General features: G+C 41.5%; 46 protein-coding genes, 1 other RNA gene and 1 riboswitch. Of the genes, 1 reads left to right on the plus strand and 46 read right to left on the minus strand.

Annotated features, from left to right (window positions below; all coding sequences use genetic code 11):
• Nucleotides 1-39 precede the first annotated feature (39 nt).
• The 9 genes from deoC to hflX all read right to left on the minus strand — a co-directional run bounded on the left by deoC (nucleotide 40) and on the right by hflX (nucleotide 7,001).
• On the minus strand, nucleotides 40-687 hold the full coding sequence (gene deoC, locus ACKVDP_RS09315) for a deoxyribose-phosphate aldolase (RefSeq protein ID WP_409228559.1): 648 nt from the start codon (nucleotides 685-687) through the stop codon (nucleotides 40-42).
• 29 nt (nucleotides 688-716) lie between these two features.
• Nucleotides 717-1,289, minus strand: coding sequence for a phosphate propanoyltransferase (gene pduL, locus ACKVDP_RS09320; RefSeq protein WP_409228560.1), 573 nt, complete (start codon nucleotides 1,287-1,289; stop codon nucleotides 717-719).
• 128 nt (nucleotides 1,290-1,417) lie between these two features.
• The gene (locus tag ACKVDP_RS09325; protein WP_409228561.1) at nucleotides 1,418-1,963 is read right to left on the minus strand and encodes a folate family ECF transporter S component; all 546 of its coding nucleotides are present in this window, start codon (nucleotides 1,961-1,963) and stop codon (nucleotides 1,418-1,420) included.
• Nucleotides 1,964-2,020: 57 nt separating this feature from the next.
• Nucleotides 2,021-2,113: riboswitch (THF riboswitch) on the minus strand.
• A gap of 81 nt (nucleotides 2,114-2,194) precedes the next feature.
• Nucleotides 2,195-2,875 (minus strand): TIGR01906 family membrane protein, encoded by a 681-nt coding sequence (locus tag ACKVDP_RS09330; RefSeq protein ID WP_409228562.1) that lies wholly within the window; start codon nucleotides 2,873-2,875, stop codon nucleotides 2,195-2,197.
• 92 nt (nucleotides 2,876-2,967) lie between these two features.
• The gene (locus ACKVDP_RS09335; protein ID WP_409228563.1) at nucleotides 2,968-3,705 is read right to left on the minus strand and encodes a YebC/PmpR family DNA-binding transcriptional regulator; all 738 of its coding nucleotides are present in this window, start codon (nucleotides 3,703-3,705) and stop codon (nucleotides 2,968-2,970) included.
• Nucleotides 3,706-3,852: 147 nt separating this feature from the next.
• The gene (gene nadE, locus ACKVDP_RS09340; RefSeq protein ID WP_409228603.1) at nucleotides 3,853-4,569 is read right to left on the minus strand and encodes an NAD(+) synthase; all 717 of its coding nucleotides are present in this window, start codon (nucleotides 4,567-4,569) and stop codon (nucleotides 3,853-3,855) included.
• Nucleotides 4,570-4,623: 54 nt separating this feature from the next.
• A complete protein-coding gene (locus ACKVDP_RS09345; RefSeq protein WP_409228564.1) occupies nucleotides 4,624-5,028 on the minus strand; it encodes a CoA-binding protein in 405 nt (134 codons plus the stop codon).
• A 27-nt stretch (nucleotides 5,029-5,055) separates the two neighbouring features.
• A complete protein-coding gene (locus ACKVDP_RS09350) occupies nucleotides 5,056-5,706 on the minus strand; it encodes a YigZ family protein (protein WP_409228565.1) in 651 nt (216 codons plus the stop codon).
• Nucleotides 5,707-5,726: 20 nt separating this feature from the next.
• Nucleotides 5,727-7,001: a GTPase HflX gene (hflX, locus tag ACKVDP_RS09355; RefSeq protein ID WP_409228566.1), complete on the minus strand. Its 1,275-nt coding sequence runs from the start codon at nucleotides 6,999-7,001 to the stop codon at nucleotides 5,727-5,729.
• Between the two features lie 169 nt (nucleotides 7,002-7,170).
• Here hflX and ACKVDP_RS09360 point away from each other — a divergent pair, with 169 nt between their 5' ends.
• A complete protein-coding gene (locus tag ACKVDP_RS09360; protein WP_409228567.1) occupies nucleotides 7,171-10,116 on the plus strand; it encodes a penicillin-binding protein 1A in 2,946 nt (981 codons plus the stop codon).
• Nucleotides 10,117-10,187: 71 nt separating this feature from the next.
• On the opposite strand, the gene ACKVDP_RS09365 is transcribed toward ACKVDP_RS09360, so the two are convergent.
• The 37 genes from ACKVDP_RS09365 to lepB all read right to left on the minus strand — a co-directional run bounded on the left by ACKVDP_RS09365 (nucleotide 10,188) and on the right by lepB (nucleotide 47,290).
• Nucleotides 10,188-11,030, minus strand: a complete 843-nt coding sequence (locus ACKVDP_RS09365; protein WP_409228568.1) for a bifunctional 5,10-methylenetetrahydrofolate dehydrogenase/5,10-methenyltetrahydrofolate cyclohydrolase — start codon at nucleotides 11,028-11,030, stop codon at nucleotides 10,188-10,190.
• A gap of 84 nt (nucleotides 11,031-11,114) precedes the next feature.
• On the minus strand, nucleotides 11,115-12,155 hold the full coding sequence (locus tag ACKVDP_RS09370; RefSeq protein WP_409228569.1) for a C40 family peptidase: 1,041 nt from the start codon (nucleotides 12,153-12,155) through the stop codon (nucleotides 11,115-11,117).
• A 197-nt stretch (nucleotides 12,156-12,352) separates the two neighbouring features.
• Nucleotides 12,353-12,687, minus strand: an RNA gene (gene rnpB / locus ACKVDP_RS09375) — RNase P RNA component class A.
• A gap of 36 nt (nucleotides 12,688-12,723) precedes the next feature.
• A complete protein-coding gene (locus ACKVDP_RS09380) occupies nucleotides 12,724-13,449 on the minus strand; it encodes a zinc ribbon domain-containing protein (RefSeq protein ID WP_409228570.1) in 726 nt (241 codons plus the stop codon).
• Nucleotides 13,450-13,464: 15 nt separating this feature from the next.
• Nucleotides 13,465-14,565, minus strand: a complete 1,101-nt coding sequence (locus tag ACKVDP_RS09385) for a Nif3-like dinuclear metal center hexameric protein (protein WP_409228571.1) — start codon at nucleotides 14,563-14,565, stop codon at nucleotides 13,465-13,467.
• Between the two features lie 2 nt (nucleotides 14,566-14,567).
• Nucleotides 14,568-15,248 carry a tRNA (adenine(22)-N(1))-methyltransferase gene (locus tag ACKVDP_RS09390; protein WP_409228572.1) on the minus strand — a complete coding sequence of 227 codons (681 nt, stop codon included), beginning with the start codon at nucleotides 15,246-15,248 and terminating at the stop codon, nucleotides 14,568-14,570.
• A 41-nt stretch (nucleotides 15,249-15,289) separates the two neighbouring features.
• Nucleotides 15,290-16,459 (minus strand): RNA polymerase sigma factor RpoD, encoded by a 1,170-nt coding sequence (gene rpoD, locus ACKVDP_RS09395; protein WP_409228573.1) that lies wholly within the window; start codon nucleotides 16,457-16,459, stop codon nucleotides 15,290-15,292.
• The gene (dnaG, locus tag ACKVDP_RS09400; RefSeq protein ID WP_409228574.1) at nucleotides 16,456-18,249 is read right to left on the minus strand and encodes a DNA primase; all 1,794 of its coding nucleotides are present in this window, start codon (nucleotides 18,247-18,249) and stop codon (nucleotides 16,456-16,458) included. Before dnaG ends, rpoD begins: the two co-directional genes overlap by 4 nt.
• A gap of 44 nt (nucleotides 18,250-18,293) precedes the next feature.
• Nucleotides 18,294-19,310: a deoxyguanosinetriphosphate triphosphohydrolase gene (locus ACKVDP_RS09405; RefSeq protein WP_409228575.1), complete on the minus strand. Its 1,017-nt coding sequence runs from the start codon at nucleotides 19,308-19,310 to the stop codon at nucleotides 18,294-18,296.
• A 148-nt stretch (nucleotides 19,311-19,458) separates the two neighbouring features.
• Nucleotides 19,459-20,283: a pyruvate, water dikinase regulatory protein gene (locus ACKVDP_RS09410; protein ID WP_409228576.1), complete on the minus strand. Its 825-nt coding sequence runs from the start codon at nucleotides 20,281-20,283 to the stop codon at nucleotides 19,459-19,461.
• Between the two features lie 12 nt (nucleotides 20,284-20,295).
• Nucleotides 20,296-20,940 carry a helix-turn-helix transcriptional regulator gene (locus tag ACKVDP_RS09415; protein ID WP_409228604.1) on the minus strand — a complete coding sequence of 215 codons (645 nt, stop codon included), beginning with the start codon at nucleotides 20,938-20,940 and terminating at the stop codon, nucleotides 20,296-20,298.
• Entirely contained in the window at nucleotides 20,937-23,015 is a 2,079-nt protein-coding gene (gene glyS / locus ACKVDP_RS09420; RefSeq protein ID WP_409228577.1) for a glycine--tRNA ligase subunit beta, read from the minus strand. Before glyS ends, ACKVDP_RS09415 begins: the two co-directional genes overlap by 4 nt.
• On the minus strand, nucleotides 23,008-23,895 hold the full coding sequence (gene glyQ / locus ACKVDP_RS09425) for a glycine--tRNA ligase subunit alpha (RefSeq protein ID WP_409228578.1): 888 nt from the start codon (nucleotides 23,893-23,895) through the stop codon (nucleotides 23,008-23,010). Before glyQ ends, glyS begins: the two co-directional genes overlap by 8 nt.
• Before the next feature lie 282 nt (nucleotides 23,896-24,177).
• On the minus strand, nucleotides 24,178-24,912 hold the full coding sequence (gene recO / locus ACKVDP_RS09430; RefSeq protein ID WP_409228579.1) for a DNA repair protein RecO: 735 nt from the start codon (nucleotides 24,910-24,912) through the stop codon (nucleotides 24,178-24,180).
• Between the two features lie 11 nt (nucleotides 24,913-24,923).
• A complete protein-coding gene (gene era / locus ACKVDP_RS09435) occupies nucleotides 24,924-25,808 on the minus strand; it encodes a GTPase Era (protein WP_409228580.1) in 885 nt (294 codons plus the stop codon).
• Nucleotides 25,801-26,217, minus strand: coding sequence for a cytidine deaminase (locus ACKVDP_RS09440; protein ID WP_409228581.1), 417 nt, complete (start codon nucleotides 26,215-26,217; stop codon nucleotides 25,801-25,803). The genes era and ACKVDP_RS09440 overlap by 8 nt, the downstream gene beginning before the upstream one ends.
• Before the next feature lie 13 nt (nucleotides 26,218-26,230).
• A complete protein-coding gene (locus ACKVDP_RS09445; RefSeq protein WP_409228582.1) occupies nucleotides 26,231-27,286 on the minus strand; it encodes a DUF3048 domain-containing protein in 1,056 nt (351 codons plus the stop codon).
• Nucleotides 27,287-27,296: 10 nt separating this feature from the next.
• On the minus strand, nucleotides 27,297-28,001 hold the full coding sequence (locus ACKVDP_RS09450) for a diacylglycerol kinase (protein ID WP_409228583.1): 705 nt from the start codon (nucleotides 27,999-28,001) through the stop codon (nucleotides 27,297-27,299).
• Nucleotides 28,002-28,017: 16 nt separating this feature from the next.
• Nucleotides 28,018-28,464 (minus strand): rRNA maturation RNase YbeY, encoded by a 447-nt coding sequence (gene ybeY / locus ACKVDP_RS09455; protein ID WP_409228584.1) that lies wholly within the window; start codon nucleotides 28,462-28,464, stop codon nucleotides 28,018-28,020.
• Between the two features lie 15 nt (nucleotides 28,465-28,479).
• Entirely contained in the window at nucleotides 28,480-30,519 is a 2,040-nt protein-coding gene (locus ACKVDP_RS09460) for an HD family phosphohydrolase (protein ID WP_409228585.1), read from the minus strand.
• 31 nt (nucleotides 30,520-30,550) lie between these two features.
• Nucleotides 30,551-31,519 (minus strand): PhoH family protein, encoded by a 969-nt coding sequence (locus tag ACKVDP_RS09465; RefSeq protein ID WP_409228586.1) that lies wholly within the window; start codon nucleotides 31,517-31,519, stop codon nucleotides 30,551-30,553.
• A 244-nt stretch (nucleotides 31,520-31,763) separates the two neighbouring features.
• Nucleotides 31,764-32,309, minus strand: a complete 546-nt coding sequence (locus ACKVDP_RS09470) for a hypothetical protein (protein WP_409228587.1) — start codon at nucleotides 32,307-32,309, stop codon at nucleotides 31,764-31,766.
• A gap of 11 nt (nucleotides 32,310-32,320) precedes the next feature.
• Entirely contained in the window at nucleotides 32,321-33,301 is a 981-nt protein-coding gene (gene floA / locus ACKVDP_RS09475) for a flotillin-like protein FloA (RefSeq protein WP_409228588.1), read from the minus strand.
• Between the two features lies 1 nt (nucleotide 33,302).
• Entirely contained in the window at nucleotides 33,303-34,595 is a 1,293-nt protein-coding gene (locus ACKVDP_RS09480; RefSeq protein ID WP_409228589.1) for an NfeD family protein, read from the minus strand.
• A gap of 83 nt (nucleotides 34,596-34,678) precedes the next feature.
• Nucleotides 34,679-35,122, minus strand: a complete 444-nt coding sequence (locus tag ACKVDP_RS09485) for a GatB/YqeY domain-containing protein (RefSeq protein ID WP_409228590.1) — start codon at nucleotides 35,120-35,122, stop codon at nucleotides 34,679-34,681.
• Nucleotides 35,123-35,137: 15 nt separating this feature from the next.
• Nucleotides 35,138-35,320, minus strand: coding sequence for a 30S ribosomal protein S21 (rpsU, locus tag ACKVDP_RS09490; protein WP_409228591.1), 183 nt, complete (start codon nucleotides 35,318-35,320; stop codon nucleotides 35,138-35,140).
• Between the two features lie 106 nt (nucleotides 35,321-35,426).
• Nucleotides 35,427-35,765: a histidine triad nucleotide-binding protein gene (locus tag ACKVDP_RS09495; RefSeq protein ID WP_409228592.1), complete on the minus strand. Its 339-nt coding sequence runs from the start codon at nucleotides 35,763-35,765 to the stop codon at nucleotides 35,427-35,429.
• A 33-nt stretch (nucleotides 35,766-35,798) separates the two neighbouring features.
• A complete protein-coding gene (mtaB, locus tag ACKVDP_RS09500; RefSeq protein WP_409228593.1) occupies nucleotides 35,799-37,100 on the minus strand; it encodes a tRNA (N(6)-L-threonylcarbamoyladenosine(37)-C(2))-methylthiotransferase MtaB in 1,302 nt (433 codons plus the stop codon).
• A complete protein-coding gene (locus tag ACKVDP_RS09505) occupies nucleotides 37,100-37,843 on the minus strand; it encodes an RsmE family RNA methyltransferase (RefSeq protein WP_409228594.1) in 744 nt (247 codons plus the stop codon). Before ACKVDP_RS09505 ends, mtaB begins: the two co-directional genes overlap by 1 nt.
• Nucleotides 37,843-38,763 (minus strand): 50S ribosomal protein L11 methyltransferase, encoded by a 921-nt coding sequence (gene prmA / locus ACKVDP_RS09510; RefSeq protein WP_409228595.1) that lies wholly within the window; start codon nucleotides 38,761-38,763, stop codon nucleotides 37,843-37,845. Before prmA ends, ACKVDP_RS09505 begins: the two co-directional genes overlap by 1 nt.
• Nucleotides 38,764-38,889: 126 nt before the next feature.
• A complete protein-coding gene (gene dnaJ, locus ACKVDP_RS09515; protein WP_409228596.1) occupies nucleotides 38,890-40,017 on the minus strand; it encodes a molecular chaperone DnaJ in 1,128 nt (375 codons plus the stop codon).
• Between the two features lie 104 nt (nucleotides 40,018-40,121).
• A complete protein-coding gene (gene dnaK, locus ACKVDP_RS09520; protein ID WP_409228597.1) occupies nucleotides 40,122-41,939 on the minus strand; it encodes a molecular chaperone DnaK in 1,818 nt (605 codons plus the stop codon).
• 18 nt (nucleotides 41,940-41,957) lie between these two features.
• Nucleotides 41,958-42,512 carry a nucleotide exchange factor GrpE gene (gene grpE / locus ACKVDP_RS09525; RefSeq protein WP_409228598.1) on the minus strand — a complete coding sequence of 185 codons (555 nt, stop codon included), beginning with the start codon at nucleotides 42,510-42,512 and terminating at the stop codon, nucleotides 41,958-41,960.
• A gap of 6 nt (nucleotides 42,513-42,518) precedes the next feature.
• Nucleotides 42,519-43,550, minus strand: coding sequence for a heat-inducible transcriptional repressor HrcA (gene hrcA, locus ACKVDP_RS09530; RefSeq protein ID WP_409228599.1), 1,032 nt, complete (start codon nucleotides 43,548-43,550; stop codon nucleotides 42,519-42,521).
• A 128-nt stretch (nucleotides 43,551-43,678) separates the two neighbouring features.
• On the minus strand, nucleotides 43,679-44,815 hold the full coding sequence (hemW, locus tag ACKVDP_RS09535) for a radical SAM family heme chaperone HemW (RefSeq protein ID WP_409228600.1): 1,137 nt from the start codon (nucleotides 44,813-44,815) through the stop codon (nucleotides 43,679-43,681).
• Between the two features lie 65 nt (nucleotides 44,816-44,880).
• Nucleotides 44,881-46,689 (minus strand): translation elongation factor 4, encoded by a 1,809-nt coding sequence (gene lepA / locus ACKVDP_RS09540; RefSeq protein ID WP_409228601.1) that lies wholly within the window; start codon nucleotides 46,687-46,689, stop codon nucleotides 44,881-44,883.
• A gap of 49 nt (nucleotides 46,690-46,738) precedes the next feature.
• Nucleotides 46,739-47,290, minus strand: coding sequence for a signal peptidase I (lepB, locus tag ACKVDP_RS09545; protein ID WP_409228602.1), 552 nt, complete (start codon nucleotides 47,288-47,290; stop codon nucleotides 46,739-46,741).
• Nucleotides 47,291-47,470: the final 180 nt, after the last annotated feature.

A 47,470-nucleotide genomic window follows, 5' to 3' on the forward strand; every position in this document is an offset into this window, starting at 1 on the left:
ATTATTTATCAAAAAAATAAAGGGCTTAACCCTTTATTTTTATCCCTTAACTATTTCAACTCCTGAGCTGGTTCCTATCCTTGTAGCTCCTGCCTCCATCATTGCAACAGCCGTCTTGTAGTCTTTCACTCCACCAGATGCCTTGACTCCAAGCTTATCACCTACAACAGACCTCATGAGTCTTACATCCTCAAGAGTTGCTCCACCCGTGCTAAAGCCTGTGGATGTCTTAACATAGTCCGCTCCAGCTTCCATTGCAATCTGGCATGCCATTTTTTTCTCATCATCTGTCAGTAGCGCCGTCTCTATTATGACCTTTACCAATGCCTTTTTGTCAGCTGCTACCACTACAGCTTCAATATCCGCCCTTACAAGGTCCAGGTTTCCATCCTTAAGAGCCCCAATATTTATTACCATATCAACCTCGTGAGCCCCCATGGCTATTGCATCCTTTGTTTCAAAAGCTTTTGTCTGAGGTGTGTTTGCTCCCAGCGGAAAGCCAATTACAGTCGCTACCTTGACCTCCGTATCCTTTAAAAGCTCACTGCAATACCTTACATATGTTGGATTAACACATACAGCTTTAAACTTGTTTGCCTTGGCTTCTTCACACAAAAGTCTTATTGAGTCCTTTGATGTGTCGGCCTTTAAGGCTGTGTGATCGATTATGCCTGCAACATCTATCATTATCTCACCTCTCGTCTACAATTTTGGAACTATTTTATTATTTCGACCATGTCTCCATTTCTAATTCCTGCAGCATTTCCTTCCTCTATATCCACGTGCATTTCCAAAGCGTAGCTTGGATGTACCCTGACAAGAACGTTGTCGAATACAAGACCTCTTGGTCCTGGCACCTTGATGCTGACTATTTCTCCATCCTTTACTCCAAATTCCTCTCCATCCTTTGTGTGCATATGGATGTGTCTTGCAGCTACAATGGTTCCCTTATCGATTTCCACTTCACCCTTGGGTCCAGTTATCTTAACGCCTGGTGTATCTACAACGTCTCCGGAATTTCTGATCATTGGAGCAACTCCCAGTGTAAATGCATCTGTTATTGAAACCTCAAGCTGAGTGTCTGGTCTAACAGGCCCAAGAATTCTAACGCCTTTGATGGTCTTCTTTGGTCCTACAACATCAACCTTCTCTTCGCAGGCATACTGTCCTGGCTGAGAGAGATCCTTCATTTTGGTCAGTTCATACCCCTCACCGAAAAGTGTGTCCAGATCCTTCTGGCTAATATGAATATGTCTGTTGGATAGTGCTATTGGCAATGTTTTTTTCATCATAACCCTCCTAGTTTATAGTTCATACATTAATTATACCCCTTTTAACCAGGTTTTTCAAAGAGATTGTCAAATAAATGCTAAACTTGCAAAAACTCCCGTCAAGGTGACGGGAGTATATGTTTTAGCTAAATGAATCTTCTCAAATACTTCATAAGGTATTTTAGAATTACCGTATGCAATGGAATGCTTATAAGTGCTGCCAATACTCTTGTGGGCAAAAGGACTATAAAGCCTCTTCCATACAAGGTTGACAACCAGTAGGTGTTAAGCCCCAAAGAAACCACAGCTGTAACAGTCAATACAGCAATCAGTATATTCTTGTAGGAATAAACCTTGTCCAGGTCCCTTTCTCCCTTAAATCTGTAGAACAGAAGTCCAGGGATAACTCCCCACAAAATTGAGCTCAGTGTAAAACCCGGATGATAGGGACCCTGCGGATTAATCAGAAAACCGATGATATCTGCCGAGAATCCTGTTAGTCCACCTACAAGGGGACCAAACATCATACCCGAGAGCATAAGGGGTAAATCCCCAAAACTGATCCTTAAGGCTGCTACCCCAGCAAGGGGAACCATCACGTAGGCAAATCTTGTCATTACAATTGAAATTGCAACCAGAAAACCTGCCTTAACCATTGTTCGAACATTGATTTTTGCTGCTTTCCTTTTCATTTTAATCTCCTTTCTTTAACTGACAGCTACTGCCAATTAAAGAAAGTATCTTTAATTGTCAGCGGATGCGGCAAAGAATCGCAGAAAATTTCTTTCGTCAACGGGCAACTTCCCATCCCGAGGCACTTAACGCTCTTTACCTACTCTGTCATACTGAAACAATTCAAGTCCTAATTATACACCATACAGGTATTAATGTAAACCGTCCAGTTACCACAAAACCTGCATAAGCTAGTATCTTTTATTGCTCTTAAATCTCCCTATGCCATATTTACCCTTCTTGTAGAGGATATACCCAATAAGCTGTGCCAGAGTTAGGTATTTGATGAAGCTTACCCCAATCTTGCCTGCTATGTTAACAAAAAATGGTTCAGGTAGCATTTGGATCAGTAAATCGGTTTTTGGGTTCAATATCCAAAGGTCATTGTCAAAAAATATTTCATGAAAGACAGTGAAGTATCTTGTAAAGTCTGTGACTATTAGAACTCCAAGCAGAATCAGTAAAAGATGATTTGCAAAAATGCCAAGAGTCATCCATTTTCCTATAAAACCAGCCTTTTCCTTGGAGAGAAACCAGAAGACTATCCCCAGGCCAACCAATGCCGATACAAGCTTTATTAACCTGGCAAGCTCGTAAAGATCCAGTACATCCTCCATATGATGTATTTCCCGTTCATTGAAATGCCTGTCAAGGGCATCGTCCTGATTTCCCTTCAGATAGGCTATAATATCCTTTGATACCACTTCAAGCTCCTCTTCTGTCTTGCCTGTAACCTCATATACCTTGTTTTCATCGAAGGATTCCATATAATAGTCCAAATTGTATGTATTTTCTTCTATAGCCATAACTAAAGCTATAAGTGATAAGGCTATAACCAATACTATAACCAATAGTGTCTCCGTTACTTTCAATTTCTCCACCTCTTTTTAAAAAATCTGATGGACTCTGGGGATTTTCCCCTTTCCATCAGATTCTATTTGTTGGATAATTAAGGCATGGATATCTAAATATCCGCCGGTAACTCCCAATTGTGGTATACTTCCTGAACATCATCGTTGTCTTCAAGCATATCAATCAGCTTCTCCATATTTTTGATATCCTTTTCCTCTTGAAGTGTAACCATATTCTGGGGTAGATAGGTCAATTCCGCAGCTGCAAAGCTGTATCCGGACTCCTGAAGACCATTTCTCACCACGTTGAAATCTGAGGGTTCCATAATTACTTCAAACCCATTCTCATCCGCCTCAAAATCCTCTGCTCCCAGTTCAATGGCAAGCATTGTCAGTTCATCCTCATCTATTGATTCTGACGTCTCAATTGCTATAAAACCCTTTCTGTCAAACATAAATGAAACTGAGCCGCTTTGACCTAGATTACCGCCGTATTTGTCAAAGGCGTGTCTAACATCAGATGCTGTCCTGTTTCTGTTATCAGTAAGGCAATTGACTATGATTGCGGTGCCAGATGGTCCATAGCCTTCATAGATAATCTCCTCATAGCTGTCAGATCCAGCTTCTCCAATTCCCTTCTTGATAGCCCTTTCAATATTGTCGTTGGGCATATTTTCAGCCTTTGCCTTATCAATTGCCGCCTTCAATGAAGGATTGTAGTCAGGATCTCCTCCGCCTTCCTTGGCTGCAACCATAATATATCTTGCCAGCTTGGTAAATACCTTCCCTCGCTTGGCGTCTTCCTTACCTTTTCTGTTCTTGATATTATTCCATTTGGAATGTCCTGCCATATTTCAACATCTCCTTCCCTTAACCTAAATATTTTAGCATATGATTAGGTTAATTTCACTAACTTTTTTTAATGGGAATAGAAAAGTTTGTTTTTCTCTCCATAATGTCCTTTCAGTTGACTGGCATCAAAAAAGCTACCTGTTTCACTAAAGGCTTTTCTTGTAGGAAGGTGGATAATTTCTTTTGTGTTCACTGATTCTGTTCATGTGATCTATCTTTTCCCGTATGTCCTCAGGTGCTTCCCCTGTCCTGATGTAATTGTCCAACTGTTTATATGAAAAACCCATTTCCTTCTCGTCTGTCTGATTTTCCCATAGTCCTGCACTTGGCGGTTTATCAATGATTTCCGATGGTATATCCAACAGCCTGGCCAACTCGAAAACCTCTTCCTTCACAAAGTCAGCTAGCGGCAGCAAATCAACACCACTGTCACCGTGCTTTGTGAAATAACCAACATGAAGCTCGGATTTATTACCTGTACCACAAACCAGATAGCCCATTTCCTGAGCAAAATAATACAGAGTCATCATTCTAATTCTTGGTTTCAAATTGGCTTTTGCCAAAGGGTTTTCCCCTTCAAAGGGAAGAGCTTTAAGATAGGTGTCGTAAACCTGTGAAAGATCTATGCTGGTTACATCAATGTCCAGAGACCTGGCCACAGTCAATGCATCAGCCTCATCCTTGGGATTGCTGTGAATCGGCATAATTACTCCCATTGTTTCATTTGGGAATGCCCTTTTCGCTATCCCAGCCACAACAGCTGAATCAACACCTCCACTTAAACCAAATACAACCCCTTTTGCCTTGGCCTTCCCTACACTTTCCTGAAGCCAGGATACAATGTTGTCAAGCTCCTTTTTCATGTCATTCACTCTATCAACTCCTTCATTAAATGATGAAAATAGACCATTACTGGTCTATTTTTCGGCCTTCAGTGTTGCATAAACACAATCATCCAATAGATATCTCAGATTAAGCTCTTCAGCTTTTGCCACAACCTTGTCATCATAGGTTCCTGGCTGGAAGAAAATCATTTCTATTCCGGCTTCCTTAGCCTCCTCAAGAACTCCAATACTCACCTTGGGCGGTACGACCATATCAAGGACATCAACCTTTTCCGGTAAGGAAGCTATGGAATCATATATTTTTTCACCTTCCAGCTCACTGTAGTTGGGACTTACCCCATATGTTGTGTAGCCCTTTTCCCTGAGTATCTTCCATATCTTATAGCCGTACTTTTCTTTTTTTCCGGAAACACCAACCACAACCCACTTGTTGGAATCCATCATTTCCTTTTTCAGATTCTTATCTGATGTCATCATTATCACCTCGGTTTTCTTTATACCCCACTATTCCCTCCATCTCACACCATCTTTTACTGGAAGATATTTTTCTTCAACAATGTTGTACTCAATATCTCCACTGGTCATATGGAGCATATCTTCCAAAAATCCTCCATAAAGTCCATTGTTCACATACATGTCAATGTTTATTGCCTGCAAATAATCAATCTTTTCAGGTGTATATCCGTTTTCCACGAAATAGTTTTCAATTTTCCCATAGGCTGTGTAATTGATGACCATCCTTAGAAGCTTGAACTTTTCCATCGTTACAATGACTGAGGCCTCCAAGGCAATCTTTGCACCCTTGGTATAGGCCCTAATAAGTCCTCCACCTCCCAGCTTGATCCCTCCAAAGTATCTGGTCACAACCACAGCAGTGTTCCTCAATTCCTCTTTTTTCAGGACCTCAAGGGCTGGTATTCCTGCTGTTCCAGACGGCTCACCATCGTCATTGAACCTCTGGATATTCGAATCCCTTCCAAGTACATAAGCAGATACATTGTGTGTTGCATCCCTGTGCCTTGACTTGATTTCCTGTATGAACTCCTGTGCCTCTTCCTCTGTTGTTACAGGTGCTGCATAACCTATGAAGCGAGACTTGCTTATTATAAATTCATCAACCCCTCTTTTGGCGATTGTCCTGTAGGTTTCGCTCATACCATCAACATCCTTCCACATCACTTTAGAATATATTCATTGAATTTCTCGTAATCAATATGATTTATCGTCAGGGTGAACAGAGTACCTTCTTCAGTATATTCTATGTCATCAACCTGATATTGATTCATTAGGTAGCTGGAGACTGATTGACTATCAAATGGAATAAGCATCTTGACCCTTCTATACTCAAGAGGTAGAGTATCCTGAATTAGATGTTTTAGCTCCTCAATTCCATTGCCATTTTTAGCGGAAATATAAATTGGGTTTTCAGTTTCCATTCCGGCAATATTTAAGCCACTTTCCTCCAACTTGTCCATCTTGTTGAACACGGTCACAATTGGTTTATCAACAGTGTTTAGGTCCTTGAGAAGCTCCATGGTAGTATTGATCTGAATGTCCAGATCCTCGTTTGAAGCATCAACTACATGGAGCAATAGGTCAGCGTACTCAACCTCTTCCAAGGTACCTTTGAATGCCTCGACCAACTTTGTTGGCAGCTTTGATACAAACCCTACGGTATCTGCCAGTAGGTAATCCTGCCCATTGGGCAGCTTTCCAACCCTATGGGCAGTGTCAAGACTGGCAAAGAGCATGTCCTCTACATATACCTGCTTGTTTTCATCAAATCCTTCTTTTTGAACCATCAGTCTATTCATAAGGGTTGATTTTCCAGCATTTGTATAGCCTACCAGTGCAACCATGGGCATTTGAGAAGAAAGTCTTTTCTTTCTCTTGACATCCCTTACTCCTTCAAGGTCCTTCAGCTGCTTTTCGATATTGTTTATTTCCCTGAGTATATGTCTTCTGTCTGTCTCAAGTTTTTGTTCTCCCGGGCCTCTCGTGCCAATTCCAGCGCCTTCCCTGGACAAATAATCCCTGAAGCCGACAAGTCTGGGCAACCTGTATTTCAGCTGAGCCAGTTTTACCTGAAGCTTACCTTCCCTGGATACAGCCCTAAGGGCAAAAATATCCAAGATAAGGTTAGTTCTATCAATTATTTTTCTATTAATTATCTCCTCCAGGTTTCTTAGTTGAGCTCCTGAAAGCTCATCATTGAAAACGACTGTATCAATTTCAAGATCTTCACAGTATGAATGAATTTCCTCGGCCTTTCCTGTCCCTATGAAGGTTGCTGCATTTATTCTATCCTTCCTCTGTATAACTCGGGCTTCCACCGTTCCACCAGCAGCCTCCACAAGCTCCTCCAATTCATTTAGTGAATCCTCAATATCAATTTTGTCGCTATCAAGCTCTATTCCAACGATTAGCACCTTTTCTCTATTTTCTTCCATTATCATCACTCTCCTGTCAGGATGTCTACAGTATACCATTATTAACGCTTATAGACCAGTCAAAAGCTACCTTCCGTAATCTTATTGTAACCTTGCTTTGCTTAACAAAAAAAGTGTTCTGTGGTATAATATGTTATGTTTTTGTAGTCGAAATTTTAGGAGGTCAATAATGTCTACTGAAAATAGGAAAAAAAGAAAACAAAATAGATTCACCCTAGGAAAGGCAATCAAGATACTTCTGGTAATGGTTGTAATTGCTGGTATAATGGCTGGTGGAGCTGTAGGTGCTGCAGTAGTATCCATTTTGGATGAAGCACCGGATATCGACCCAACAACCATTGTAACATCACTTGCTGAGACATCCAGCATATACGATCCCCATGGTAATCTTATTGAGAAGATTCAGGCAGAAGAGCTGAGAACCGTGGTTGGTATAAAGGAGATGCCGCAGCATCTTATTGATGCATTCATTGCCATCGAGGACCATAGGTTTGAGGAGCATCCTGGAGTTGACATCGAAGGAATCGCAGGAGCACTTATTGACAACCTGAGGTCAGGTGGACTAAGAGGTGCCAGTACAATTACACAGCAGCTTGTTAAGAATGTATACTTAAGCAATGATGTCAAACTGACCAGAAAAATAACAGAAGCATATCTGGCACTTAAGGTTGAAACCATTCTCTCAAAAGACCAGATACTGGAAGCTTATCTTAACAGAAACTACTTCGGCCAAAATGCATATGGTGTCCAGGAAGCTTCGAGAACCTACTTCTCTAAGAATGTCCAGGACCTTACCATTGCAGAGTCAGCCTTGCTGGCGGGTATTGTCAAGAGCACAACCCAGTTCCAGCCTTACTACCGTGTTAAGCCAGGTGACTTTGACCCTGAGATCCACTATGAGGTAGGCAAGCTGGATGTACTGGGTGAACCCTATATTGCAGTCTTCAATGAAGAGTCTGTTAAAAGGCAGCGTATAGTACTGGACAGAATGCTGGCACAGGGAAAAATAACTGAGAGCCAATACAATTCAGCCTTGGCCCAGGACATTAAATCAAGCTTGAATCCCGAAGAGAAAAAGCCCCAGGACATCACATCCTACTTTGCCGATCTTGTAAAAACACAGGTTGTAGAGGCTTTGGTAGATAAGCTGGGATACACCAAAGAGCAGGCTGAAAGTGAGCTTTTCACGGGGGGATTATCAATCTATGCAACCATAGACATGGAGATGCAAAAGCAGCTTGAAAATATTTACTCCAATTTTGTTGAAATTCTTGTAGGTAACACTGACGGAATACGAGGTCCTGTCCTTGTGGACTGGAGAATAAACAGTGCGGGGCATGTTCTGGATGAAAGAAATAGGATTGTATACTTCAATAAGGATTCCTTGATGACAGAGGACAACAATCTAATTCTGGAAGAAAGCGAATATCAGATTGAAGATGGTAGCCTTAAAATCAACACGAATAAGATTAATGTCTACCCCACACATTTTGATATTGTTGATTTCTATACAATTGATGATAGAAAGAATCTGGTTGCCCACACAGTTGGATCCATAGTAATACCTGATGGGCAGTTCAGTGTAGATGAAGGTGTAATTACAATAAGCAAATCATACCTAGACAATAACCCTGAGTTCTATCAGACACAGGAAGGAAGATTAATAATCAGCAACAGATACTTCTTCGTACAGGATGAAGGGATAGTACAGCCTCAATCGGCAACAGTTATTCTAGATTACCGAACTGGCCATATAAAGGCGATTATTGGAGGCAGAGATGTTGATGGCTCCAGGATTCTAAACAGGGCAACCGATTCCGCAAGACAGCCTGGATCGGCAATAAAGCCTGTTGCAGTCTATTGGCCCGCTCTGGATAATGGTATGACAGCTGCAACCGCAATAGATGATATACCATTTTACGATGGTAACGGTACCCTCTGGCCAAAGAACTGGTACAACGGTTACAGAGGTCTTCATACACTGAGAAGATCGGTTGAACAATCAGTAAATGTAAATTCAGTCAAGACCGTTCAAAATATCGGTGTAGCTACATCTGTTGCATACCTTGAAAAAATGGGCATTGTAGATAAAGAACATCCTGAAAGGGACAATTTTGTCACCAGTCTTGAAAACAGGGTTACCAATGATGAAAACCTTTCGGCATTGGGACTTGGAGGAATGACCAACGGATTGAGTCCCCTTGAATTGACTGCAGCATATGGAGCCATAGCAAACAATGGGGTGTTTGTGGAGCCAATATCCTTCTCCAGGATTATTGACAGAAATGGAAATGTTCTTCTGGATAACACACCTGAAGAAACAATTGTAACATCACCTCAGGTCGCCTACATCATGGGAGATATTATGAGGACAACCGTTTCAAGTGGAATAGCCGGCAGAGCCAGAATGTCGAACATGGTCGTAGCTGGTAAAACCGGTACCACCCAGAACCAGGCTGATATATGGTTTGTTGGATACACCCCCTACTATGTTTCAGGTACTTGGATAGGAAATGATTCCCCAAGAATCACCCTTTCAAGAAACAGTAGCACGGCTGCTCAAATGTGGCAATATATTAACAACACAATTCATGAAGGCCTTGAAAGCAAAACCAGCTTTGAAAGACCAGATGGTATAGTCTCTGCAAGCATATGTTCTCAGTCTGGATTACTGGCAACACCGCTTTGCTCAAATGATCCAAGAGGTGTTGTAAGGACTGAAATATTTGCCAATGGTACTGTTCCAAAGGCATACTGCGATATGCACGTAGAGGTGAAGGTAGATGTTACAAACGGTAAAATTGCCAATGAATACTGTCCTGATGAAGATGTTGCGACTAGAGTGTTCATAAAGAGAGAGCCTCTATATGATCCAAGTGAGCACAATGGTATAGTTCCAAGTGATTACAACTACCAGGTTCCTACAGAGGTTTGCGATGATCATGATGAGACAACAGTAATAGAAAATCCAGTTCTGGACTGGCTAAACGAGTGGTTCAACAACAATAACGGGGAAAATCCTCCTACCACGGACCCTGAAACCACTGGAAACAATGGGAACGGAAATGGAAACGGAAATACCCCTCCTCCAGAAGGTGAGGATGGCAACAACTAGGAAATCCATAAGAGAAGGGCATGAAATCAACTGATTTCATGCCCTTCTCTTGTTTCGAATTGAAAATTGCTCTATTTCTCTGCAGCCAGTACTACCTGATTCAGCAGAATTGTTGTTGTAACACTGCCAACTCCTCCAGGTACAGGAGTTATCATTGATACCTTTTCAGAAACATTTTCGTAGTCAACATCTCCGCTCAATTTTCCATCCTCTGTCATCCCAACTCCAACATCTATGACAATTGAATCAGGATTGAAGAATTCCTCACCAAAGAACTTTGGTTTTCCAAGGGCTGTAACAACTATATCTGCATCCTTTGTTATCTCTGAAAGCTCCTTGGTTCTTGAGTGACAGATTGTAACTGTTGCATTCTTTTCAAGAAGCATCATTACAAGTGGCTTTCCAACAACCATGGACCTGTTTACAACAGCAACCTTGCTTCCTTCCAGTTGAATGTCATTGTAGATCAGGATCTCCATTGCAGCTTTAGGTGTACATGGAGCAAACCCAGTCATGTTCCCCTCAAAGATCTTTTCAAGGTTAAGTGGATGCATGCAATCAACATCCTTGTCAGGACTGATCGCGCTTCTTATTACCTCTTCATCGATATGCTTGGGAAGTGGTCTGAATAGAAGAATTCCGGATATTTCTTCGTCGCTGTTAAGCTCCTCCATCAAAGCTACAAGCTCTTCTGTGGTCATTGAGGTTTCCCTCTCATATACCTTTGCCTGGATATCGATCTTTTCGCAGGCTTTGATTATACTCTTTTCATATGAAACATCCCCTGGATTGCTTCCAAGTCTTATGATCCCAAGAGTCGGAACTATACCCTTTTCCTTTAATGCTGCTATTCTTGTTGCCATATCTTCCTTAATGCTAGCTGCGACTACATTTCCCTTCAATATTTCAGTCATGCCAAACCTCCTTGTGATTTTGTTAATATAATTATAACATAGAAAAAATACAAAAGCACCCCACGGGGTGCTTTAAAGTCTTATCTAATTGATGACTCTTCTTCCTGTTACATATCTTTGGCTGTAGTAGCCTGAATTGATAGTATCTATTCTTACCTGTCTTTTCCCAGATGATGCATGAATCATATTTCCATCACCTATGTACAATCCGACATGTGAAATGCCTCTACCTGTAGTATTGAAGAATACCAGGTCTCCAGGTACCAGCTGAGATTTTTCTACCTTCACTCCAGCAGACCCCTGAGAGAATGATGTCCTAGGAAGAGTAATCCCCAGTTCACTCCTAAACAAATAATACGTGAACCCTGAGCAATCATATGCGTTGGGTCCAGCTGCTGCATATACATATGGCTTTCCAATTTCCCTGTGTGCAGCTTCCAATATTTTTGCTATCGCTGCCCCTGATCCTCTCTCGGCTGCTCTTGATGCCTCTTCTGTGGTCTTAAAAAGAGTAACTGCAGCTTCCTCCACAAAATAGCTGATCATGTTTTCGTCAACTATTTCAAACTGTCCATTTTGGAAATTCTTCACGGAAACAACTCCACCCTTTATAAGCACCAGGGTATTTTCACCGTTATTGAGAACCCTTGTTATGTTTGACATCCCGTAGGATATGTTATCCTGAATCTTCCTCTGAGTCTTATCCATTGCTACATGTCCAATGTGAAAGCTCTCTGCTGTAATGAAATACCCGAAATTCTCATCATAGCTTGCCATTACAAGCTCCTCGCCAGGCTGAATTTCCTTTACAACCTGTGAACTGCTATTTGCATCCTTGTACATTACAGTAGGTTCCTTGACAGTATATCTGTCTGAGCTTCTGGTTGTTCTTATCATTACATTCTTTGGTATGCTATAATATGTACCATCCTTCAATACTTGGTAGGAATCGCTTCCTTCCTTGGCTACTGTCACCGTCTCTTCCTTTTGGAAGGTTATCTCCGTCGCCTGTTCATTCATAAGTGCAAAGCTTTTTACAAATACACCTGTGTCTTTAAATCCAACTCCCATTAGCATGCAAAGCGCCAAAATCTTGAAAGTCAGTTTGTGTTTTCTATTGTGCAATATGAACACTCCCTTATTTTCGATTAGTCTCATAAAGGTATTATATTACAAGGGAGTCCTCATTTCAATGAAATATTTACAAAACGGTTACAAAGTTAAGTTCTTGGTGCATAAAATGTTCAATTTTAAACAATCATATGCTAAATTTTTTATTAGATCCATAGAGAAAACCTCCGGGTATCTCCCAGAGGTTTTCATGCTTGAGTAAGTCTATAAGCCGTGTTCTGTTTCTATGGTCATCTATCTAGGTCTGCTGTTACCAGCAGACTCATGCGACCTACCTTTGGAGCGGCAACGAGCAACTGCCTTTTTGTGCTCCCTTTTGGTCTTGCTCCGGATGGGGTTTACAGAGCCACCTAGTCGCCTAGATGCTGGTGAGCTCTTACCTCACCTTTCCATCCTTACCATTTCTGGCGGTCTATTTCTGTTGCACTATCCTTAGGGTTGCCCCCACTGGACGTTATCCAGCATCCTGCTCTACGGAGCACGGACTTTCCTCATGTCTTGGACATGCGACCATACAACTTACTCTATCTGTATTATATCATAAATAGGGTATATTTAAAACCTAAATGTCTTCCTGCTCCAGATCATGGTATAGAATCCTCCCGCAATTTTCACAGGTAACAACCACTTTCCCCTGCTTTGCTTTTTCAACAATCTTTTCCGGTATGTGCATATGACATCCAGTGCAAACATCTTCCTTCATTTTGGCTATTCCAGAACCCTTTCTTCTGCTTATATCATGGTATTTGGTAAGTAGCTTCTCCTCAATTGATCCTTCCAGGTTTTCAATGGTCCTTTTCTCCACTTCAATCCTCATGCTGAGCTGGGTAATTCTATCATCCACAATGCTTATCTGATGAGCCAGATTTCTTTTGGTATTGGACTTTAGCTTGCCGGTCTCATCTATCTTAATCTCATTTTCCTCGTTTATGCCCATGGTGTCAATAATTTCATCCTCAAGGGTATCAACAAGATTCTTGTGATATTCCTTCTCCTTTTCAAGGTGTTCCAGCTGCTTAATATCTTTTACTGATCCATTGTAAAGGTTTGCTTCAGCCACCCTATACTTTTCCTTGTGAATATCAGCTTCCTGCTCCAGCTTTCTTAGATGGAGTCTGAGGTCTTTCTTTTTTTTCAATAAGTTTTCGTACCTTCTCTCAAGATTCTGGTGATCCTTTTCCAACTTTTGCAATTCAGCTCTTTCTTGCAGAAGTTTCAACTCATTTTCCATGGAAAACAAACTCTTACGGTGTATCTCAATTTCCCATAAACTGGATAGATCCAACATTGGAAGTCCCCCTATCTAATAGCATTCAAAGTTAAATGAACTGTCTTCGTAAACTTCAATTTTGATCTTTCCTTCGGTGTATTCAATTAGCTTTTCTTCAATAACAGGGAGAATAATTCTCTCGGTGCCGTAATGGGTACCATCAATGAGGACAATCCCTTCCTCATAGGCCAGCTGGGCATCGTGATACTTAATATCTCCAGTTATATATACCTTTGCATCCTTTTGGGCTGCTTCCCTTATGAAATCTGCACCGGTTCCTCCGCAAACAGCAATTTTTTCAATCTTACTCTCACAGCTTCCATATACCCTGAGACTATCAAGCTGAAGGACCTTCTTTGTCATATTTGCCAATTCATTAAGTGTTGTCCCCTCTATCTCCCCAACTCTGCCATAGCCATAGGTCTTGCCTTTATTTAATAGTGGATAGACGTCCAAAGCAACTTCCTCATAGGGATGCTCCTTCTGGATCAGGTCCAGGGTATTCTGAAGATACTCTCTGTTGACGATGGTTTCTATTCTTGATTCAGTCACTGACTCCAATACATCCGTGATTCCCAAGTAAGGATTCGACCCCTCCAGTGGTCTAAATCTTCCAGTTCCATCCACTGAAAAGCTACAGTCACTGTATTCTCCCATGTGGCCTGCTCCAGATGCTGACAATGCATCCAGTATGTTCTTTTCATGTGTTTTGGGTACATAAACTGCTACCTTTACCAGTTCCTCACTCTTGGAATAGCTCAAAACCTTGGGTTCCCTCATCCCAAATAACTGAGCAAGCCTATCGTTAATTCCACCTTCAGCCAGGTCCAAATTGGTATGTGCATTATAGATGACAATCTCGTTCATAATTACACTTCTTATGATATTTCCCCTGTAGCCGTTGAACACAAACCTGTCCATGGGCTTGAATATAAATGGGTGGTGGGTTATGATCATATTCATGTCTTGTTCAATTGCTTTTTTCACTACACTATCAGTGATATCCATGGAAATGAGAATTCCATTAATTTTCTGGTCAGGGCTTCCAATCTGAAGACCCGTATTGTCCCATGAGTCCACAAGACCTTCTGGTGTCCACTTTTCAATTTTACTTATTATTTCAGAGGCTTTCACCTTTAAAGCACCCCCCTGTAATCTCTCACTATCTTTTCAAGCTCCATGAGTCTGGTCTTGCTTTTATCTCCTGGATTATCCCTTAAGCTGACAATTATCTTTTCATTTATCCTCAACCTGGTTTCCACCAACTCTTTAATCAAGGGGTTTTTCTTCTTCAACAGCACAGGGCTTATCTCATAATCCAGCTCCTTGGCAAATTTCTGAAGACCGCTTTTGGCAACAATGATTTCATAATACTTGTCCCCTTCTTTTACAATATCCTCATCCACTATCCTAAAACCAGTTCCATGTAGAAATTTCCTAAGCTCCACTGATCCTACCATTGGCTGAAGAATCAAATTATTGATGCTTTTAGCTGTATCCATTGATTTGGCTATTATCTCCGTTATGAGTATCCCTCCCATTCCTGCTATTATGGCAGTATCAACCTCAAATGGAAGGATCGGCTCAAGGCCATCACCAAGTCTAGCCTTGATATCTTCATCTAGATTCTCTTCCCTTATATAGTCTAGGGTCTTCTGCAGAGATCCCTTGCTGATGTCAGTAGCGATAACAAGCTTACTGATTCCTTCATCTATAAGATACTTGGGCACATACCCGTGGTCGGTTCCTATGTCTGCGACTATTGAATTTTTTGGTACAAAATCAACTATTTTTTTTAGTCTAGGTGATAGGTTCATAATATCTCCTTTTCATAGGAATAAGATTCGCAAAGCGAATCTTATTCAAGAAAGTCCTTTAATTTTTTACTTCTGCTTGGATGACGAAGCTTTCTCAATGCCTTTGCCTCAATCTGCCTAATTCTCTCACGGGTTACTTCAAACTCCTTGCCAACTTCCTCAAGTGTTCTTGCCCTACCGTCATCCAGTCCGAATCTTAGCTTCAACACCTTCTGTTCTCTAGGAGTCAAGCTGTCCAATACATCAATAAGCTGCTCCCTTAGCATTGTAAATGTAGCAGCGTCTGCAGGTGCCAAGACGTCCTCATCTGGAATGAAGTCCCCCAGGTGACTGTCTTCCTCTTCCCCAATTGGAGTTTCCAGAGATACCGGCTCTTGAGCTATCTTCATTATTTCTCTTACTCTTTCCACATCCAGATTCATTTCCTGTCCTATTTCCTCCGGGGACGGATCCCTACCTAGCTCCTGAACAAGCTGTCTTTGAACTCTAACAAGCTTATTTATTGTTTCAACCATATGCACTGGTATCCTTATGGTCCTTGCCTGGTCTGCTATTGCACGTGTAATGGCCTGTCTAATCCACCAGGTAGCATAGGTGCTGAATTTAAAGCCCTTCCTATACTCGAACTTCTCAACAGCCTTCATAAGACCCAGGTTTCCTTCCTGAATCAGATCAAGGAACAACATTCCCCTTCCAACATACCTCTTGGCAATACTCACCACAAGCCTCAGATTGGCCTCTGCCAGCTTTTTCTTGGCCAGCTCTTCCCCTTCCTCCATTCTCATGGCAAGGTCGATTTCCTCTTCGCTGGTGAGCAAAGGAATCTTTCCGATTTCCTTAAGATACATCCTTACAGGATCATCTACGCTTATTCCCTTTGGTACCGAAAGGTCTTCCTTGACTTCGTCATCATCGTCATCATCATTGTCCAGCTCTTCATCCACTACCTTATCGATATCCTCATCGCTGTCGTCATCATCATCAGCCAGAAGGATTTCTTCATCCTTTTCCCCCATAATATCAATATCGCTGTCCTCTATCCTCTGATAGATTTCATCAATTTCCTCTGGGTCCAGATCTACAGCCTCCAAGGTGTCCATAATTTCCTTATAGGTCAATAAGCCATTCTTTTTACCCTTGTCCAATAATTTCCTTTCGGCCACTTCTTTATTTGTGAAATTTTTTTCAGGGTTCTTAGTTGTATCGTTCAATTTATTTCCTCCCTACTTACTAATGAATTAATTTTCCTGTTAAGTTCATCTATATTGCTCAGCAACTCAAGAAATCTTACCTGGTCCTCTCCACTTTTTTCAAGCTTTTCCATTTCTGATAAAACATAATTTCTCTCACTGATAAGCTTATTGTGTCTTATTGTCCTAATTAAGTCCTCGATTACCCTCTCCCAGTTAGTTGCCTGGAACATTGGTTGATGGTCCAAAATATCGTTGAACTTTTTACTGCTCATCTGGTCTTGGGATAATTCCTCCCGCAATGCTTCCTTGTCTATTTCATCTGATTTTTTGTATGTTTCAGATATTATCCTATAGCAGAATCTACAATCCATATCCTGAAAATCATTAAAATCAATTCTTTTTGATATCCTTTCGAAATACTCTCTGTCAAGTAGGATAAATCCTATCAGGTCCATCTCCGCCTTCAAATGAGCAGGCGGAAGCTTTGTAACCGCAGGTTCAAAAGAGATACTCTCTTTGAACCTCCTTTGGGACTTTTGTCTTCCACGGACTTCATTTTCTATGGCTTCCCTTGAAACTCCTGTTTGGGAGGATATTTTGTCTATATAGACATCCTGCTCCACAGGAGATTTCATATCCCTGATTATCCTCGCAACCTCTTTCGTGAAATCAATCTTACCTTTCGGTTCCTCAATATTATATTGCTCTTTCAGTATATATACCTTGAAATCAACATAACTTAACGCAGTATTTATCTTTTTTTGAAAACCAGCCTGTCCATTTTCCCTGATAAAGTCATCAGGGTCCATTCCCTCGGGTAATACCACAACCCTTGGATCCACTTCAAGTTCCCTAAGTACATCAATAGCCCTAAGGGTCGCTTTTATTCCAGCCCTGTCCCTGTCATAGCAGATGAAAACCTCTTCACCATAACGCTTGAGGAGCTTTCCCTGGTTACTTGTCAGAGCAGTACCCAGGCTGGCCACAGCGAAATTCACTCCTCCTGAACAAAGGGATATTACATCCATGTATCCTTCAACAAGCAGGATTTTTTTCCTGTCTGAATTTCCTGCAAGAAGGTTTAAACCATATAGATGATAGCCTTTATTGAAGACCTTTGTATCAGGAGAGTTAAGGTATTTTGGTAAATTGTGGTCCAGTACCCTTCCACCGAAACCGATGACCCGACCCCTTGTATCGATGATCGGAAAAATCACCCTGTTTCTGAATTTATCGAAATATCCGGACCCATCCTTTCTTATTCCTGCCAATCCAGCCTTAAGCATCTCATCCTCAGTGAAGCCCTTTTCCAAGAGATGCTTTATTAAGCCATCCCATTTTTCAGTTGCAAAGCCAATTCCAAACTTCCTTGCTATTTCTGCCGTAATACCTCTTTTGGCAAGATACTCACGAGGTTTCTTGTTACTCATCAGATTATTATGGAAATACCTTGCAGCCTCCTTGTTCATATTGTATAGAGTGTTTTTCTCCTCACTGTCTTCCCTGTTCAAGTTTTCCTCCCAGGGAATTCCATATTTGTCTGCAAGAAATTTCAATGCATCCACAAAATCAAGATTCTCCCTCTTCATAATGAAGGATATCCCATCTCCACCTTCTCCGCATCCAAAACAGTGATATATCTGCTTTGATTCAGAAACCGTAAAGGAAGGAGTCTTTTCATTGTGAAACGGACACAATCCTACATGATTTGAGCCCGATTTTTTTAGATGAACATATTCTCCAACCAACTGGACAATATCCATCTGATCCTTGACTTTTTCAAGGACATCTTCGTTTGAATAAGACATTCTCTCACCACTTGTCTAATTTAATATTAACTCTTGGAAACTATCTAATATTTGCCCCATGGCTTGGGTACGAACAGATCCATATACAGATTAACTATATACCTGTCCGTCATTCCTGCAATATAATCACAGATAATGTCCTCCTTCTCCACCTCTACACTCTTATATATACCCAGATGTTCAGTGGGAAGCCTATGAAAGTTTTTTCTGTAATAATTATAGAGTACCTCTATGATGTATTCTGCCTTGTCATCCTCTTTTTTCGCTTCCTTGTTGAGATAAACATTGTCGAACATGAACGTCCTTAGCTTGTTGGTCTTTTCACCAATAAGTTGGCTCATGGCCAGCCTGTCCCTGTCCAAATTGTTTTCAATAAGGTCAACAATCATGGTATTGATTCTTTCTCCGTGTGTGTTACCTAAAACCTCAATGCAATCGGCAGGTAGGTCCTTTTCACCAATTACTCCGGCCCTTATGGCATCATCTATGTCGTGGTTTATATAAGCGATTCTATCTGCGAACTTTATTATCTGTCCTTCCAAGGTTTTTGACACATTATCCCCAGAATGATTAATTATACCTTCCAATACCTCGTATGTCAAATTCAATCCCTGTCTCTTCTCGTTTCCTTCGAGAAGCTCCACAACCCTTACGCTTTGTTGGTTGTGCCTGAAACCCCTTGGGTTAACCCTGTCAAGTACATTCTCGCCAGTATGCCCGAATGGTGTATGTCCAAGATCATGAGCCAAAGCAATTGCCTCCACAAGGTCCTCATTCAATCTCAATGCCCTGGCCATTGTCCTGGCCAACTGGGCCACCTCAAGTGTATGAGTAAGCCTGGTTCTGAAGTGGTCCCCTTCAGGAGCAATAAACACCTGGGTCTTGTGCTTCAATCGTCTAAATGCCTTGGAGTGAATTACCCTATCCCTGTCTCTTTGGAACTCGGTCCTTATTTGACATTTTACTTCCGGTACCTTCCTACCTGCTGTGTTCATACTTAGGCATGCTCGAGATGAAAGTGTCTGAAGCTCAATATGTTCAAACTGCTCGCGAATATTCATTTTCCACCTCCATTTTCCCATATATATATATTCAACACAGGTCTGGAAAATCCTTCTTTTTTATAAAAAAACATCAATTTTCTAAAGGCAACAAAAATAGAAGCGCTCCTTGGAACGCTTCATTTAAACATTATTTCCAGTTTGAAGTTTAAAACATCTTATCCCCAAACTCATTTGTCATATGTTCAATTATTATAGATGCTGTTTCCTCTATTGCCCTAGCTGTTACGTCAATGATTTCACAGCCCAAATCCATCATGATATCCATTGAGTATTCAAGCTCCCTCTGGATCCTTTCAACACTGGCATAGTTTGCAGAATTCTTCAGACCAAGGGCCTTCAGCCTTTCAGACCTTATTTCTATAAGCTTCTTGGGATCAGCCACCAGACCAATAATTCTTCTTCTGTCCTTCTTGTACAGCTCCTGGGGAACATTTACCTCAGGTACCAATGGGACGTTGACAACCTTGAAGTTCTTATGGGCAAGGTACATGCTCAGGGGAGTCTTGGATGTTCTGGATATTCCCACAAGACATATGTCCGCCTTCTCAATACCTCTTGGGTCCTTGCCATCATCATACTTGACCGCAAACTCCACAGCCTCAACCTTTTTGAAATAATTCTCATCAATCCTTCTGATAAGACCTGCCTCCCGCTTGGGCGCATAGCCCAGAAGCTTCTCAATCGCAAGAATCGGTGGTGACATTACGTCTATTGTCGGAATGTTCTTCTCTTCTCCAAGAGTATCAATCAGGTCCTTTATATCCTTAAGGACAGTAGTGTAAATAAAAAGGCTTTCTCCAGGAACTGCTTCCTGGAATATATTTCTTATCTCATCCCTGTCATCCATGAAGGGGTATTTTTTTATTTCATAATTTTCCGTTATGAACTGCTTTGCAGCTGCTCTCGCTATCAACTCCCCCGTTTCACCGATGGAATCTGATAGTACAAAGACTGTAAGCTTGTTACTCATATTAACCCCCTCCTAGATATTTGTTCCCAACTCGACAAACATCCTTGTAATGTTTGTCTTGGTTATTCTTCCAATAACTTTAAGGTTTCTATTTGAATCACCAGTTTCCTCCACCACAGGCAAGCTGTCTATTTCATGTTCTATCAGTTTGATGGCCGCCTTGAGAATTGTGTCTGATTCCCTGATCACCACAAGCTTCGGTATTCTCGTCATTATCATACCCACTGGAGTCTTGTTAAGGTCCATTCCTCCCACAGCACTTCTCAGAAGATCCTTTCTAGAAATCACCCCTGAAAGGCAGCCGCCTTGAGTTACATATATGGAACCAACATCCTCTGTGAACATATACACCACAGCATCATATATTGTTCTGTCCTCTTCCATTACCACTGGCAGGGACATTACATCCTTGACTTTGATTGATGAAATTCTATTTGCAATAATATCTGTATCTGGCCTTCCCAAATATATATACCCGACCTTTGGTCTTGCATCCAGTATCCCAGTCATTGTCAGAATAGACAAATCAGGTCTGATTGTTGCCCTTGTCAAACCCAGCTTCTTTGCAATGGCGGTGCTTGTTATTGGCTGATTTTCGTTTACTATATCAATTATCTTATTCTGCCTGTTTGAAAGTTGGATAATATCACCGCCTATCTTGCAACAATGTAAGTCAAATCACAGACCTTCATCATTTTTAAGTATATTCTTCTAAGCAGTGACAGCCTATTTTCTTTAAGCTCCTCATCCTCAACCATTACCATTACCTTGTCAAAATAGTCGTTAATTGAATCCTTAAGGGTTCCAAGCAGCATCATGGCCTTGTCATATTCCTTCTTGCTTATGTGGGCTTCTACCTTTTCCTCTATGTTGTTGAAATCATCGTAGAGCTTTATCTCATCAGATGTTAGCAGATCCCGCTTTACTTCCGTTGATTCAGTCTTTGTTGCCATGGTGCTTAATCTATTGAAGGCCGTAAGTATTTCCCCGACATCTTCACTCTCAAACCAGCTGGATAGCTTTTCAACTCTAATTTTCATATCGTAGATATTGTCGCCGCCAGTGCTGATTACAGAGTCCACAACATCATATGGCATTCCGGCATCCAGGAAGAGATTTCTCACTCTTCCCATGAAGAACTCCTTGATTTCTCCTCTAACCTTATTGTAATCACAGGCAAGTCCATTTTCCTCTACATAGATGTACAGTGAAAAGTCAATCAGCTCCAGTAATGAAATGTTGAGCTTCTTTTCCATAATTATATTTATTATCCCAATTGCAGCTCTTCTCAATGCAAAGGGATCCTGGGATCCGGTTGGCTTTATTCCTATTGCAAAGAGACCACAAATTGAGTCTAGTTTGTCCCCAATTGAGAGAATCGCTCCAGCAGTTGTTGTTGGCAGCTCATCTCCAGAGAATCTTGGCATGTACTGTTCATGTATTGCCAAACTTACAATCTCATTCTCTCCGGATTCCTGTGCGTATTCCATTCCAATCTTTCCCTGGAGCTCCGTAAATTCTGTAACCATCTTAGTTACCAGGTCCGCTTTTGATAGGAAGCTCGCTCTTTGCAGATTCTTTTCAGTCTCTTCCCCAACTTCTAGGTAGCCTCCAATTTTTTCAACAAGCCTCATTATTCTGTTGGTTTTGTCATATACAGTTCCAAGCTTTTCCTGGAAGGTCAAGGTCTTTAGCTTTTCAACGTATTCTTCCAGAGGAATGCTCACATCATCCTTATAGAAGAACCTTGCATCCTCCAGCCTTGCTCCAAGAACCTTTTCATTCCCTTTTACAACAGTTTCCTCGTGCTGTGAATCGCCGTTTCTTACAGTGACAAAATATGGCAGAAGCCTTCCCTTGTCATCCAGTACAGGAAAATATCTCAAGTGTTCTTTCATTGGTGTGGTTATTACATCAAAGGGAAGCCCCAAATACTCCTCCTTGATTCTTCCAATTATAGGAGTGGGATACTCCACAAGGTTGGTTACCTCATCCAGAAGCTCCTCGTCCTTCTGAATGGATCCGCCCTTTTCCTTTGCAAGCTTTTCAGCCTTAAGCCTTATGATATCCTTTCTTTCCTCCTGATCGACTATGACAAAGTTATCCTTAAGTTGCTTCTCATAGCTGTCTATTTGGTCTATTTGGATGCTCTGACTTCCAAGGAACCTATGTCCTCGGGTAATATTCCCAGCCCTTATTCCCTCCAGCTCAAATGGTAGGACTCCATTATCCAAAATTGCGACCAGCCATCTGATTGGTCTTGCAAATCTCAGGTTCTTCCCACCCCATCTCATGGATTTGGGAAAAGTTATCCCCTTGATCACTTCTTCAAGACCTTCTTCAAGGACTGATTGCAGTGGCTTTCCACTCTTGTTTACAGCAGCATATATATACTCATCGCCGTTATGATCCATGGTCTTGATATTTTCTTCAGTTACGCCCTGACCACGCATAAAGCCCTGCAATGCCCTTGTTGGATTTCCATCCTGGTCATAAGCGATCTTTGCAGCCGGACCCTTCACTAGATCCTGTTGGCTCTCGCCTTCCTCTGCCATACCTTTTACAATTACGGTCAGCCTACGAGGTGTTGAATAGGTATTGATTGACTGGTAGGACAATCTTTCCTCCTTCAGCAGCTTCTCCATGTTACTCTTCAATTGCCCCACTGCGTCTTTTATATATCTTGCCGGGAGTTCTTCAACTCCAATTTCCAGCAGGAATTCTCTACTCATTGTCCGCACCACCTTTTTTCAATAAAGGATAATCCATTTGCTTTCTCTGATCCAAATAGAGGGAAGCTACGCTTCTAGCCAGATTTCTAACCCTGCCAATGTAATTGGTTCTTTCAGAAACTGATATGGCTCCTCTTGCATCCAGCACATTGAATGTATGTGAGCATTTCAATACATAATCATATGAAGGTATGACCAATTCTTCTGCAATCACCTTGTTGGCTTCATTTTCATAGGTATTGAAAAGCTCCTTTAGAACTTGAATGTCAGCCTTTTCAAAGCTGTACACCGAGTGTTCGTACTCAGCTTTTCTGAATATGTCCCCGTAGGTGAAGTTCTTGTTCCACTGAATATCAAATACATTATCAACGTCCTGAAGGTACATGGCTATCCTCTCAAGACCATAGGTCAACTCTCCAGACTCCAGGTCACAGTTTATTCCTCCTACCTGTTGGAAGTATGTAAATTGTGTTATTTCCATTCCATCCAACCAGACCTCCCACCCAAGACCCCACGCGCCAAGGGTTGGTGCCTCCCAGTTGTCCTCAACAAATCTTATGTCATGCTTGAGCGGATCAATTCCTATTGCTTTCAAGCTATCCAGATAGAGATCCTGAATGTTTTCAGGTGAAGGCTTTAGTATGACCTGAAGCTGATGATGTTGGTAAACCCTGTTGGGATTTTCCCCATAGCGTGCATCCGCAGGTCGTCTTGACGGTTCAACATACACCACCTGCCAGGGTTCCGGACCCAATGCCCTTAAAAATGTATGGGGACTCATTGTTCCCGCTCCCTTTTCAATGTCATATGGCTCCATGATTATGCAATCTTTTTCACCCCAGTAATTCAGTAATTTCAGCATCAAATCCTGAAAATACATAATAACCCCCCTTTATTTTTGAATACAAAAAAACCTCAGCGTCCCTATAGGGACGAAAGGTCTCTTCCGCGGTTCCACCCTATTTAATACCGTTAAAGGTACTCTCTTAAATTGCAATACTCAGAAGCGCCGTTCCCAATGACCGCATACATCCGTTTCCACCTTTACCGGACTCTCTTGGCTACACAGTTACAGGTACTTTCTCCGTCATCGTATAGAATTCAGTTTCGTTTATTAATTTAACAAAATTTCGTCATTATGTCAAGAGCCCGTAACCCATGTCTAGAATAGGCCTTGTTTTATCATGGACAATGACTTCATTTCCCTTACATCCAGGTTGTACAACAGGTAATCAGACATCCTGTTGTGAATACGCCAGAGGGTATTATCGTCAATGTCGAGAAATTGAACATCTTCCAGCTTTGACATCAGCAGATGCTTCATCTGCTGAACCTCCCGGTCTGAGACGGGATATCTGGACTGACCACGACAATTAGTACAAACCAAGCCTCCCTTGGTTTGGTCAAACTCCCATGCTAGAGAGCTTTTCCCTCCACAGGTGACACATCCATCCAGATGGGGCCTGTAGCCTATAAAGCTTGAAAACTTAAGCTCATAGGCAACCATTAAAGGTAGAATGTTTTTTAAGCCCTTCATGGTTCTGATAAACTTTTCCAAAAGCTCAAACAAAACCACATTCTCTTCCTCCATAGGTGTTGACTTGTCTAGGAGCTCCAATGCATAGAAACCAAACAGCATCTTTTCCATGGAGTCGCGAATGGTATAGAATGAATCTATCAGGTCAACGCTCTCTATATAATGAAATGTCCTTCCCTTTCTGAGCTTCCAATTGCTTAATGCAAACACTTCTGTTGAGGCCATAACCCCTGACTTTGGTCTTAGGGCACCCTGAGCCAATACAGAGACCTTCCCCAGCTCCCTTGTATAAATGGTGAGAATCTTACTGCTCTCTTTGTATTTCATTCCTGATATGACTATCCCATTTGTCTCTGACATATTATACCTTTCTATTTATAGCCAAAATATTTCACCTTGTTCGCTTTTTCTCTCCAGTTCTTCTCAACCTTTACCCAGATTTGAAGATTTACCTTGCTGCCCATAAGTTTTTCGATGTCCTCTCTTGCCTGCTGGCCAATGGTCTTTAGCATCCTACCGTTTTTGCCTATTATCATGCCCTTGTGTGAATTCTTTTCACAATAAACATTTGCAAAAACATCGATCAATTCCTTGTCCTCCCTCTGGACAATCTTATCTATATCCACATATATTCCATGAGGGATTTCATCCTCCAGATTCACAAGAGCCTTCTCCCTTATTATTTCAGAAATGATAAACCTCTCAGGCTGGTCCGTTATCATATCATCCGGAAAATACTGAGGCCCTTCAGGAAGCATTCCCTTCAACACTTCAAGGTATCTTTCAATGTTCTCATTGTTCAATGCAGAAATTGGAATTACGTCCTGAAACATTCCCATTTCCTGGTATTTTTTTACAAGTTTATCAATTTGGTCCTTGGTCAGCTTGTCAGTCTTGTTGATCAGTAGCACAATCGGTGTGCTTATTTCCTTGAGCTGCTCCAAAATATAGCTGTCAAGCTTACCCGTCTCCATGCTTTCATCAACCATAAAGGTTACTATATCAACCTCTTCCAAGGTAGTTCTTGAAATCTTCAGCATGTAGTCCCCAAGAATATTTTTGGGCATTTGAATTCCAGGTGTATCGAGAAATACAATTTGAAAATCATCCCCCGTATAGACCATCTGTATTTTGTTTCTGGTAGTCTGAGGCTTGTCGGAAATAATTGAAATCTTTTCTCCAATCACTTGATTGAGAAGTGTTGATTTCCCAACATTTGGTCTTCCTACAACGGTTATGAATCCCGATTTATACATTTTTTTCCTCCTTATCTGCCGACTTCAGGTCTTCAGGTCCAAAGCTATGAGGCAACAGTTCATCCAAATCGTATTCCCTGTAATCCTCCTCTGAATTGGCAATTATTACAGTTGCGTCTTTTCCGAATTCACGAATGACCTGTCTGCATACACCACATGGATACGTGTGGTTGGCGTCTCCTACGATTGCAATCGCTTTAACCTTTAAGTGTCCCTCAGAAACCGCCTTGAATATTGCAGTTCTCTCGGCACATATGGTAGGTGAATATGAAGCAATTTCTATGTTGCATCCATCATATACCTCATTGTCCTCAGTCAGGATGGCAGCACCTACATGAAACCCTGAATAGGGAACATATGCATTCTTCTTTGCCTTCAAGGCTCTTCTGATCAGTTCTTTCTTATCCATTCCAAAACTCCTCTTATTCAATAGTAATTGATGTCCCTGGCTTAACAACCTGAATCCAGGTTGTCCCCGGGGATAATCTGATTTCTTCATTATCCTTGTTCAGATACAGTATTTTTGCCTTTCTGTTATCTTTTACCCATTTTATATCCTCAACTACCCCATGTGAGATAAATTTACCCTCTCCCTGACCTTCCATGGTAATTCCAAGTCTTCCTTCCTTATCCAGTACCCGCATGGAGTTCTCCTGAATTATAATATTATCGGCATAAAGTCCGCTTTCATCTGATTCATCCACATGTCGAGTCCCTTCCTTATATCTTTCATACCTTTGTATTTCGGGATCATAGATATATCTGGTATTGTTTTCATCATTATATGTAATTAGTATGTCTTCTGCTCTTTCACCTGATCTGGGTAAGGATTCCATATCAAAAACAAAACCTTCAAATTCACTGTTTTCCCTGTATCCTCGATCCTCCTGCACCTGTCTGAGAACCTCCATGCTGGAGTACATATTGTTTGGTGCCCGTTTGTGGGACATCCTCCAGAATACCTTGTTTGAGCTGGTAAGACCGTCAATTTCAGCCATGTTAAGATTTCTTACATCAGCTTTCGCCTGTTCACTACCTCCCACATGAACAAAAATTGAGTCAAATTGCCATGCCATTGTAACGAAATAGGGTCTGGCACTTCGTATGGGACCCAGTGAATCCGGTGAATTTATAAGGTACAAACCAAGATATCTGGTATAGGGTCCCTCTACAGGAAACTCATATATTACCTCAGCATCCTTTAAGCCTGACTGCCATTTCGCTTTTGGGTGGTTGTCAAAAACCACTGATATGACCCTGCCATTTACCAGTTCCTCAGCTGCATAAATTCCACTTAGTGGTGATGGTATTCCCGTTGGCTCTGGCTCAGGTTCCTCTACAGGCTCAGGTTCAGGCTCTACAACAGGTTCCTCTATTGGTGTTTCAACAGGTGGAACAGGTTCCTCCTGTCTGCAGGCAGTAAAGCCCATGCTTAACATTACCACCATTATCAGTGCAATCATCCTTCTTATGTCCATTTCCTTCCTCCTAACCAATTATCTGAAATATGAGAATACCCACTAGTATGCCAAGTATTCCTCCTATGATTGTCTCCATTGCTGAATGAATCTTGCCCTCGACACGGCTTTCCGCTACCAGAAATGCCAATCCGAAAACCAGTGTTATTATGAGAAGGTTTTCTGATAGTATTGACACTATTGTGGCTATGCAGAATGCAACTGCTGAATGTCCGCTGACTACTCCACCCTGGAAATGGGTGCCATGTCCTTTATAGAATTTAGATTTTAAACCCACAGTAAGTAGTGCAACTAATATGAGTGCAACAAAGGTAAGGTGTATTGGAGAATTTCTTATCTTTATCAAAACAAGTTCCTTAAAGGGATTGAGTCTCTCAAAAAACATTAGATATCCTACTATGACTGCATTGAATGAAGCTATAAGTACCGCCCCCGCCGACACATCCTTGATTACCCTTGCCAAGGGGTGGTATTCTCTGGTTATCATGTCAATTGTCTTTTCGATTGCAGTGTTTATCATTTCAAGCACTACAACCAGGACCACTGTAATCAGAAGTATCATAAACTCAACCCTTGACAGGTTAAACAGTGTGCTAAGTCCTATTACAGTTATTGCTGCTATATAATGTATCCTTAAGCTTTTTTCAAGCTTCATAGCCGACATTATCCCTGATACTGCATAATTGAAGCTATCGATAAAATCCTTGACCTTCATCAAATACACCTCCTGGCTACTTGAAAATTTGGAGCTCCTTCATAATTGCCTTTTCCTTTTGTCTCATTGTTGATTTATCATCATCAGTCATATGATCGTAACCAATTAGGTGTAAGGTGCTGTGGGCGGTAAGGTATGCCAGCTCTCTTTCAACTGAATGACCAAAATCTTCAGCCTGCTCCATTGCCCTTTCCACTGACAATACAATGTCCCCAAGAATTCTAACTCCAGTTTCAAATTCATCATCAAAGGGAAATGACAAGACATCCGTTTCCTTGTCAATGTTTCTGAACTGATTGTTCAAATCCCTGATTTCCTCGTTTGTGACAAAGGAAACACTTATTTCATAATCAAGCGACATGCCCTCCATCATCAAGGTCGTCTCTATTACCTTTTCCAGCAACTCCTCTGTAGATTTTCCCAACCTGATTTTGTTCTGCCTATTGTCGAATAGAACTTCCATCTTTCTCTCCTTTGCTTATGACTTTTCCGGGTACTCAATTCTTTCATGGTATATTCCCTTTAGCACCGAAATAAAAGTATTCTTGACAGTATTGATTTCTTTTGTGGTTATTGGTGAATGGTCCAGCTGCCCGTCCTCAATTTTCCCCTTGATTATTCTGCCTACCATCAGTTCGATAGCGGTTTCATCCATGTTCCTTATACTTCTGACAGCGGCTTCTACTGAGTCTGCAAGCATCACAATTGTGGCTTCCTTGGATTTTGGTTTTTGGCCACCGTATCTGAATTTATCCTCTGGCAAGGTTTCCCCGTCCTTTGAGGCCTTGTGGTAGAAATAGGACATTAGGGTATTTCCATGATGTTGATCAATTATATCCATAATCTCTCTCGGCAACTTGGTTTCCTTGCCCAGCTTCATACCGTCCTCCCAATGGGAAATTATGATTTCAGTACTCTGTATAGGCTCCATCTGATCATGGGGATTTTCAATGCCAAACTGATTTTCCTTGAAGTAGGAAGGTCTCTTTAACTTCCCAATATCGTGATAATAGGCCCCTGCCTTTGCAAGAAGAGGATTTGCTCCTATTGATGAGGCAGCTGCTTCAGATAGACTTCCGACTATGAGGCTGTGATGATAGGTACCTGGAGCTTCTGCAAAGAGTCTTCTGAGCAAGGGTTGATTGGGATCTGTTAGCTCCATAAGCTTAAGAGGTGTCAACACCTTGAAAACACTTTCCCAAAGGGGCAATGTCCCAAGTGAAACAACTCCTGAGACCAAGCCTCCAATAATTATGGCTCCCCCATTGATAAGTATGTTCCTGGTGGTTATCTCCCCTAGAAAATAATAGCCCAGATAAAATATAAAGCTTATGGCTCCCATATAAATACCATTAAGAAGTACTCTATGCCGTTGATTCTGATGCAAAAGTAAAATGATTCCAGCTGAATTTCCTACTATCATTATTATTGCAAGCTCTCCCGGTATGCTCCATAAAAAGTAGAGCATATACACCAGCACCAGATTTGATATAATGGCTAGACCAGGTCCAACAAGCAGAGTTGCAATTATTGAATTAAATGCTGACGGTATCAAATAAGGGGATACGGTTTCCATTGCCTTGCCAAGAAGAAAAGTTATCATGAACAAGGTGAACATCAGATAAATCAGTCTCCCATTTAGAATTTCCGGGCTAAAATACTTAATATATAGAATCATCGCAAGCAATGGTAGCATTAATTGAATCCATATTCCTATATACCTTGTCCAGGAGCGTGAACCCTCTTCGCCAAGCTCAGCCAACCTAATGATTCTCATCTGTTCTGAGGAAATAGTCTCTCCCTTTCCCACAATTAATTCATTTTGCTCAATCACCACAGGTCTTATGCTTTCTCTGATAAGTTCCATTTGCCTTTCTGTCGCAATGGTATCAACAAACTCATTTGGCTCCATGGCACCCATAAGAATACTAGAAATCAGTAGCTGTTCCCCCTCCTGAAGATTCAATGAACTGACTATGCCATCAATTTCCATAAGTCTGTAACCAAGCTCGTCTTCTTTTATTCCCTGGGCCAGCATTTGTGTGAGAATATCTTCTGATATTGCCTCAACAGTGTTTAGACTGGAAAAAGTAGACTCTATAGCAATTCCATGAACATCAGATGAAAGATCAAGGGGACTGACGGTTTCAAGCTCATCTATTCTTGAGCTTACAGTCAAATTGTTTCTAAGCTTAATGTCCCTAACCAGATCCAGGTATCCTGAAACCTTTGCCTTTGTAGTAATTTGAACAGTAGGTGATATCCTGTATACTGCCTCCATATTGGCCAATGATTCCTCCACCTGAGATTCGTAGGCATCTGTGTCTTCAAGTGCAAAAGGAGCCCTTATATCCTCTGGAGCCTTTTGACCAATCTTCAAATTGGCTTGGGAAAATTGTGATTGCGTCACAGCAAAAATAAAAAGAGGCACAAAAAATAACAAAAACACTGTTGTTGCTCTTCCTATCCTTTTGCCAGTTCCCATACCATTAAAGAAGGTTTTCAATACTTTAAGCATATACCACACCCGCCTCGGTCAAGTTTTCAAACTACTTCTTGCTCTCATGGATTTCATAAGCGTTTATAATTCTTTGCACCAGTGGATGCCTAACAATATCCGCACTTGTCAGATTGATAAAATCTATCCCCTTTACATCCTTTAATATTCCCATAACAGTCTTAAGACCTGATTCCTTTCCTCGGATAAGATCTATCTGTGTTATATCTCCAGTAATAATGGCTTTGGAACCAAATCCTAATCTGGTTAGGAACATTTTCATTTGCTCGTTTGTTGTGTTTTGTGCTTCGTCCAATATTACATAGGCAGAATCAAGGGTTCTTCCCCTCATATACGCCAGAGGAGCCACCTCAATCAGCCCCTTCTCAAAAAATTTCAGATATGTGTCCACACCCAATATTTCAAAGAGAGCATCATAAATGGGCCTTAGGTATGGATCCACCTTCTCCTGTAGATCTCCCGGAAGAAATCCAAGGTTTTCACCAGCTTCCACTGCAGGTCTGGTAAGGATTATCCTGTTGACTTCCCTGTTCTTGAATGCCTGTACAGCCATTGCCATTGCCAGATAGGTCTTCCCTGTACCCGCTGGACCTATTCCGAAGACCACATCGTGTTTTCTAAGGGAATCGATGTACCTCTTCTGCCCAAATGTTTTAGGTTTTATGCTTTTACCTGAAGCAGTTATACAAACCACGTCATCAAGAAGTTCCTTTAGGCTGCCTTCCTTACCTGACTTAATGAAGTCAATGGCATAGTTCAGGTCCTGCTCCTGAAGGATATGCTGCTTTTGAACAATATATTTCAACTCATCTAAAAGTCTCATGCTCATTTCTACATTCTCAGGCAATCCTTGGACCCTTATGGCATTATCTTTTATTCTTAGCCTTATGTCCATTTTTTCTTCAATGGATTTTATATTTGAATCAAGGTTGCCAGCTATGGCTTTTATTGTTTTGTCATCATGTATTTCAATAAATCCCTCTTCATTGTTTAATGTCAAACTTATATTCCTCCCTAACCTCTGAAATTTGAATATCAATTAAATAAATCATACCATAGAAAGGTATGCTTTTCTATATATTTAGCTGATGTGTAACCATTTAGTAATAAGTGAAATTCCAAGTTCTCTCCCACTATATAAGAAGGGAAGCAAGTAAACCAAGGTAGATTTTACGATACTCATGCAGGGAAAATACTCGATCAAAGAAGTAGAAGCTTCTATTCGCAGCAAATGAAAAGAAGTCCTAAAAAGGACCTCTCTTTGTTTGCATGCTTTTAGGCTTGCCTAGTATTTCCGAGTAGACAATACCCTTGAGTATATCGTTCTTGATATCAAATATACCCTCTGGGGTTTTCTCAGCTTTTCCTGCTTCTTTTTCAGCAGCTACAGCACTTTCCTTAACTTCCTTTCCCGAAGCTGTTTCAATCACATCCTCGGTGGCATCCTCCCAGTATCGTCCTTCCCTGAAGGTGCGCATCTTCGACTTTTCCAGACGGCTATCAGGTCTTTCAACCTTTTGCCTTGACTCGCTGACCTTAGGTTTAACAGGGGTTTTCCTATCTGGATTCAGCTCATTTTCTATCTGAGACTTATAGTCTTCAAGCGCCTGTCTGAAGTCCTTCCTCCCGGTATTCATACGGGATCTGTCTCCCTTTGGTTGTTGTCTGTTCTGTACACTCCCCTGCCCGGATTTCCTTCTTGCCTGTTCAGCTTTTTTCTTGTCTCTGGAGCTTTTTAAAAGAATGTTGATTATGACCCAAAAGACCAGAATGATTATAGGACTATCCATTTAATCACTTCCTATTTTGTTTCTTTATCTTCGTCAGCTATCTTGGATATTGAATCTCTCATATCTGTATCTGCAAGTATGTTTTTCATATTGTAATAATCCATAACTCCAAGCTTTCCTTCTCTCAAGGCTTGAGCCAGGGCTTTCGGTACATCAGCTTCCGCTTCCACAAGCTTGGCATTCATCGCCTGAACCTCTGCCTTCATTTCCTGTTCTCTTGCTACTGCCATGGCTCTTCTTTCCTCTGCCTTTGCCTGTGCAATCTTCTTGTCTGCCTCAGCCTGCTCCATCTGCAATTTTGCACCAATGTTTCTACCTACATCCACGTCAGCTATGTCTATGGACAGTATCTCAAATGCAGTTCCTGCATCCAGGCCCTTTTCAAGGACTGTCTTTGATATGCTGTCGGGATTCTCCAATACATCCTTGTGAGAACTTGCACTACCAACAGTGGTAACAATACCTTCTCCAACTCTTGCTATTATTGTTTCCTCACCTGCTCCACCAACAAGTCTTTCAATATTGGCTCGAACAGTTACTCTAGCCCTTGCCACAACCTCTATACCATTTTTGGCAACAGCTGCAATTTGAGGCGTTTCGATAACCTTCGGATTTACGCTTACCTGGACTGCTTCAAGAACATTTCTACCAGCAAGGTCTATTGCTGCAGCTCTCTCAAATACCAATGGTATGTTAGCCCTTTGAGCAGCAATCAATGCATCCACTAGGGTGTTTACATTTCCTCCTGCAAGATAATGTGATTCCAGATCATCGATCTTAATGTCCAATCCAGCCTTTGTAGCCTTTATCATAGGATTGATTATTCTGCTTGGTACAACTCTTCTAAGTCTCATACCTATCAATGTTGTAATCTTTACCTTAACCCCTGCAAAGAAAGCGGTTATCCAGAGTCCCACTGGAACAAAAGTGAAGAACAGCATTAATAGAATAATGATACCTATTGCAATTGCGAGTGTGAAAATTAGATCCATTCTAAATCCTCCTTACAAATATTTTTGAACCTTCAACCTTGACGACCTTGACATTTGAGTTTTCAGGTATATAACCTGTCTCTGCCAATGCATCGTACTTCTCTCCATCTATAACGATAAAACCCGAAGGTCGAAGTTCCGATAGTGCAGTTCCTTCCTTGCCCATGAGATCACTCATGGTGTTGGTGCTTAGATATCCCCGTTCACTGTCCAGCTTATTGCTCAATATTATTCTGTTGAGAAACTTGCTCTTGTAACCATGTTTTACCATAACAACCGCCACCAATGTAGTTACTATAATAGCTATGCTCAATGACAGAACTGCTGCAGCCAGGTCCTGCATGGCCAACACTGTTCCAGCCAGCACAAATATCAAACCACCTATACCAGGCAATCCAAATCCTGGAACCACGCCTTCTATCACAAGCAGGCCAAGACCCACAACAAACAGGATCAATGAGGTCCAGTTTGAGTTCCCAGCGAGAATATTCCCCCCAAAGTAAAGTCCAAATCCCATCAGAGAAATGGTTCCTCCCAATCCGAAACCTGGTGTCAGTATTTCAAGTACAAGTCCCACAAATCCTAGTGTCAACAGCAGGGTACTTATATATGGATTGGAAATATATTTTGACAACTTTACCTGAAGGCCTTCCTCCATGACCTCCACCTGGGATGCTTCATATCCAAAATACTCAAGTATTACATTGTAGTCACTTGACAGTATGTCTGCCAAACCAAGCTCATAAGCCTCCTGAGCAGTCAAATTGAGAAGCTTTCCACTGTCAACGACACCATCGATTGATATGTCGCTGTCAGCCATTGATTCAACCAACAGGGCATCCCTACCCCTGTACTGGGCTGTATCCCTGAGAACACCTCTCCACATGGAGAGTATCTTCTCCGTGTTTGGTATTGTCTCAGCAGATCCAATCACTGCATTCTCAGACATTGCTATATGCTCTCCGGCTATTGTCACAAGGACGCCTGCAGATGCTGCCTTGTTGTTGACAAGGGTAATGGTTGGAATGTTTGTCCCAATAATTACATCCTTTATTTTTATAGCTTCATCAACAACTCCACCATAGGTATCTATTTCAAATATTATCGCCTCCACACCGGACTCGTTGTTCAGTTCATTTACAACATCCCTGACGTAATTGTGGGTAGCGCGGTTTATTTCCCCCTGAATAGGTACAACATACACCTTGCCTGGGCCTTGTGCATTTGCACTTCCAGATGACATGAAAATTACAAATACGATTGTAAGAAATGCCAGAAACCTTATATTCTTCACATTTTCACCTCCAATTGAGTTCCACTGTTAATGTATACCCACAATTGTTAAAAGATAGCAAAAAAACCTGAGTTTAACTCAGGTTATTTTAGCAATTTTCTCACGGCCTTGTTCACCATGTTTCCATCTGCCATTCCCTTTACCTTGGGCATTGTGGATTTCATGACTAGACCTATATCTTTAATTGAGGTGGCTCCAATTTCTTCAATTGTTTCCTTCACGATTCTTTCCACCTCTTCTTCATTCAATTGTTCAGGCAGATATTCCAACAGAATCTCAATCTCCGATTCGGTTGTATCCACAAGATCCTGGCGTGAGCCCTTCTTGAACTCCTCTATGGCCATTTTCTTTTCCTTGAGTTGTTTAGAAATGATCTCAAGTATATCCTCATCAGTCAGCTCGATTCTTTCATCTACTTCTCTTTGCTTGACAGCTGCTCTGACCATAGTGACAGTATTCTTCCTTATAGTATCCTTGTTTTTCATGGATGACTTTAAATCTTCCATGAGTTTATCTTTAAGGGACATTAGTTCACCTTCTTATTAATACTTGGAATGTTTCTTTCTTCTCGCTGCTTCAGATTTCTTTTTTCTTCTTACGCTTGGTTTTTCGTAATGCTCTCTTTTCCTTACTTCACCTATAACTCCTGATCTGGCACATGATCTTTTAAATCTTTTAAGAGCGTTATCAAGAGATTCGTTTTCACCAACTTTAATTTCTGTCATCGATCCTTCCCTCCCCTCTCAACTACAAGAGTGTTACAATACTGCCAAGAGTATGGCTTGCACACTAAATAATTATACATTATCTAAATAATTATTTCAACTGTTTTTAACCTGGTGGCCACAACATTTCCCTTTTCCCAAGAACATGGAAATGAATATGGTCTACAGTTTGTCCTCCATCAGGACCACAATTGTTTACAACCCTGTATCCATTTTCAATTCCCAGTTCATTTGCAAGCTTGGGAATAAGATTGAAAATGTGAGAAATCAAGGCATTGTCCTCCTTACTAATCTGATCCAGGGATTTTATGTGTATCTTGGGCACAATCAAAAAGTGTACTGGAGCCTGTGGGTTGATGTCCTTGAATGCCACAACAAATTCATCCTCATGTATTAAATCACTTGGTATTTCCTTTTCAGCAATTTTACAAAATAGACAGTCCATAATTAACACCTCCTCATACTCCATATGAATGCTTTATATTAAGGTTCCCTCAATGAAAGAGCCTTTTGCAGCCTTTAGCCTGGTATCCCTTATCTCTCCAATTATATCATACTGTGATGGTGTCCTGACTCTAATATAATTTGATGTATAACCCTCATACACATTTAGGTCTCGCTTGGTATGCTCTTCATATAGCACGTCCTTGGGATTCTCAATGTATTTACCGTTGAATTCCTCTGACAGTCGATCTCCCAGTGCTATCAGGAGCTCACTTCTGATATTCTTGACCTCTCCATGGACCTGATTATCCATGGTGGCTGCGGGAGTTCCCTTACGCGGTGAATACTTGAATACATGTATCCTGGAAAAACCAATCTCCTCAACAAATCTCACGGTTTCCTGAAATTCCTGTTCCGTTTCTCCAGGAAATCCAACAATTATGTCAGTGGTAATCCCAGCATCTGGAAGGTATTCCCTAATCAACCGTACCTTTTCCCTGTACTCCTCTGTGGTGTATTTTCTGTTCATCCTTTCCAGAACAGTATCTGAACCACTTTGCAGGGAGAGATGAAAATGATCACATATCTTGGGACTTTTTGTCATTATCTCCATAAAATCCCTATCTATAAGGGTCGGCTCAAGGGAGCTAAGCCTTATTCTTTCAATACCCTCAATCAGACTGATCTTATCAATTACTTCTCCCAGAGATTCCCTCTTAAGGTCTTTCCCGTAGGATGCTACGTGGATTCCTGTCAGGACCACCTCCTTGAAGCCGGCACTGGCAAGCTTCCTGACCTCCTGCTCAATATCTCCGAATTCACGGCTTCTAATGGGGCCTCGTGCATAGGGAATTATACAATAGCTACAGAATTGGTTGCAGCCATCCTGGATTTTAACGAAAGCTCTGGTTCTTGACTTCAAATCATCAATATTTATCTTTTCAAATTTCTTGTATGTCTTCACCGGTCTGACTATATTTATCCTTCGCTTGGTCCGTTCAGCCTCCTCACAAAGCTCAACAATCCTGTTTCTCTCACTTGTGCCAATTATTACATCAACTCCCTCGATGGTTTCAACCTCTTCAGGCGAAACCTGTGAATAGCACCCAACTACCGCTACTATTGCACCAGGGTTGTTTTTCTTGGATTTCCTTATAAATTGTCTTGATTTTCTGTCTGAAAGATTTGTGACAGTACAGGTATTTATAACGTATATATCTGAGTAGTCATCTTCTCCTACAACCCTGTACCCATTCTTTTCAAACATTTCCTCCATGGCCTCGGTTTCGTATTGGTTCACCTTACATCCCAAGGTATGGAATGCCACTGAATTCATTAAATCACTCCTAAATCTCCATATTCATACTGTACAATGGCAGAAGCCACTATCCCTGCTGTTTCAGTTCTAAGTATCCTGGGCCCCAAGGACACAATCTTTGCACCCAAATTTTCCAGCAAGTCTATTTCTTCCTCCTCAAAGCCACCTTCAGGTCCAATGACTATATTGACCCTTTTTGGTGTCTCCAAGGATCTGAGAATCTCCTTGATTCCATGTTCATCTGACGCCTCATATGGCACTATTGTAAGACCTTCCTTCAGAAGTTCTCCTAATTCCCCCATTTGGACCACTGGATGGACCCTTGGAATCACATCACGCTTTGATTGCTTCGCAGCCTCCTGGACAACAGACTCCCATCTTTCCAGTTTCTTGTCCTGTTGTTTGTCATCCCTTAGCCTTACAACTGTCCTTGAAGTAATCAGTGGATAGAAGGATGATACTCCAAGCTCTGTAGCCTTTTGGAGTATGGTCTCCATCTTTGAACTCTTGGGAAGTCCCTGAAACAGGTTGATGCTAATACTAGACTCATGACTTCCCTCCAAAGGCTTAATTACCCCCGCAACCATGAGATTCTTGGTAATCTCCTTTATGGCACACAGATAAGCCTTCCCTTCAACAACTATTTCCAGCTTGTCACCTGAAGCCATTCTCAAGGCATCTCTTGCATGCTTTACATCTGAGCCTTGTATCTCTATATGTCCTACTTCATCAATTTTGTTTTCAGTAAAAAACCTATGCATCATATCACCATTTTTGATGTGATTGCAGCCCAGCCGTTCATGACTTCAACACCTACAATCTCATATCCGTTTTCCAGCAGGACTTCCTTAACCATGTCCAGCTTGCTTTCTATGATTCCTGAGGCAATAAATATTCCATCTGCATTAATATGATTTTTCAGCCCTGGTACCAGATCAACTATGATTTCAGCAATAATATTGGCTACGATAACATCCGCCTTTTCCTCTACCATGTGGAGCAGATTCCCTTCCTCAACCTGTATTGTCTCATCAACCTGATTGATGACTGCATTTTCCTTGGTGACCTTAACGCACATTGGATCCAGGTCCACAGCCAGCACTCTTCCAGCTCCGAGCTTTGCAGCTATTATGCCAAGTATTCCACTGCCACAGCCTACATCAAACACTGTCGAGGTTGGGGTTACATTTCTCTCAAGCGCCCTGGCACACATGACGGTTGTTTCATGGGATCCGGTTCCAAAGGCCATTCCCGGATCAAGCTCAATAACTATATCATCCTCTTCGGGCTGATATTCTTCCCATGAGGGTTTTATAACAATATTCCTACCTATTTTTGTGGTCTTGTAGTGGATTTTCCAGTTTTCAGCCCAATCGCTTTCATCCACCTTGCTGGTAAGGATTTCTCCAAGACCGTTCCTACGTATTCTTTTTGTGATTTCCTCCAAAATAGCATCCAGATTTTCTGCCTCAGAGTAGTAGGCCTTTATTATTATCCCATCATCTTTGTTTTCAAGAAGCTCCGGTTCAATGAAATCCCATGCATCCTTGGCCTTATCAAGCTCCACAATGTCATTGGGATCCTCGATTGTCAGTCCTGTGGCACCATTATCATATAAAATGCTGCTTACAAGGTCCTCATTTTCCGGTTTTGTTTTTATTATAACCTCCAGCCAGTTCATCGGATCACATCCTTATCTATTATTCAACATATTATACCCCAAAAATGTACACTTTTCCAGTATATAAAAAGCAACCACATTGGTGGTTGCTCCCAACTGGCCTATAGCCAGAATTATTATACCATACTACTGCTGAAATGCATCCTTGACCTTCTTGAAAAAGCCCTTCTTTTCAGGAACCATGTAATTCTCTCCCATTTCCTTGGAATACTCCAGGAGTAGCTCCCGCTGCTTATCTGTAAGGTCCTTTGGTATTATAACTTCAACGGCAAAAATCAGGTCTCCCCTGCCAAGTCCTCTGACATTTGCCACTCCCTTGTTCCTTAGCTTAAACCTACTACCGGATGGGGTTGCCGCAGGTATCGTATATCTTTCTGCTCCCTCCAATGTGGGTATCTCAATTTCCGCACCAAGGGTTGCCTGAGCAAAGGTTATGGGTACTGTTACATATAGGTTCGTTCCTCTTCTTTCGAAAACAGGATCTTCCTTAACAGAAATATATATATACAGGTCTCCCGGCAATCCACCTTTTTCTCCACTGTGACCTTCACCTCTGACAGTCATAACTGAATCATTGTCAACGCCAGCCGGAATATTGACATTGATTTTTCTGGTCTTGATTTCCTTGCCAGTGCCGTTGCACGTTTCACATTTTTCTTCAAAGGTTTCACCAGCACCATTGCACTGGTCACAAACTCCAACCTGAACAAACTGACCAAATGGAGTCTGCTGAGCATATCTAACCTCTCCGGAACCGTGGCATTTTGAACAGGTTTTCTTGTCAGTCCCAGGCTTTGCACCTGTTCCCTCACATGTACCACAGGTTTCATATCTCCTGACCTGAACCTCTTTTTCAACCCCAAAAACGGCTTCCTTGAATTCCAGCGTTACGCCTTGCTGTATATCGGCCCCTCTTGCAGGACCAGACCTTCTTCGTCCTGTACTTCTTCCGCCAAAACCACCAAAGACATCAAACAGGTCATCGAATATATCACCAAAGCCTCCAAAGTCTCCTCCTCCAGCCTGTGGATCTATTCCTGCGTGACCAAACCTGTCATAACGAGATCTTTTCTCCTGATCGCTGAGGATTTCATATGCAGCATTTACTTCCTTGAAATTCTGCTCAGCTTCTGCATCATTTGGATTTAAGTCCGGGTGGTACTTTTTTGCAAGTTTTCTGTAAGCCTTTTTTATATCATCCTGCGTTGCATCCTTAGATATATCAAGTATTTCATAAAAATCCCTCACTGCCATACACCAACTTCCATTAAAAATCATTAATCAAAGCTAAACCTTTTGGTTTAGCTTTGATTTTTGAAAAAGCCATTAATGACTCCCACAATATACTATTTCAAAATTTAGTCTTCGTCAACCACTTCATAGTCGGCGTCAACAACATCGTCATCCTCAGGAGCCTGTTGCTGCTCTCCCTCTTGGCCTTGAGCTGTTTCATACAATTTTTGTGAAATAGCATGGAACTCGTTTGTAAGCTCTTCGGTTTTTGTCTTTATGTCCTCTATGTCATCGCCTTCAAGGGCCTTCTTTAGAGCCTCAAGTTTTTCTTCAACCTTAGCCTTTTCACCAGCTTCAAGCTTTCCTTCAAGGTCCTTCAAGGTCTTCTCAGTTTGATATACTATTGAGTCACCATTATTTCTAACCTCTATCTTTTCCTTCTTAACCTTATCTTCCTCGGCAAATCGCTCCGCTTCCTTGACCTTTTCATTTATCTCATCTTCACTGAGCTTGGTTGAGGCGGTGATTGTGATCTTTTGCTCCTTGCCTGTTCCCAGGTCCTTTGCACTAACATTTACAATACCATTGGCATCTATATCGAAGGTGACCTCGATTTGTGGAACCCCTCTTGGTGCTGGTGGTATACCTGTAAGCTGGAATCTACCCAGCGTTACGTTGTCACTTGCCATTTGACGCTCTCCTTGAAGAACATGGATGTCTACAGAGGTCTGACTATCTGAAGCGGTTGTAAACACCTGTGATTTCTTTGTTGGTATTGTTGTATTTCTTTCAATAAGCTTTGTTGTAACTCCTCCAAGAGTCTCAATTCCAAGTGAAAGTGGGGTAACATCAAGAAGAAGAAGATCCTTAACCTCTCCACTTAGGACTCCTCCCTGAATTGCCGCTCCCAAAGCAACACTTTCATCAGGGTTAATATCCTTTTGAGGATCCTTTCCAATTAGCTTCTTAACAGCATCCTGAACAGCTGGTATTCTGGTTGATCCACCAACCAGCAATACCTTCTCAATATCAGATGCACCTACACCGGCATCCTTAAGAGCTGCCTTAACCGGCTCTATTGTCATATCTACCAGTCCTGATGTCAGCTCATCAAACTTGGCTCTTGTAATATCCATATTCAGATGTAGTGGACCTGATGCTGTTGCAGTTATGAATGGAAGGTTTATATTTGTTGACTTGGTTGTTGAAAGTTCTTTCTTAGCCTTTTCGGAAGCTTCCTTCAATCTCTGAAGAGCCATTTTATCAGATTTAAGGTCAACTCCATTTTCCTTCTTAAATTGATCTGCAATGTAGTCAATCAGCTTGTTGTCAAAATCGTCCCCACCAAGATGATTGTTTCCTCTTGTGGCAAGAACCTCAAATACTCCATCACCTAGCTCAAGTATTGATACATCGAAGGTTCCTCCACCCAGGTCAAACACCATAATCTTATGCTGTCCTTGCTCCTTGTCCAACCCATATGACAAGGCTGCTGCAGTTGGCTCATTTATTATTCTCTTGACATTAAGTCCTGCTATTTTCCCTGCATCCTTTGTTGCCTGTCTTTGACTATCCGTAAAATATGCAGGAACTGTGATAACAGCATCTGTAACTGTCTCACCAAGATAGCTCTCTGCATCAGCCTTTATCTTTTGTAGAATCATTGCTGAAATTTCTTCAGGGCTATAGGTCTTGCCATCCACCTCTTCCTTGTGGTCGCTTCCCATATGCCTCTTGATTGACAGAATTGTTCTTTCAGGATTTGTTATTGCCTGTCTTTTTGCAGTTTCTCCAACAAGCCTTTCTCCATCCTTTGTAAAAGCCACTACAGAAGGAGTTGTTCTGTTACCTTCAACATTAGGTATTATTACTGCTTCTCCACCCTCCATAACGGCGACTGCTGAGTTTGTAGTCCCCAGGTCAATTCCAATTATTTTACTCATCTGATATTCCTCCTTAAATTATTTTGATACAACGACCATACTTGGTCTGATAACTTTATCTTTTAAAATGTAACCCTTCTGCAAGACCTCTACAACCGTGCCTTCTTCCTCTTCGCTTTCAATAGCTGACACGGCATGGTGCAGGTTGGGGTCGAATTCCTTACCCAATGCTTCTATCTCATGGACAGAATTTCTTTCCAAAACTTCTATAAACTGTTTCTCAATCATTGAGATTCCCTTGTAAAAGCTGTCCTCACTATCATCCTGGGCAGCTATGGCCCGCTGAAAATTATCAATTACAGGCAAAAGATCCAGAATAATCGCTTCAATACCATAGGTTATTGAATTTTCCCTGTCTTTTTCAGTTCTACGCTTGAAATTCTGAAAATCAGCCTGCAATCTGGTCAACTTATTGTTCAGATCAATGATTTCATTTTCCTTTTCTTCCAATAAAGCCTTAGATTTAAAAATGGGATCATCCTCCTGTTCGTTCTGAGGAATTTCTGCCCCAGTGGATTCTTCCTCCAGCAGGTCCTGTTCATCCTCCCTGATATTTTTGTCTTCTTTTGTCATTTGCAATCACCTCTTAGCACTTCCATTATAGTTATTAATAATCTCGGAAATGTTATCCGAGAAAATTCTCAAGGTTTTAATCAACCGAAGGTAATCCATTCTGGTTGGACCGATAATTCCTATCTTACCCACGGTTTCTCCCTCCAGCTTGTAGGTAGCTGTTATTATGCTGCAATCCTTTAGGGGAGCATATATGTTTTCCTGGCCTATGCTTATGTGTACATCCCGTGATATGGAATCCATAAGCAGGATATTTAAAAGCTGGTCCTTATCCTCAATAAAGGACATTATGGACTTAACCTTATCAATATCCTTGTACTCAGGGAAGTTCAATAGCCTCCCTATCCCATCCGCATAAAGGTCGATGTCTTCCATGCTTTCTACAGACTTGTTAATGATGGGAATCAGTCTTTCGATTTCGTTTTTGTATCTATAGAACTGATTGAACATATCCTTCATTGATTCATTGTTCAATTGATTGAAGGATTTGTTCCTGAGCCTTTCGTTAAGCATATTGGTAATTGCCGTAAGCTGATTTTCCGGGATTGTCTGCTCTGTTTTAAAAACGGCATTCTTAATTAACCCATTTTCATTTACCAGTATCAGCAACACCTGATAATCGTCTATGGGTAGCAGCTGAACATGTTTTATCCTAGTCTCCTTTATCTGCGGTGACAAGGCCAAAGCCGTATAGCTTGTTATTTGCGAAAGAAGTCTGGCTGAATTTTGGATCAGCTGATCCAGTTCCTTGTTTTCTCTTTCCAGTGCATCCTTAATCTCTGTCTTCTGCCTTTTATTCATAGATTCCTTGTCCAGTTTTATAAAGCTGTCCACATACAATCTGTATGCCTTGTCAGATGGCACTCTTCCAGATGATGTATGTGTCTTGTTCAAATAGCCCAATTCCTCCAGATCAGACATCTCATTCCTGATAGTGGCTGAGCTGACTCCAAGGTCATAGGCTTTTGAGATTGTTCTTGAACCGATTGGTTCTGCAGTAGATATATAGCTGTCAATTATGGCGTACAAAACTCTCATTTTTCTGTCATCCAACATAGTATCACCTCTAAATTCTCCTGGATGATTGTTAGCACTCAACATCGCCGAGTGCTAATCCTATATATAAATTAACATCCTTACAGGTATTTGTCAATACTTTTTGACCCCTAAGGAAGAAAATCAATCTCAACCTGGTTGCTAAGATCCATGCCTTTTCGAGTTAGCCTTATGGTCCCGTCATCCAATTGAATCAGACCTGATTTTGTATGATTATTTATCACTTCTCCATATTTTCCCATAAAAGAAGTATTGAATCTTTTTTCATAATCCTCAATGGATATTCCCTCATTCAATCTGATTCCAAGAATCATATACTCCGCCTCCATAAGGTCCCTGGATATGGTTTCATCCCCTGCAATGGGAAGGATTCCCCTGTCCAGCTTATTGAAATAATCGCTGAAGTTTGATGAGTTCCAATATCGCCTGCCACTTATGGATGAATGACTTGACAAGCCCACACCAATATAAGGCCTTAATTTCCAGTATCCCAAATTATGCCTGCACTCAAAGCCTTCCTTTGCAAAATTTGAAATTTCATATTGTCTATATCCTCCAAATTCAAGTGAATCAATGGCAGTGTGATACATTACTCTCTCTTCATCTTCATCTGGCATACAGACCAGACCTCTGTTATACCACCTATACAATGGGGTGTTCTCCTCCAAAATCAGGCCATACATGGATATGTGCTCCAATTCCAAGGATATGACCTTATCCAGGGTCTGTAGAAAATCCTCAATTGACTGATGGGGAAGACCAAACATAATGTCTCCATTGATATTTTCAAAACCAGCTCTTCTAAGATTCTCCACCGTGGTTAATACCTGCTCTTCACTGTGTATTCTTCCAATTGTCTTGAGAATTCCATTATTCATAGACTGGATTCCAACGCTTGCCCTGTTAATTCCGGAAGCTCTGTAACTGATTGCCTTATCAACCGTTAGGGTTCCAGGATTTATCTCAATGGTAACTTCTGCATGAGTATCCAGGGAAAAGTCCCTTCTGACAGCATCCATAATGTCTGCTATTTTGTTTTCATGAAGAATAGAGGGTGTTCCTCCTCCAATGAAAATCGTTCCAATGTTTATATCTTCATAGGTATCAGATGCCATTGAGATTTCTTTAATGAGACGCTCCACATACCTGTCCATAAGATCATTGTTCCCAGGCACAGATGTGAAATCACAATAGTGGCATTTTCTTTCGCAAAATGGTATATGAATATACAGACCAGCCTTTTCCATGTTTTCCTCCTGCCATTTCAACTTAAATAAAGGAAAAGTCCCTGTGACTTTTCCTTTATTTTTAATTATTTCTCATCATATTTCAATACAGTCAGAAATGCTTCCTGGGGCACTTCGACAGATCCAATCTGTCTCATCCTCTTTTTACCTTCCTTCTGTTTCTCAAGCAGCTTTCTCTTTCTTGAGATATCTCCTCCGTAGCACTTGGCAAGTACATCCTTTCTCAAGGCACGTATTGTTTCCCTGGCAATGATCTTGCTGCCTATTGCCGCCTGTATCGGCACCGCAAACTGATGTCTAGGGATAACATCCACCAATCTTTCCGCAATTGTTCTGCCTCTTTCATATGCCTTGTCTTCATGTACAATCAATGAAAAAGCATCCACCAGCTCTGAATTGATGAGGATGTCCATCTTGACAAGCTCGCTTTGCTGATATCCCTTCAACTCGTAGTCAAATGAAGCATATCCTCTGGTCTTTGATTTCAGCGCATCGAAGAAATCATAGATGACCTCATTGAGTGGAAGATCATAATGAAGCACCACTCTGGTTTCCTCAAGATACTCCATATTCTTGAAGGTTCCCCTCTTGTTCTGGCATAGCTCCATGATTGCTCCCACATAATCTGTAGGTGTCATGATATTTGCAGAAACGATGGGCTCCTCCATATAGTGAATTTCCGCAGGTGCCGGTAGGTTCGAAGGATTCTGTATCTCCAACACCTCTCCGCTTGTCTTTGTAACCCTGTAGATTACACTTGGTGCTGTAGTAATTATGTTAAGGTCAAATTCCCTCTCCAATCTTTCCTGGATTATCTCCATATGCAGGAGTCCCAAGAAACCACACCTGAATCCAAATCCCAGTGCCACTGAAGTCTCCGGTTCGAATACCAGTGCGGCATCATTGACCTGAAGCTTTTCCAAGGCATCTCTTACTGTGTTGAAGTCCTCACCCTCTGCAGGGTAAATTCCACAGTACACCATTGGAATTACCTTCTTATATCCTGGTAACGGTTCTGCTGTGGGATGCTTCAAATCGGTTATTGTATCTCCAACCCTTGCTTCCTTGACATTCTTGATGCTTGCGGTGAGATAACCTACCTCACCAGCACTCAGGCTGTCCAGTGGAATATGTTTTGATGTATTGACTCCTACCTCAGTGACTTCAAAGCTTTTTCCTGTTGCCATCATCTTTACCATCATACCAGGCTTTACCTGACCTTCAAAAACTCTTATGTAGCAGGTGACACCCTTGTAGCTGTCGTAATATGAATCGAAGATCAATGCCTTCAAAGGTGCTTTTGAATCACCCTTGGGTGCAGGTACCTTCTTCACTATCTCTTCAAGAACCTGCTCCACATTCAGTCCGTCTTTGGCGGAAATAAGGGGAGCATCGTGACTTTCAATACCAATGATGTCCTCTATTTCATTAATTATCTCCTCAGGTCTTGCACTTGGCAGGTCAATCTTGTTTATTACGGGCAATATTTCCAGATCCTGGTCAATTGCCAGGTAAACATTGGCAAGAGTCTGAGCCTCTACACCCTGGGTGGCATCCACCACCAGCACAGCCCCTTCACAGGCCGCCAGTGACCGTGAGACCTCGTAGTTAAAGTCAACATGACCTGGAGTATCAATTAAATTGAAAACGTACTCCTGCCCATCCTTGGCCTTGTAAACAAGCCTCACAGCCTTAAGCTTGATTGTAATGCCCCTTTCCCTTTCAAGATCCATCTTGTCCAATACCTGCTCCTGCATTTCTCTGGACGTCAGCATCCCGGTCATTTCAATCAATCTATCTGCCAATGTTGATTTACCATGGTCTATGTGGGCAATTATGGAAAAATTCCTTATATTTTCCTGTTTTATATGCATGCTCTTCCTCCTAGTGTCTGATTTATCCATAAGACCTCCACAATGGAGGCTACTCAATCCTACCGAATCTATCATCGATTGGATAGTATCTGAATTGTGTTATTCCCTTGACCTTGTCCAGGGAAATTGTTCCAAAGTATCTGCTGTCCTTGCTCGCACCTTCCGCACGATTGTCCCCCAGTACAAACACATCACCCTCTGGTACGATCCATATGTTTTCCTGGTAGGTATGGGTGTATTGCTCACCCTGAATGTAGTCCTCAACAAGAAGGATGTCGTTTACATATACCTTGCCTTCATGAATTTCAATCTTGTCTCCTGATATTCCAACGACACGTTTGATGTAATCCTTTCCAGGACTGTCCGGTGCCTCAAGGACTATTACATCCCCCCTTTGCGGACCGTGAAAATACAGGGGTACCTTCAGGGCGAATAGCCTGTCCTGTTCATGCAAAGTGGGATACATTGAGTTCCCAAGAACATAGGTTGTGTTGAAGATAAAGGTTTTTATTATCAGAGCAATCGCAATGGCGGCCACTATGCTCTTGACCCACTCCACTGCCTCGTTTTTTTCTTTTTTTCTATGATTATTTTCGCTCATTACTGCGCCTCCTGGAATTGCTGCATCATTTTTTCAAAAGCACTTGATTTATATCCAAGAATATTATACCATTAATAAGCCTTAAATCAATGGCAAGTAGAATAATAATACTACATGGAAGTCATAAATACCAGTACATGGAGTGATTTTTCTCTTGCATTTTGATTTATGACATGGTAC

Source organism: Gudongella ferriphila (assembly GCF_046224405.1).
In the GTDB taxonomy this organism is placed as follows: Bacteria; Bacillota; Clostridia; order Tissierellales; family Tissierellaceae; genus Gudongella.

Excerpts from the sequence above, each read along its gene's own strand:
- glyQ (WP_409228578.1), bottom strand. The coding sequence starts at position 23,895 with ATGTATTTTCAGGATTTGATGCTGAAATTACTGAATTACTGGGGTGAA.
- ACKVDP_RS09495 (WP_409228592.1), bottom strand. The coding sequence starts at position 35,765 with ATGGACTGTCTATTTTGTAAAATTGCTGAAAAGGAAATACCAAGTGAT.
- dnaG (WP_409228574.1), bottom strand. The coding sequence starts at position 18,249 with ATGTCTTATTCAAACGAAGATGTCCTTGAAAAAGTCAAGGATCAGATG.
- recO (WP_409228579.1), bottom strand. The coding sequence starts at position 24,912 with ATGTCAGAGACAAATGGGATAGTCATATCAGGAATGAAATACAAAGAG.
- pduL (WP_409228560.1), bottom strand. The coding sequence starts at position 1,289 with ATGAAAAAAACATTGCCAATAGCACTATCCAACAGACATATTCATATT.
- ybeY (WP_409228584.1), bottom strand. The coding sequence starts at position 28,464 with ATGGAAGTTCTATTCGACAATAGGCAGAACAAAATCAGGTTGGGAAAA.
- lepB (WP_409228602.1), bottom strand. The coding sequence starts at position 47,290 with ATGAGCGAAAATAATCATAGAAAAAAAGAAAAAAACGAGGCAGTGGAG.
- ACKVDP_RS09485 (WP_409228590.1), bottom strand. The coding sequence starts at position 35,122 with ATGTCCCTTAAAGATAAACTCATGGAAGATTTAAAGTCATCCATGAAA.
- ACKVDP_RS09360 (WP_409228567.1), top strand. The coding sequence starts at position 7,171 with ATGTCTACTGAAAATAGGAAAAAAAGAAAACAAAATAGATTCACCCTA.
- ACKVDP_RS09470 (WP_409228587.1), bottom strand. The coding sequence starts at position 32,309 with ATGGATAGTCCTATAATCATTCTGGTCTTTTGGGTCATAATCAACATT.
- glyS (WP_409228577.1), bottom strand. The coding sequence starts at position 23,015 with ATGAGTAGAGAATTCCTGCTGGAAATTGGAGTTGAAGAACTCCCGGCA.
- prmA (WP_409228595.1), bottom strand. The coding sequence starts at position 38,763 with ATGAACTGGCTGGAGGTTATAATAAAAACAAAACCGGAAAATGAGGAC.
- lepA (WP_409228601.1), bottom strand. The coding sequence starts at position 46,689 with ATGCATATAAAACAGGAAAATATAAGGAATTTTTCCATAATTGCCCAC.
- ACKVDP_RS09405 (WP_409228575.1), bottom strand. The coding sequence starts at position 19,310 with ATGAATATTCGCGAGCAGTTTGAACATATTGAGCTTCAGACACTTTCA.
- ACKVDP_RS09440 (WP_409228581.1), bottom strand. The coding sequence starts at position 26,217 with ATGGATAAGAAAGAACTGATCAGAAGAGCCTTGAAGGCAAAGAAGAAT.
- hemW (WP_409228600.1), bottom strand. The coding sequence starts at position 44,815 with ATGGAAAAGGCTGGTCTGTATATTCATATACCATTTTGCGAAAGAAAA.
- ACKVDP_RS09345 (WP_409228564.1), bottom strand. The coding sequence starts at position 5,028 with ATGATGACATCAGATAAGAATCTGAAAAAGGAAATGATGGATTCCAAC.
- ACKVDP_RS09350 (WP_409228565.1), bottom strand. The coding sequence starts at position 5,706 with ATGAGCGAAACCTACAGGACAATCGCCAAAAGAGGGGTTGATGAATTT.
- ACKVDP_RS09410 (WP_409228576.1), bottom strand. The coding sequence starts at position 20,283 with ATGAGTAACAAGCTTACAGTCTTTGTACTATCAGATTCCATCGGTGAA.
- ACKVDP_RS09450 (WP_409228583.1), bottom strand. The coding sequence starts at position 28,001 with ATGAAGGTCAAGGATTTTATCGATAGCTTCAATTATGCAGTATCAGGG.
- ACKVDP_RS09335 (WP_409228563.1), bottom strand. The coding sequence starts at position 3,705 with ATGGCAGGACATTCCAAATGGAATAATATCAAGAACAGAAAAGGTAAG.
- rpsU (WP_409228591.1), bottom strand. The coding sequence starts at position 35,320 with ATGACAGAAATTAAAGTTGGTGAAAACGAATCTCTTGATAACGCTCTT.
- grpE (WP_409228598.1), bottom strand. The coding sequence starts at position 42,512 with ATGACAAAAGAAGACAAAAATATCAGGGAGGATGAACAGGACCTGCTG.
- deoC (WP_409228559.1), bottom strand. The coding sequence starts at position 687 with ATGATAGATGTTGCAGGCATAATCGATCACACAGCCTTAAAGGCCGAC.
- ACKVDP_RS09365 (WP_409228568.1), bottom strand. The coding sequence starts at position 11,030 with ATGACTGAAATATTGAAGGGAAATGTAGTCGCAGCTAGCATTAAGGAA.
- floA (WP_409228588.1), bottom strand. The coding sequence starts at position 33,301 with ATGGATCTAATTTTCACACTCGCAATTGCAATAGGTATCATTATTCTA.
- era (WP_409228580.1), bottom strand. The coding sequence starts at position 25,808 with ATGTATAAATCGGGATTCATAACCGTTGTAGGAAGACCAAATGTTGGG.
- mtaB (WP_409228593.1), bottom strand. The coding sequence starts at position 37,100 with ATGAATTCAGTGGCATTCCATACCTTGGGATGTAAGGTGAACCAATAC.
- ACKVDP_RS09380 (WP_409228570.1), bottom strand. The coding sequence starts at position 13,449 with ATGTTGGATCTATCCAGTTTATGGGAAATTGAGATACACCGTAAGAGT.
- ACKVDP_RS09390 (WP_409228572.1), bottom strand. The coding sequence starts at position 15,248 with ATGAACCTATCACCTAGACTAAAAAAAATAGTTGATTTTGTACCAAAA.
- ACKVDP_RS09505 (WP_409228594.1), bottom strand. The coding sequence starts at position 37,843 with ATGCATAGGTTTTTTACTGAAAACAAAATTGATGAAGTAGGACATATA.
- dnaJ (WP_409228596.1), bottom strand. The coding sequence starts at position 40,017 with ATGGCAGTGAGGGATTTTTATGAAATACTTGATATATCTAAGGATGCA.
- ACKVDP_RS09445 (WP_409228582.1), bottom strand. The coding sequence starts at position 27,286 with ATGGACATAAGAAGGATGATTGCACTGATAATGGTGGTAATGTTAAGC.
- hrcA (WP_409228599.1), bottom strand. The coding sequence starts at position 43,550 with ATGAGAGTTTTGTACGCCATAATTGACAGCTATATATCTACTGCAGAA.
- nadE (WP_409228603.1), bottom strand. The coding sequence starts at position 4,569 with ATGAAAAAGGAGCTTGACAACATTGTATCCTGGCTTCAGGAAAGTGTA.
- ACKVDP_RS09325 (WP_409228561.1), bottom strand. The coding sequence starts at position 1,963 with ATGAAAAGGAAAGCAGCAAAAATCAATGTTCGAACAATGGTTAAGGCA.
- ACKVDP_RS09460 (WP_409228585.1), bottom strand. The coding sequence starts at position 30,519 with ATGCTTAAAGTATTGAAAACCTTCTTTAATGGTATGGGAACTGGCAAA.
- hflX (WP_409228566.1), bottom strand. The coding sequence starts at position 7,001 with ATGGAAGAAAATAGAGAAAAGGTGCTAATCGTTGGAATAGAGCTTGAT.
- dnaK (WP_409228597.1), bottom strand. The coding sequence starts at position 41,939 with ATGAGTAAAATAATTGGAATTGACCTGGGGACTACAAACTCAGCAGTC.